Annotated in this window: 39 protein-coding genes and 1 pseudogene (2 of these 40 only partly in view); 37 read left to right on the top strand and 3 right to left on the bottom strand. The window is 73.8% G+C overall.

The genetic code is table 11. From position 1 onward, the window contains the following. From AB0J53_RS07730 to AB0J53_RS07570, 33 genes are all read left to right on the top strand, one after another. A protein-coding gene (locus AB0J53_RS07730; RefSeq protein WP_219511668.1) for a hypothetical protein crosses the window boundary here: on the top strand, positions 1-564 show its 3' portion. 324 nt of this gene lie to the left of the window's left edge; 564 of the gene's 888 nt are visible here — the last part of the coding sequence; its start codon lies beyond the left edge, outside the window; it ends in the stop codon at positions 562-564. Further along, positions 561-1,649, top strand: coding sequence for a beta-ketoacyl synthase N-terminal-like domain-containing protein (locus AB0J53_RS07725; RefSeq protein WP_364169718.1), 1,089 nt, complete (start codon positions 561-563; stop codon positions 1,647-1,649). Before AB0J53_RS07730 ends, AB0J53_RS07725 begins: the two co-directional genes overlap by 4 nt. After that, positions 1,646-2,482 (top strand): beta-ketoacyl synthase N-terminal-like domain-containing protein, encoded by an 837-nt coding sequence (locus tag AB0J53_RS07720; protein ID WP_364169714.1) that lies wholly within the window; start codon positions 1,646-1,648, stop codon positions 2,480-2,482. Before AB0J53_RS07725 ends, AB0J53_RS07720 begins: the two co-directional genes overlap by 4 nt. Next, positions 2,476-3,315, top strand: a complete 840-nt coding sequence (locus AB0J53_RS07715) for an SDR family oxidoreductase (protein ID WP_364169711.1) — start codon at positions 2,476-2,478, stop codon at positions 3,313-3,315. The genes AB0J53_RS07720 and AB0J53_RS07715 overlap by 7 nt, the downstream gene beginning before the upstream one ends. Continuing rightward, the gene (locus AB0J53_RS07710) at positions 3,308-4,339 is read left to right on the top strand and encodes a beta-ketoacyl synthase N-terminal-like domain-containing protein (RefSeq protein WP_364169708.1); all 1,032 of its coding nucleotides are present in this window, start codon (positions 3,308-3,310) and stop codon (positions 4,337-4,339) included. The genes AB0J53_RS07715 and AB0J53_RS07710 overlap by 8 nt, the downstream gene beginning before the upstream one ends. Continuing rightward, positions 4,336-5,973: an acetyl-CoA carboxylase, carboxyltransferase subunit beta gene (accD, locus tag AB0J53_RS07705; RefSeq protein WP_364169705.1), complete on the top strand. Its 1,638-nt coding sequence runs from the start codon at positions 4,336-4,338 to the stop codon at positions 5,971-5,973. Before AB0J53_RS07710 ends, accD begins: the two co-directional genes overlap by 4 nt. Continuing rightward, positions 5,966-6,400, top strand: a complete 435-nt coding sequence (locus AB0J53_RS07700; RefSeq protein WP_364169702.1) for an acetyl-CoA carboxylase biotin carboxyl carrier protein subunit — start codon at positions 5,966-5,968, stop codon at positions 6,398-6,400. Before accD ends, AB0J53_RS07700 begins: the two co-directional genes overlap by 8 nt. 1 nt (position 6,401) lies before the next feature. After that, the gene (locus tag AB0J53_RS07695) at positions 6,402-7,769 is read left to right on the top strand and encodes an acetyl-CoA carboxylase biotin carboxylase subunit (RefSeq protein ID WP_364169699.1); all 1,368 of its coding nucleotides are present in this window, start codon (positions 6,402-6,404) and stop codon (positions 7,767-7,769) included. Then, positions 7,766-8,026 (top strand): acyl carrier protein, encoded by a 261-nt coding sequence (locus AB0J53_RS07690; protein WP_219511653.1) that lies wholly within the window; start codon positions 7,766-7,768, stop codon positions 8,024-8,026. The genes AB0J53_RS07695 and AB0J53_RS07690 overlap by 4 nt, the downstream gene beginning before the upstream one ends. Beyond that, a complete protein-coding gene (locus tag AB0J53_RS07685) occupies positions 8,023-8,349 on the top strand; it encodes a hypothetical protein (protein WP_364169696.1) in 327 nt (108 codons plus the stop codon). Before AB0J53_RS07690 ends, AB0J53_RS07685 begins: the two co-directional genes overlap by 4 nt. After that, the gene (locus AB0J53_RS07680; protein ID WP_364169693.1) at positions 8,346-8,828 is read left to right on the top strand and encodes a hypothetical protein; all 483 of its coding nucleotides are present in this window, start codon (positions 8,346-8,348) and stop codon (positions 8,826-8,828) included. Before AB0J53_RS07685 ends, AB0J53_RS07680 begins: the two co-directional genes overlap by 4 nt. After that, the gene (gene fabG / locus AB0J53_RS07675; protein WP_364169690.1) at positions 8,825-9,556 is read left to right on the top strand and encodes a 3-oxoacyl-[acyl-carrier-protein] reductase; all 732 of its coding nucleotides are present in this window, start codon (positions 8,825-8,827) and stop codon (positions 9,554-9,556) included. The genes AB0J53_RS07680 and fabG overlap by 4 nt, the downstream gene beginning before the upstream one ends. Continuing rightward, on the top strand, positions 9,553-10,197 hold the full coding sequence (locus tag AB0J53_RS07670; protein ID WP_364169687.1) for a DsbA family protein: 645 nt from the start codon (positions 9,553-9,555) through the stop codon (positions 10,195-10,197). The genes fabG and AB0J53_RS07670 overlap by 4 nt, the downstream gene beginning before the upstream one ends. A 12-nt stretch (positions 10,198-10,209) precedes the next feature. Continuing rightward, the gene (locus tag AB0J53_RS07665; protein WP_364169684.1) at positions 10,210-11,919 is read left to right on the top strand and encodes a fatty acyl-AMP ligase; all 1,710 of its coding nucleotides are present in this window, start codon (positions 10,210-10,212) and stop codon (positions 11,917-11,919) included. Continuing rightward, entirely contained in the window at positions 11,912-13,450 is a 1,539-nt protein-coding gene (locus tag AB0J53_RS07660) for an acyl-CoA dehydrogenase (protein ID WP_364169681.1), read from the top strand. The genes AB0J53_RS07665 and AB0J53_RS07660 overlap by 8 nt, the downstream gene beginning before the upstream one ends. Then, entirely contained in the window at positions 13,440-13,679 is a 240-nt protein-coding gene (locus tag AB0J53_RS07655) for an acyl carrier protein (RefSeq protein ID WP_357587347.1), read from the top strand. The genes AB0J53_RS07660 and AB0J53_RS07655 overlap by 11 nt, the downstream gene beginning before the upstream one ends. After that, positions 13,679-15,013, top strand: a complete 1,335-nt coding sequence (locus tag AB0J53_RS07650) for a condensation domain-containing protein (RefSeq protein WP_364169678.1) — start codon at positions 13,679-13,681, stop codon at positions 15,011-15,013. Before AB0J53_RS07655 ends, AB0J53_RS07650 begins: the two co-directional genes overlap by 1 nt. A 190-nt stretch (positions 15,014-15,203) precedes the next feature. Then, positions 15,204-16,865 carry an AMP-binding protein gene (locus tag AB0J53_RS07645; RefSeq protein WP_364169676.1) on the top strand — a complete coding sequence of 554 codons (1,662 nt, stop codon included), beginning with the start codon at positions 15,204-15,206 and terminating at the stop codon, positions 16,863-16,865. Positions 16,866-16,980: 115 nt separating this feature from the next. Then, positions 16,981-17,985, top strand: a complete 1,005-nt coding sequence (gene sbnA / locus AB0J53_RS07640; protein ID WP_364169673.1) for a 2,3-diaminopropionate biosynthesis protein SbnA — start codon at positions 16,981-16,983, stop codon at positions 17,983-17,985. 3 nt (positions 17,986-17,988) lie between these two features. After that, entirely contained in the window at positions 17,989-18,969 is a 981-nt protein-coding gene (sbnB, locus tag AB0J53_RS07635) for a 2,3-diaminopropionate biosynthesis protein SbnB (protein WP_219511629.1), read from the top strand. Positions 18,970-18,983: 14 nt separating this feature from the next. Beyond that, positions 18,984-19,157 (top strand): MbtH family protein, encoded by a 174-nt coding sequence (locus AB0J53_RS07630; RefSeq protein ID WP_219511627.1) that lies wholly within the window; start codon positions 18,984-18,986, stop codon positions 19,155-19,157. Beyond that, complete coding sequence (locus AB0J53_RS07625; RefSeq protein WP_364169670.1) at positions 19,154-23,866, top strand: amino acid adenylation domain-containing protein; 4,713 nt, start codon at positions 19,154-19,156, stop codon at positions 23,864-23,866. The genes AB0J53_RS07630 and AB0J53_RS07625 overlap by 4 nt, the downstream gene beginning before the upstream one ends. Continuing rightward, positions 23,863-24,759, top strand: coding sequence for an ornithine carbamoyltransferase (locus AB0J53_RS07620; RefSeq protein WP_364169667.1), 897 nt, complete (start codon positions 23,863-23,865; stop codon positions 24,757-24,759). The genes AB0J53_RS07625 and AB0J53_RS07620 overlap by 4 nt, the downstream gene beginning before the upstream one ends. Beyond that, positions 24,756-26,411 carry an acyl-CoA dehydrogenase gene (locus tag AB0J53_RS07615; RefSeq protein WP_364169664.1) on the top strand — a complete coding sequence of 552 codons (1,656 nt, stop codon included), beginning with the start codon at positions 24,756-24,758 and terminating at the stop codon, positions 26,409-26,411. The genes AB0J53_RS07620 and AB0J53_RS07615 overlap by 4 nt, the downstream gene beginning before the upstream one ends. Positions 26,412-26,480: 69 nt before the next feature. Continuing rightward, positions 26,481-28,316: a BTAD domain-containing putative transcriptional regulator gene (locus AB0J53_RS07610; RefSeq protein ID WP_364169662.1), complete on the top strand. Its 1,836-nt coding sequence runs from the start codon at positions 26,481-26,483 to the stop codon at positions 28,314-28,316. 111 nt (positions 28,317-28,427) lie between these two features. Further along, positions 28,428-28,637, top strand: coding sequence for an MbtH family NRPS accessory protein (locus AB0J53_RS07605; protein ID WP_364169659.1), 210 nt, complete (start codon positions 28,428-28,430; stop codon positions 28,635-28,637). Between the two features lie 68 nt (positions 28,638-28,705). After that, entirely contained in the window at positions 28,706-39,745 is an 11,040-nt protein-coding gene (locus AB0J53_RS07600; protein WP_364169656.1) for an amino acid adenylation domain-containing protein, read from the top strand. Positions 39,746-39,755: 10 nt separating this feature from the next. Further along, a complete protein-coding gene (locus AB0J53_RS07595; protein ID WP_364169653.1) occupies positions 39,756-44,867 on the top strand; it encodes an amino acid adenylation domain-containing protein in 5,112 nt (1,703 codons plus the stop codon). Continuing rightward, positions 44,864-46,171: an MFS transporter gene (locus AB0J53_RS07590; RefSeq protein ID WP_364169650.1), complete on the top strand. Its 1,308-nt coding sequence runs from the start codon at positions 44,864-44,866 to the stop codon at positions 46,169-46,171. The genes AB0J53_RS07595 and AB0J53_RS07590 overlap by 4 nt, the downstream gene beginning before the upstream one ends. Before the next feature lie 140 nt (positions 46,172-46,311). Next, complete coding sequence (locus tag AB0J53_RS07585) at positions 46,312-48,390, top strand: MMPL family transporter (RefSeq protein ID WP_364169647.1); 2,079 nt, start codon at positions 46,312-46,314, stop codon at positions 48,388-48,390. Between the two features lie 83 nt (positions 48,391-48,473). Beyond that, positions 48,474-49,730, top strand: a complete 1,257-nt coding sequence (locus tag AB0J53_RS07580) for a sensor histidine kinase (RefSeq protein ID WP_364169644.1) — start codon at positions 48,474-48,476, stop codon at positions 49,728-49,730. Further along, positions 49,718-50,359 (top strand): response regulator transcription factor, encoded by a 642-nt coding sequence (locus AB0J53_RS07575; RefSeq protein WP_364169641.1) that lies wholly within the window; start codon positions 49,718-49,720, stop codon positions 50,357-50,359. The genes AB0J53_RS07580 and AB0J53_RS07575 overlap by 13 nt, the downstream gene beginning before the upstream one ends. Continuing rightward, positions 50,356-51,081, top strand: a complete 726-nt coding sequence (locus AB0J53_RS07570; RefSeq protein WP_364169638.1) for a DUF4097 family beta strand repeat-containing protein — start codon at positions 50,356-50,358, stop codon at positions 51,079-51,081. The genes AB0J53_RS07575 and AB0J53_RS07570 overlap by 4 nt, the downstream gene beginning before the upstream one ends. A gap of 22 nt (positions 51,082-51,103) precedes the next feature. Here the strand turns inward: AB0J53_RS07570 and AB0J53_RS07565 are convergent, their stop codons facing one another. Then, positions 51,104-51,250 carry a hypothetical protein gene (locus tag AB0J53_RS07565; protein WP_364169635.1) on the bottom strand — a complete coding sequence of 49 codons (147 nt, stop codon included), beginning with the start codon at positions 51,248-51,250 and terminating at the stop codon, positions 51,104-51,106. A gap of 368 nt (positions 51,251-51,618) precedes the next feature. Here AB0J53_RS07565 and AB0J53_RS07560 point away from each other — a divergent pair, with 368 nt between their 5' ends. The 3 genes from AB0J53_RS07560 to AB0J53_RS07550 are packed head-to-tail and all read left to right on the top strand — an operon-like array spanning position 51,619 to position 55,049. After that, entirely contained in the window at positions 51,619-53,505 is a 1,887-nt protein-coding gene (locus AB0J53_RS07560; protein WP_219508242.1) for an ABC transporter permease, read from the top strand. Between the two features lie 57 nt (positions 53,506-53,562). After that, on the top strand, positions 53,563-54,291 hold the full coding sequence (locus AB0J53_RS07555) for an ABC transporter ATP-binding protein (protein ID WP_364169631.1): 729 nt from the start codon (positions 53,563-53,565) through the stop codon (positions 54,289-54,291). After that, positions 54,288-55,049 carry an alpha/beta fold hydrolase gene (locus AB0J53_RS07550; protein WP_364169628.1) on the top strand — a complete coding sequence of 254 codons (762 nt, stop codon included), beginning with the start codon at positions 54,288-54,290 and terminating at the stop codon, positions 55,047-55,049. The genes AB0J53_RS07555 and AB0J53_RS07550 overlap by 4 nt, the downstream gene beginning before the upstream one ends. Here AB0J53_RS07550 and AB0J53_RS07545 read toward each other — a convergent pair. Together AB0J53_RS07545 and AB0J53_RS07540 are read right to left on the bottom strand one after the other, a co-directional pair. Further along, a complete protein-coding gene (locus AB0J53_RS07545; protein ID WP_219508245.1) occupies positions 55,038-55,628 on the bottom strand; it encodes a DUF6461 domain-containing protein in 591 nt (196 codons plus the stop codon). The two genes, AB0J53_RS07550 and AB0J53_RS07545, sit on opposite strands and share 12 nt — an antisense overlap. Before the next feature lie 160 nt (positions 55,629-55,788). Then, the gene (locus AB0J53_RS07540) at positions 55,789-57,093 is read right to left on the bottom strand and encodes a prenyltransferase/squalene oxidase repeat-containing protein (protein ID WP_364169625.1); all 1,305 of its coding nucleotides are present in this window, start codon (positions 57,091-57,093) and stop codon (positions 55,789-55,791) included. A 52-nt stretch (positions 57,094-57,145) separates the two neighbouring features. On the opposite strand from AB0J53_RS07540, the pseudogene AB0J53_RS07535 reads away from it, so the two are divergent. Continuing rightward, positions 57,146-57,671: pseudogene (locus AB0J53_RS07535) on the top strand (hypothetical protein) (its annotated part continues 284 nt past the right edge of the window); the annotation flags it as partial.

Here is a 57,671-nt window from a genome sequence, read left to right as displayed (position 1 = left end):
GACCCGTGGGGCGAGGACGTCAAGGACGCCCCCGCCGAGCTGGCGCCGTACGTGGTGAAGCGGCTGGGGGAGGGCGGGGCGGGCGAGCGGCTGCCCGAGGGCGTGACGGTGGAGGACCACCTGACCGCGGGCCGCAACGCGTTCGCCTGGAAGTGGCGCATCCCGTACTTCTACTGCCATTTCACCGAGCGGCTGCAGATGTCCGGCTACCTGCGGCTGATGGAGGAGGTCGTGGACCGCTTCCTCGCCGACCGGGGGGTGTCGGTCAAGCGGCTGCTGGACGAGCAGCGGCTCATCCCCGCCGTGCCGCACTCGCGCATCACCATCCTCGACGAGGCCCTCATGGAGGAGGAGCTGTACGTCGTCTACACCGTCGAAGAGGTGTTCAAGCGCCTGACGTACACCAGCCGGATGGACTGCTACGTGCTGCGGGACGGCGTGCTCGTCCGGACGGCGACGGGCCGGATCACCCACGGCTACGCACGGCTGACCGGCAGGTCCGAATGGAGCCTGGTCGACCTCGACGACCGGCTCCACGACGCGCTGACCAACCGCCCGTCATGACGGACGTCCTGGTCACCGGGGTGGGCGCGGTGACGTGCCAGGGGTACGGCGCCGCCGCCCTGAGCGCCGCGATGACCGCCGCGGCGCCGCCGGTGCCGCAGCGGCTGACCGATACCCCGGCCGTCATGCGCCACCCGCTGATCCACCGGGTCCCGGGCGTGGCGTCCGGCGCGGTGGCGCTGGCGGCCTCGGCCGTGGGGGAGGCGCTCGACGACGCCGGCCTGGAGCTGCGGCCCGACCTGCGCGCCGGCGTGGTCCTCGGCTCCTGCCTGGGCGAGGCGGGCCCCGACGGGAGCCCGGACTTCCAGGTGGCCTCGGCGGTGGGGAGGCTGCTGGGCGCGTTCGGCGCCAACATCAGCGTCAGCAACGCCTGCGCGGCGGGCGGGTTCGCGCTGTGCCTGGCCGCCGACCTCATCCGCACCGGCGAGGCCGACGTGGTGATCACCGGCGGCGCCGACGCCTACTCGCGGGTCGGCTGGGCGTCGTTCGACCGGCTGGGCGCGGTGGATCCCGTACGGTGCCGCCCGTTCGACCGGGACCGCCAGGGCACGATCCTCGCCGAGGGCACCGGCATCCTGGTCCTGGAGAACGCCGAGCACGCGCACCGGCGCGGGGCGCAGGCGTACGCGAAGCTGACCGGGAGCGGGTGGAGCTGCGACGCGCACCACCTCACCGCGCCCGAGCCGAGCGGCGAGCAGATCATCCGCGGCATGCGCGAGGCACTGGCCGGGAACGAGCCCGGCTGCGTCATTCCGCACGGCACCGGCACGGTGCTCAACGACCTGGTCGAGAGCCAGGCCCTGCGCGCCGTCCTCGGGACGGCCGCCGACCGGGTGCCGCTCTACAGCGCCAAGGCCCTGCTCGGGCACACCGGCGGCGCGTCGGCGGCGATCGGCGCGGTGATGGCCTGCCTGATCCTGCGGGCCGGCGCCGTGCCGGCCAACGTCCCGCTCGACGAGCAGGACCCGCGCTGCGAGGTCTACCTCCCGGTGGACGCGCCGGTGCCGCTGCCGGTCCCGCGCGTCCTGGTCAACGCCTACGCCTTCGGCGGCGCCAACGCCTCGTTCGTGCTGGAGGCCGCATGATCGCGGTCACCGGGGCGGGCGAGGTCCACGCCCCGTCCGACGTCTCGCAGGAGCTGGGCCGGCGCGGCTACAAGTACCTGCTGCCCGCCTCCCGCTACCTGCTGGCCGCCACGCGGCGCGCGGTGGCCGGGGGCGGCCGGCTCGACCACGCGCCGGCCGAGCGCCGGGGCGTGGCGGTCGGCTCCAACACCGCCGTCCGCGAGTACTTCGCCCAGGCCATGACGGCCACCGGCCAGGAGGACCTGAGCCCGGCCATGGCGCCCTACTTCGCGATCAACGCGCTGGCCGCCCGCGTGACCGGCGAGCACGAGCTCAAGGCGTTCAGCCTGACCTGCACGTCGCCGCACGTCGCCGGGTTCGAGGCGATCGAGCTGGGCGGGCGCGCGCTGGCGGCCGGGCGGGCCGACGTGATGGTCGTGGCCGCGATGGAGGGCACGGGCGCGGTGGCGCTGGTCGTCGAGCCGGGCGCCGCCCACCTGCCCCGCGTGCTGGCGCGCACCGCGTTCGCGCCGCCGGACCTCGTCGCCTCCGACCAGGGACGCCGCAGGCTGCTCGCCGACGCCGAAGCGGTCGTCGAGCGGGTCAGGCCGACGCGTGTCCACGCGGTCGTCGACGGCTCGCCCGTGGCCGAGGCGGTCATCCGGGCCGTCGCCATCGCCGGAGACGGCGTGGTGCCGGTCGTCTCCGAGCCCGCGGCCGGCGGCTGCCTGGGGCCCATGACGCTGCTGTCCGACCTCCTGCGCACCGCGCGGGAGAACTCCTTAGTGATCACCGCGACGGCCGAGGGCCACTACGCCTTCGGCGCCTTCCTCCCGGGGGTACCGGCATGCTGACCTCACTCGACAAGACCTGGGGCCTGGTGCTGGGCGCATCCAGCGGGATCGGCCGCGCGTGCGCCCTCGCCATGGCCCAGCAGGGCATGAACGTGGTGGGCGTCCACTTCGACACCGCGGCCGCGGCCCGATCCGTGGCGGAGCTGGCCGACGAGATCACCGCCTGCGGCGTCCAGGCCCGCTTCCACAACCTCAACGCCGCGCGCAAGTCCACCAGGGACGAGCTCGTCGGCACGCTCGGCGAGCTGACGGACGGGGCGGGGCTGAAGATCCTCCTGCACTCGCTCGCCTTCGGCACGCTGGTCAGATACCTGCCCGAGCAGACCGGCGGGCCCATGCTCACGCAGCGCCAGCTGGAGATGACCATGGACGTCATGGCGCACAGCCTCCTGTACTGGGTGCAGGACCTGTGCGCGGCCGGCCTGCTCCGGCCCGGGGCCAAGGTCTACGCGATGACCAGCGCCGGAGCCGTGCAGCACCTGCCCAGCTACGGTGCCGTCTCGGCGGCGAAGGTGGCGCTGGAGTCGCACGTGCGGCAGCTCGCCTGCGAGCTGGCCCCGCGCGGGGTCGCGGTGAACGCGCTGCGCGCCGGCGTCACCCTCACCCCGGCGCTGCGCCGCATCCCGGAGCACGAGGAGTTCAGCCGCGACAGCGCGCGCAACAACCCGCACCACCGGCTCACCACCCCGCAGGACGTGGCCGAGGCCGTGGTCCTGCTGTCCGCGACCACCTCCTCGTGGATCACCGGCAACACGATCGGAGTCGACGGCGGCGAACTGCTGGCCGCGGGCGGCTCCTGGGCATCTCAGGAAGGGATTCGGCAGGATGGATGAGCTGGTCATCTCGGGATGCTCCGTGATATCCCCGTTCGGGCTCGGCGTCGACGCCTTCGCCGCGGGCCTCGCCTCCGGCGACCGGCCGACGACCGCCACCTCCGGCGGGCCGTACGCCGACGCCTGCCTCATCCCGGACTTCGACGTCCGCGCCGTCCTCGGCGCCAAGGGGACGCGGGCGATGGACCGGGCCACCGCGATCGCCGTGGCGGGCGTCGGCATGCTGCTCGACACCCCCGTGGCCGAGCACCCGCACCAGGTCGGCCTGGTCCTCGGAACGAGCTCGGGCAGCATCAAGAGCATCATGGACTTCACCGAGGAGTCGCTGACCGGGGACAAGCCCTACCACGTCGACCCGGCCCGCTTCCCCAACACGGTGATGAACCGGGCGGCCGGGCAGAGCGCGATCTGGCACGGGCTGAAGGGCCCCAACGCCACCGTGGCCGGGGGCGCCGCCACCGGCCTGCTGGCGCTCAACTACGCCACCCGGCTGCTGCGCCGCGACCGGTGCCAGGCCGTGCTGTGCGGCGCGGTCGAGGAGTACTCCGAGCAGCGCGGCTGGCTCGCCTGGCACGTCGGCCAGCGGGACGTCCCGCCGGGCGAAGGCTGCGCGATCTTCCTGCTGGAGTCGCGGGAGGCCGCGCTCGCCGCCTCCCGCGAGCCGCTGGCGGCCGTGCTCGGCTCCCGCTTCATGGCCTACGAGCGCGCGGTGGAGGTCCGCGCGATCCTGGCCGCGTGCGTGCGCGGGCTGCTGGACGACCTCGGCCTGCGCGCCGAGGACGTCGGCCTGGTCGTCTCCTCGGGCGCCGAGTCGGAGGACGCCGCCCTCGACGGCGTCGTGGGCCCGCAGGCCGAGCGGCGGAGCTGCCGGGACGCGCTCGGCGACACGGCCTCCGCCGCGTCCGCGTTCCAGCTCGCCGCCGCCCTCACCGGCGGGCCGTCCGGAGCCGTGACGCTGGTGACCTCGGTCGACCGCGACGGCGTCGTCGGATGCACGGCCGTGCGGCTGGAGCGCGCCGCATGACCGTGCTGGAGCAGATCAACGCGCTGCCCGAGGGCACCTGGCTGCGCTGCCAGGGCTGCGCCGTCCTCCTGCACCACGAGGCGCTGGCCAGGCACGAGCACACCTGCCCGAACTGCGGCCGGCACTTCCCGGTGCGCGCGCTCGACCGCGTCGCCATGCTGGCCGACCCGGGCAGCTTCACCGAACGCCACGCGAACCTGGCCCCGCTCGACCCGCTCGGCTTCACCGACCGGCTCGCCTACCCCGACCGGCTGGCCCGCGCCCAGGCCAGGACCGGGCTCAACGACGCCGTCGTCACCGGCCTGGCCACGCTCGGCGGGCGGCCGGTCGCGCTGGCCGTCATGGAGTTCGCCTTCTTCGGTGGCAGCATGGGCTCGGTCGTCGGCGAGAAGGTGGCCAGGATCGCCGGTGACGCCCTGCGCGGCCGGGTCCCGCTGGTCGTGGTCTCCGCCTCGGGCGGCGCCCGCATGCAGGAAGGCGTGCTGTCGCTGCTGCAGATGGCCAAGACGGCCGAGGCGGTGCGGTCGCTCAGGCAGGCCGGGGTGCCGTTCGTCAGCGTGCTGGCCGACCCGGTCTACGGCGGGGTGGCCGCCTCCTTCGCCAGCCTCGGCGACGTCATCGTCGCCGAGGAGGGGGCCAGGGCGGGGTTCGCCGGGCCCCGGGTGATCGAGCAGACGATCAGGCAGGAGCTGCCGCCGGGCTTCCAGACCGCCGAGTTCCTGCTCGAACACGGCCACGTGGACCGCGTCGAACGGCGTCAGGAGCTGCGCGGCCTGCTGGACCGCGTCCTCGGCATCCTGTCGGGGGAGCGCGACGCGGCCGCGCCCGCCGAGCCGCCCGCCGAGCCGCCGGCCGGGGACCTCGACGCCTGGGAGACGGTCCGGCTGGCCCGCGACCCGGGGCGGCCGAACGCCCGCCGCCGGGTGGAGGAGCTGTTCACCGGCTTCGTCGAGCTGCACGGCGACCGCCAGGGCGGCGACGACCCGGCGATCCTCGGCGGTCTGGCGCGGCTCGACGGCCTGCCCGTCGTGGTCGTCGCCCACCACAAGGGCGCCGACACCGCCGAGAACGTCGCGCGCAACTTCGGCATGCCGCATCCGGCCGGCTACCGCAAGGCCATGCGCCTGTTCCGGCTCGCCGAGCGCCACCGGCTGCCCGTGGTGACGCTGGTCGACACCCCGGGCGCGTACCCGGGGGTGGCGGCGGAGGAGGGCAACCAGAGCGGCGCCATCGCCGAGTGCCTGCTGCTCGCCGCCGGGCTGCGCACCCCCGTCCTGTCAGTGATCACCGGCGAGGGCGGCAGCGGCGGGGCGCTCGCGCTGGCCGTGGGCGACCGCCTGCTCATCCAGGAGCACGCCGTCTTCTCGGTGATCAGCCCCGAGGGCGCGGCGTCGATCCTGTACGGGACGGCCGCCCGGGCCCCCGAGACCGCCAGGGCGCTGAAGCTGCGCGGCGCGGACCTGCGGGCGCTGGGGGTCGTCGACGCCGTGGTGCCCGAGCGGAACCTCGGGCCCACGCTGGCCCGGCACCTGCGCGACCTGCTCGGCGTGCCGATCGACGACCTGGTGGCCGCGCGCCGCGGCCGATTGCGCTCCTACGGGGTGTGGAGCACGGAGGGAGAAGACCATGACTGATCTCCGCGCGACCGTCGAGGCCACGGGCCGGATCCTGGATCTGGTCCGCGGCAGCGACGTGCGCCGCCTGGTGGTCAGGGGCGAGGACGTCACGATCGAGATCGAACGCTCCGCCCCGGCCGCCGCCGCCGCGGAAGCCCCGGCGGCGGTGGCGCGGCAGGAGGAGGAGCCCCGCGAGGAGGCCGCCACGGCGGTGACCGCCCCGCTGATGGGCGTCTTCTACCAGCGGCCGGCCCCCGACCAGCCGCCGTTCGTCACCGTCGGCCAGCACGTCGAGGCCGGGGAGCAGGTGGCGATCGTCGAGGCGATGAAGATGATGAACCCGGTCGTGGCCGGGCGCGCCGGCGTGGTGCTGCGAGTCAACGTCGCCGACGGCGACGTCGTGGAGTTCGAGCAGCCGCTCATGGAGCTGGGGGCGGTGGGCTGAGGTGGAGCGTCTGCTGGTCGCCAACCGCGGCGAGATCGCGGTCCGCATCGTCCGCGCCTGCCGCGACCTCGGCATCGGCAGCGTCGTCGCGTACTCGTCCGCCGACCGTGACAGCCTGGCCGTGCGGATCGCCGACCGGAGCGTGCACATCGGCCCCGCGCCCGCGCGGCGCAGCTACAACGACATCCCGTCGCTGCTGTACGCGTGCGCGCTGAGCGAGGCCGACGCCGTGCATCCCGGCTACGGCTTCCTGTCCGAGGAGCCGCTGTTCGCGACGGCCTGCGCCGAGGTGGGCGTCACGTTCGTCGGGCCGTCGGCCAAGCACATCGCGCTCATGGGCAACAAGCTCGACGCCAGGGCGGCGATGCGGGCGTGCGGCGTGCCGGTGCTGCCCGGCTCCGACGGGCCGGTGGAGAGCGCGCACGAGGCCGCCGAGGAGGCCGCCCGGATCGGCTACCCGCTGATCCTCAAGGCGGTCGCGGGCGGCGGCGGCCGGGGCATGCGCGTCGTCCGCGATCCCGGCGAGCTCGCCAGGACGTGGGAGGAGACGCGGGCGGTCGCCCGGACGCTGTTCCGCGACGACCGCATCTACCTCGAACGGTACGTGCCGCGCGGCCGGCACATCGAGGTCCAGATCCTCGCCGACTCCTTCGGCAACGTCGTCGACCTCGGCGAGCGCGACTGCACCGTGCAGCGCAGGCACCAGAAGCTCGCCGAGGAGTCCCCGGCCCCGTCGCTGCCCGGCGACCTGCGCGAGCGGCTGCGCGCCGCCGCCGTGCTGGGCGCCACGTCGGTGGAGTACGTCAGCGCGGGCACTATGGAGTTCCTGGTGTCCGACGAGGGCGAGCCGTACTTCCTGGAGATGAACACCCGCCTCCAGGTGGAGCACCCGGTCACCGAGGAGCGCACCGGGATCGACCTGGTCGAGTGGATGATCAGGATCGCCCGCGGCGAGGCGCTCCCCTTCGGGCAGCGCGGTCCCGACCTCGGTCGGCACGCCGTCGAGGTGCGGATCAACGCCGAGGACGTGGCGCGCGACTGGGCGGGCAGCACCGGGCGCGTCGAACGGCTGCGGCTGCCCGGCGGCCCCGGCATCCGTGTCGACACCCACCTGTACGAGGGGTACGTGGTGCCGCCGTTCTACGACTCGCTGCTCGCCAAGATCATCGCGACCGGTCCCACCCGCGAGGTCGCGCTGCGGCGGATGGACCGGGCGCTGCGCGAGTTCAGCTGCGAGGGCGTGGTGACCAACGCCGACTTCCATCGAACCCTGCTGTCCGACGCGGGCTTCCGGGCCGGAGATTACCGGCTGGACCTGGTCGAGGACATCGTCGACAGGCTGTGCACGACCGAGAGGAGCACGACATGACCGCCTCCCTGGTGGACAAGGACGAACTGCGGAAGGTGATCGCGACGACGCTCGACATCGACGTCGACGAGGTCACCGACGACGCGCACTTCGTCCAGGACCTGGAAGTGGACTCGCTGATGGCGCTGGAGATCGCGGTGACGCTGGAGAAGCGGTTCCAGGTCAAGATCGACGAGACCGAGATGGCCGGGATCACCTCGTTGTCCAGCACGTACGAGCTGCTGTGCGGGTTGCTGGCGGAAGGCGCCGGACGGTGAGCGCGATCCTGCCGGCGGGCACGCCGCGTGACGGCGGCGTGCGCGTCGATCCGGGGCTGCCGGTGCTGGCCGGGCACTACCCGGGTTTCCCCGTCTTCCCCGGCGTGGGCGTGCTGGAGGTGGCCGACCAGGCGATCCGCGCGAAGTTCGGCGCGGACCTGGTGCTGAGCGAGATCGTCAGCGGGCGGTTCCTGCGGCCGGTCCTGCCGGGCGACACGATGACCGTGGAGGTCGCCGAGCAGGGCGAGGGGTTCGCCGCGGTGGTGAGCACCGAGCGCGGCGAGACCGCCCGGCTCCAGGTGCGCTACCGGGAGACGCCATGAGCGGCCCCGGGGAGATCGGCGTAGACCAAATCCGGAAGGTCATCCCGCACCGCTTCCCGATCCTCCTGCTGGACCGGGTCGTCGCCGTCACGCCGGGCGAGAGCCTGGTCGCGGTCAAGGCCGTCACCTGCACCGAGCCCTGCTACGAGGGCATCGGCGACGAGGCGGGGCCCGTCGCCTACGACTACCCGTGGCCGCTGCTGCTGGAGTCCTGGGCGCAGGCCGCGGCGCTGCTGGCGCTGTGGGAGTCGCCCAACCCCGACGTGCTGGCCGGGGACGTGGTGCTGGCCGGCGGCATGCGCAACGTGCGCTTCCACCGGCCCGCGCGGCCCGGCCAGGTGATCGAGCACCGGGTGCGCATGGTCCGCAAGGTCGGCGAGAACGCCGTCATGGAAGGCGAGTCGCTGGTCGGCTCGGAGGTCGTGCAGGAGATGGGAACCATGATCGAGACGACTCGGCCGATCGGGGTGCTGGCATGACCGTCGCCCTGGTCACCGGAGGTTCGCGCGGCATCGGCCGGGCCGCCGCCGTCGCCCTGGCGGCGGACGGTCAGGACGTCGCGCTCTGCTACCAGTCCAACACCGACGCGGCCGAGGAGGCCGCCAAGGAGATCGAGCGGCACGGCGTACGCGCCCTGATCAGGAAGGTCGACGTCACCGACCGGGCCGCGGTGCGCGCCTTCGCCGCCGACGTGGAGACCGAGCTCGGCCCGGTGCACACGGTCGTCACCTCCGCCGGGATCACCCGCGACCGGCCGCTCGCGCTGCTGCCCGACGACGACTGGGACCACGTCCTCGACGTCAACCTGGGCGGCACCCACAACATCGTGCGCGCGGTCGTCCTCGGCATGATGAAGCGCGGCGGCGGGCGGATCATCACGATGTCGTCGGTCGCCGGGGTGGCGGGCAACGTCGGGCAGACGAACTACGCCGCGTCCAAGGCCGGGATCATCGGCTTCACCAAGGCGCTGGCCAAGGAGGTCGGCCGCTACCGCATTACCGCGAACGTGGTCGCGCCCGGCTTCATCGAGACCGACATGACCGCCGACCTGCCGGAGAAGGCCACCGCCCAGCTCCGCGACCGCATCTCGCTCGGGCGCTTCGGCGCCGCGGACGAGGTCGCCCAGCTCGTGTCGTTCCTCGCCTCCGAGCGGGCCGCCTACATCACCGGGCAGGTCATCCGCGTCGACGGGGGGATGGCGCTGTGAGGTTCTACTTCAACTTCCGCAGCCCGTACTCCTGGCTGACCCTGCACGACCTGCTCGCCGAGCGGCCCGGCCTGGCGCGGCGGCTGGACTGGATCCCGTACTGGGACCCGGAGGAGGCCACGCTGCGCGAGCTCGACGCGGCCGGCGGCCGGTTCGGCTACTCGGCCATGTCCCGCGAGAAGCACCTGTACATCCTCCAGGACGTGCGGCGGCTGGCCAGGGCGCGCGGCCTGGAGCCGAGCTGGCCGCTGGACCGCGGCCCCCGCTGGGAGGTGCCGCACCTGGCCTACCTGGTCGCGGCCGACCACGGCGTGGGGCAGGAGTTCGCGGCGGGCGTCACCGAGCTGCGCTGGCAGCGGGGGGCCGACGTGTGCGACCCGCGCGTGGTCGCCGAGCTCGGGCGCTCGCTCGGGCTCGACGAGGCCGCGCTGACCGGCGCGGCGGACGACCCCAAGCTGCGCGAACGGGGCATCGAGGCGCTGCGGACGGCCGACCGCGACGGCGTCTTCGGCGTGCCGTTCTTCGTCCACGGGCGGGAGAGGTTCTGGGGGCTGGACCGGCAGGCGGCCTTCGCCGAGTCGGCCGGCGAGCAGGAGGCGGACGCGTACCCGCCGGAGGACCACCCCGGTGGCTGTGGCTGAGAGGAGGAGGGGATGAGCTCCATGGACTTCATGAGCACGCTGAGCAGGCACGCCGCCGAGTTCGCCGGCAGGCGCGCCGTGCTCTTCCACGACCGGCGGGGTGAGAAGGCGCTCACCTACGGCGAGCTCGACCTCGCGGCCCGCCGGATCGGCGGCTGGCTGGCCGGGCGCGTCGAGCCGGGCGAGCGGGTGCTGCTGTGCTACCCCGCCGGCCTGGAGTTCGTCGAGGTCTTCCTCGGCTGCCTGGCCGCGGGCGTGGTGGCCGTCCCGGCGCCGTTCCCCGACGCCTCCTCCCTGCACCGCGAGCGGGTCCTCGCGGTGGCCGCCGACGCCGAGCCCGCCCTGGTGCTCACCTCCGCGTCGCTCGCCGGGTCGCTGACGGCCGCGCTCGCGGACGGCGAGCCCGCCCTGGTGGCCGAGGCCGCCCAGTACGGCGAGCCGCTGCCCCGCCCGCACGCGACCGGGCCGGAGACGCTGGCGTTCCTGCAGTACACCTCCGGCTCGACCAGCGACGCCAAGGGCGTCATGGTCACCCACGGCAGCCTGGTCGACACCCTGCGGGTCGGCGCCGAGCTGCTGGACCTGCGGGAGGGCGCGCGGTTCTGCAGCTGGCTGCCCATGCACCACGACATGGGGCTGGTGGCCATGCTCCTGCTGCCGCTCCACCTGGGCGGCAGCACCGTGCTGATGTCGCCGACCGACTTCCTGCGCCACCCGTGGCAGTGGCTCGACCTCATCGGCCGGCACGGCGCGGAGGTCAGCGCGGCGCCGAACTTCGCCTACGACCTGTGTGTACGCCGCGTCACCGACCAGCAGTTGCGCGACCTGGACCTGTCCTCGTGGAAGCACGTGTGCAACGGCGCCGAGCCCATCGACGCGGGCACGCTCACGCGCTTCGCCGACCGGTTCGCCGCCGCCGGGCTCAAGCCGGAGTCGCTGACCGCGGGCTACGGCATGGCCGAGACCACGCTGTTCATCTCCGGCACCGCTCCCGGGCACGCCCCGGTCGTGACCACGGTCGACCCGTGGGCGCTGGAACGCGACACGCTGGACCCGGCCGCGACCGGCAGGGCGCTGGTGGGCTGCGGCCGGCCGAAGGCGCTGGAAGTCCTCATCGCCGACCCCGACACGGGCGCGGAGCTGCCGGAGGGCCGCGTCGGCGAGATCTGGGTGCGCGGCCCCGGCGTGGCCGCCGGATACTGGCGCAAGCCCGAGGAGACCCGGCGCACCTTCGGCGGCACCACCGCCACGGGCGAGGGCGGCTTCCTGCGCACCGGCGACCTGGGCGCGCTGCTGGAGGGCGAGCTCTACATCACCGGCCGGATCAAGGACCTGGTGATCGTCAACGGCCGCAACCTCTACCCGCACGACCTCGAACGCGCGCTGACCCGGGTGCACGCGGCGGTGGAGAACATGCCGTCGTGCGTCTTCTCCGTCGCCGTGCCGCGCGAGGAGATCGTCGTCGTCCAGGAGGTCAGGTCGCGGGCGCTCGCCTCGCCCGGCGAGCTGGTCGAGGAGATCAGGTCGGCGCTCAGCCGCAGGTTCGGCGTCGGGGCGGCCAACGTGTGCCTGGTGCGGCCGGGCGAGATCCGCAGGACGACCAGCGGCAAGATCCGTCGGCAGGTCACCAGGCAGCTCTTCGCCTCCGGCGGGCTGACCGCGCACCACGAGGCCCTGTCCCGCGCGGTGACCGCCCGCTACCGGAAGAGCGCCGATGGGTGAGCCGGTGCTGCCGCCGGTGCTGACCGTCGAGCGCTGCCTGGAGCTGGACGCGCGCGAGGAGTTCCCCGGCGAGATCTGCCGCGCCCTGACGGACCTCGGCGCGGAACGCCACTACCTGCCCGGCGTGCCCGCCGAACGCCTGCTCGCCCTCATCAGGAGCCTGGCCGGCCGCGACTTCACCGTGGCGCTCGCGCACTGCAAGACCTACCTGGGCTCGGTGGCCACCTGGGTCGGCGGCACCCCCGAGCAGGTGGCCGCGCTGTCGGCCCGCGTCTCGGGCGGCGCCGTGGTCTCCCTGGCGCTCACCGAACGCGACCACGGCAGCGACGTGCTGGCCGGGGAGGTCACCGCCACGCCCGTCCCCGGCGGCTACCGCCTCGACGGCGAGAAGTGGCTGATCAACAACGCCACCCGCGCCGACGTGGTGTGCGTGCTCGCCAGGACCGGCGACAGCGGCGACGCCCGGGGGTTCAGCCTCTTCCTGGTGGACAAGGACACGCTGCCCGCGCACGCCTACCGGTGCCTGCCGAAGGTGGCCACCCACGGCGTGCGCGGCGCCGACATCAGCGGCATCGCCTTCACCGGCGCCGTGGTGCCGCAGGAGGCGATGGTCGGGGAGCCGGGAACGGGCCTGGAGGTCCTGCTCAAGGGCCTGCAGCTCACCCGCACGCTGTGCGGCGGCATGTCGCTGGGCATGGGGGAGCACGCCCTGCGGATCGTGCTGGACTTCGCCGAGCACCACCACATGTACGGGCGGCCGCTGGCCGACCTGCCCCTCACCACCCGCGCCCTGGCCGACTCGTACGTGGACCTGCTGGTCGCCGAGGCCGTCACCGTGGTCTCCACCCGGTCGATCCACTCGCTCACGGGCGAGCAGAGCCTCGTCTCGGCCGTCGTCAAGTACTACGTGCCCACGCTGATCGACCGGACCCTGCAGCGGCTGGCCAAGGTGCTGGGCGCCCGCGCGCTGCTGACGGACGGGCCCTTCCAGAAGATCTGGCGCGACCACGCCATCGTCGGCGTCTTCGACGGCAACACCTGGGTCAACCTCGGCACGCTGGTCAACCAGTTCCCGGCGCTGGTGCGCGGCTACCGGCGCGGGCGCGTGGACGCGGCGGGGCTGGCGGCGGCGACCGGGCTGAAGCAGCCGCTGCCGCCCCTCGACCCGGCCCGGCTGAGCCTGGCCGCGCGTGACGGCTGCAGCCTGGTGCAGAGCCTGGCCGGCGACCCGGACGCGCCGCGGGAGCTGCGCGAGCGGGCCGACCGGCTGCACGAGGCGATGGCCGGGTGGCGGCCACGCGGGCGGGAGGTCCCGCCCGAGCTGTTCGGCCTGGCGCGCGAGTACGCCCGGCTGTACGCGGCGGCGGCCTGCGTACGGCTGTGGGCGGACAACGCCCTGGACGACGTGTGGCTGCGCGCCTGCCTGGCCAGGGTCTTCGACCGCCCGGACGCGGCCACCGATCATCTGCTGGACCTGACGCGGCGCGGCCGCACGTTTTCCTTCCTGCGAGGAGTCGACCATGACGCTTGACCACATCCGCAACTGGCTGCGCGCACGGGTCGCGTTCTACGTGGAGCGGACGCCCGAGGAGATCGACCCGGACGTCAAGTTCGTCGAGGTGGGCCTGGACTCGGTGTTCGCGATGAGCCTGAGCGGCGACATCGAGGACGAGTTCGGGCTGGTCGTCGAGCCGACCGTGGCGTGGGACCACCCGACCGTCAACGCGCTGGCCGACTACCTTCACGCGGAAGCGGCCTGATGGAGCTGACGATCGGCCAGCAGGCCCTGTGGTTCCTGTACCGGCTGGCGCCGGAGAGCACGGCCTACCTGATCACCGTCGCGCTGCGCGTCCACGACGTGCTGGACCTCGACCGGCTGCGCCGGGCCACCTCGGCCGTCATGGCCAGGCACGAGGTGCTGCGCTCGGTGTTCGACGAGGTCGACGGGGCGCCCCGGCGGTCGGTGGCCGATCGGCCGCCGCCGTTCACGGTCACCGAGCTGGGGGCGGTGGACGAGAGCGAGCTGCGGGCCGCGGCGGCGCGGGCGGCGGGGGAGCCGTTCGACCTGGGCGTGGGGGCGTTCCGGGTCACGCTGGTGCGCGGCGCGGGCGGGTCGGTGCTCCTGGTGACGGCGCACCACATCGTCAGTGACGCGATGTCGCAGTGGATGATCCTGCGCGACCTGCTGTGGGCGTACGAGCAGGACGAGCCCGGCTGGCCGGTGATCACGCGGACCTTCGGCGACTACGTCCGGCACGAGCGCGAGCTGCTGGGCTCGCCCCGGCGGGCGCGGCTGGAGCGCTACTGGCGCGGCGTCTGCGAGGGCGCCGAGCCCGGGGGGCTGCCGGCCGACCGGGCGCGGCCGGCGGGGGCGTTCCGGGGGGCCTCGGTGACCGTCGTGTGGCCGGAGGAGACCGGGGCGCGCCTGATCGAGCAGGCCAGGACGCTGGGGGTGACGCCCTTCGCGCTCGTGGTCGCCGGGGTGCAGGCGGCGCTGCACCGGCGGGGCGCGGGCGGCGACTTCCTCATCGGCTGCCCGATCAGCACCCGCTTCGCCGGGCGGGCGCGCGACGTCGTGGGCTGCTTCGCCAACACGGTGCCGCTGCGGGCGCGGCTGCGCCCGGGGACCACGCTGGGGGAGGCCGCCGTGGCCGCGCACCGCGAGCTGGTGGCGGCGACGGCGCACGGGGAGTTCCCGTCGGCGCTCATCCGGGAGCTGACGCCGGGCCGGGGCCTGCCCTACCAGCTCGCGGTGAACCTGCTGTCGATGGACGCGATGGACCCGCCGCTGCCGCTGGCGGCCGACGGCTCGATCGAGGGGCCGGTGACGACCTACCGGGGGCTGCGGTTCGCCGTTCTCGACCTCGCGCAGATGGAGGGCCAGTTCGAGCTGATGGTGGATGTGCGCAGGGCGGGCGCGCTGTTCACCGCCGTGGTCAAGTATGACGCCGCCCTGTTCGACCGGCTCACGATCGAGCGTTTCACCGGGCGGCTCCGTCAGGCGGTGGAGTCGGGTCCGGATTCGCCGATCGGCAGGCTGCCGGCGGTGGACGAGAGTGAGGTGGCGCGTTTACTGGCCTTCGGTGAAGCATGAGTCATGCTCATTGTTATTGGCTGACAAAGGCGCCCCGCAACCCCTAATAGAATATTGTTCCCCCCTTTTGGTTTCTGGGGTCTGTCCCGAATGATGGGTATAGTTGCGTTTGGCCCGATCGGGCGCAAGGTCCCATCCTTGTGAGCCTGCAAGGGGAGTTCGTATGGGGGATATTTCTGTTTTCGGGGCGATGCTTCGTCACGTCGAGGAAAGGCCGCAGGCTGACGCGGTCATATTCAAGGGGGACGGCGAAACTCGTATCGGCTACCTGGATCTCCACCTGGCCGCGAGGGAGGTGGCGTCGTGGCTGCAGACCGTGTGCAAACCGGGGGATCGGGTGCTGCTCTGCTACCCGACGGGCATCGAGTTCGTGCGGGCGCTGCTGGCCTGCCTCTACGCCGACGTCGTCCCGGTGCCGCTGCCGCTCCCCACGCACGCGGATCACCATCTCAGCACGCAGACCGGCGTCGCGCTTGACGCGGACGCCCACCTCGTCCTCACCGACACGGCCCACGCCGACGCCATCCACGCCTGGCTGACCCACGACGACCTGGGCACCTACGCCTGCGTCGCCACCGACGGCGTCACGTACGAGGACCCGGCCGACTGGGTCGAGCCCATGCGGTCCGGCGACGACGCGGCCCTGCTCCACTACACCAGCGGCCTGGCCGGCGAGCCCGTCGGCATCCCGCTGTCGCACACCAACCTGCTGCACAACGTGGAGACCCTGGCCGAGGCCTGCGGCCTGCGCCCGGGGACGCGCACGGGCGGCTGGCTGCCGCTGCACCACGGGCTCGGGCTGTTCTCCATGCTGCTGGCGCCGCTCCTGTCGGGGGGCACGGCGGTGCTGCTGCCGCCCGAGACGTTCTGCGTCGACCCGCTCGCCTGGCTGCGCCTGCTCGACCGCCACCAGGTCGAGGTGAGCGCGGCCCCGAGCTTCGGCTACGACCAGTGCCTGCACGAGATGACCGACGAGGAGTGCTCGACGCTGGACCTGTCGCGATTACGTCACCTGCTCGTGCTGGAGATGACGGGGCTGCCCCCGATCGAGCCGGACATGCTGCACGACTTCGCCGGCCGCCTGCGCCCCGCCGGGCTGCGCGCCGACGCCCTGCGCACCGCCTACTGCCTGCCCGAGGCCACGATGATCGCCTCGATCGGCGCGGCGGGCCAGGCCCTGGCCGCGCCCGGCTTCGACACGCGGGCGCTGGACAAGGGCCTGCTGCTGCCCGGCGCCGACGGGCCCCGGCTCGCCGGTCTCGGCCGGCCCGCCGGGCACGAGCTCCTCATCGTCGACCCGTTCACCGGCGTCCCGGCGGCCGAGGGCGCCGTCGGCGAGATCTGGGTGCGCGGGCCGCACGTCGCCGCGGGCTACTGGCGCAGGGACCGGCTCAGCGCCGAGCGCTTCGAGCAGAGCACCGCGACCGGGGAGAAGGGGTTCGTGCGCAGCGGCACCCTCGGCGCCACCGTCGACGGCCGCCTCCACGTGACCGGCACCTCCCGCGACCTGGTCCTCTTCCAGGGCCGCCCGCTGCACCTGGGCCGGGTCGAACGCAGCCTCCTCGACCTCGGCACCCTCGTGGCCTGCACCGCCTTCCCCGCGCCCGACTCCGCCGAGAAGATCGTCGTGGTCGCCCAGCCGGGCGGCGGCCGGGCCGGCGACGGCCTGGTCCGCGCCGTCCGCGACCGGCTCGCCCTGCGGTTCGGGCTGCAACGGGTCGGCGTGGTCCTGGTCAGGCCCGGCCAGTTCCCGGTCACGCCTGACGGCGGCGTCAACCGCCAGCTCGTCCGGGAGCTGCTCCGGGCCAACGCCCTGGACGTGCTCGACTCCACCGTCGCGGAGAACCGCTGACGGCGTCGCCCGGCTTGACCGGCTCCATTTCTCCGCACGCGGAATATAGGCGAGATATAGCGGCGTGCCCGGATAGTGAGCTGGCTGGTTCTGGTTGCGGAACCGGCGCAATTTCATGGACGGAGCCAGCGCTGTGCCAATATCCACCACGACTGGAATTATTTCGGCTATTGGTGGGACGCCGCTTGTCGAACTCGAACGGCTGGTCCCCGGACTGTTGGTGTATGCGAAGCTGGAGCGGTTCAATCCCGGCGGAAGCCTCAAGGACCGCAGTGCGCTCAGCATGCTGAGCGCGGCCATCGACGCAGGTGATCTCGTTCCAGGGATCTCCGTCGTGGTGGAGTCCAGTTCGGGAAACCTGGCGATCGGCATGGCGCAGATCTGCCGCTACCTCGGCCTCAGATTCATCTGTGTCGTCGATGCCAGGACCACGGAGCAGAACCTCGCGATTTTGCGGGCATTCGGCGCCGAGGTCGAGGTCGTGGAGTTCCCCGACCCCGACACCGGCGAGTACCTGCCGCGCCGGATCCAGCGGGTGCGCGAGCTCCTTGACAGCGTTCCGAACTCCTTCCACCCCAACCAGTACGGGAACCGGCTGAACGCGCGGGCGCACGTCCAGACGATGCGCGAGATCGCCGAGGCGCTCAACGGGGAGATCGACCACCTGTTCGTCCCCGTGAGCTCGTGCGGCACGCTGGTCGGCTGCGCCGACTACGTCGCCGAGCACGGCCTGTCCGTCGAGATCACCGCCGTGGACGCGATCGGCAGCATGATCTTCGAGGGGCAGACGCCGGGCCCCCGCCTGCTGCCGGGCCACGGCGCGGCGATCCGCCCGGCCCTCTTCCGCGAGGGCGCCGCCGACCGCGTGGTCCACGTGTCGGACCTGGACTGCGTGGTGGGGTGCCGGAGGCTGACCGAACGCGAGGCCATCCTGGCCGGCGCGTCGTCCGGCGCGATCGTCTCCGCGCTCACCGCGACCCAGCGGGACATCGCGCCCGGGTCGACGTGCGTGCTGCTGCTGCCGGACGGCGGAGATCGTTACCTCGACACTATCTACTCCGACGAGTGGGTGCGCCGCACCTTCGGCGAGGTCTCGCACCTGTGGAAGGAAGGGATCTGACCCATGCTGGTCATCCGACACGACGAGGTGCGCGACATCCTGCACGGCGCCGAGGACGCCGTGCTGGACCTGGTACGCGACACCTACCGCGAGCACGACGCCGGTGAGACGGTCGTGCCCCACTCCACGTTCCTGCGCTTCCCCGGGGACAGCGCCAACCGCATCATCGGCCTGCCCGCGTTCGTGGGCGGCGACCAGCCCGTCGCGGGCATCAAGTGGGTGGCGTCCTTCCCCGGCAACCTCGGCAAGGGGCTGCCCCGGGCCAGCGCCACCATCGTGCTCAACTCCATGGACACCGGCCGGCCGGTGGCCTTCATGGAGGGCGCGCAGATCTCCGCCGCGCGCACCGCCGCCTCCGCGGCGGTCGCCGCCCGCACCCTCACCGGCCCGGACCCCGTACGGTCGATCGCCGTGATCGGCTGCGGTCTGATCAACCTCGAGGTCCTGCGGTTCCTGCCCGATGTCACGGAGCTGACCCTCTTCGACCTGTCGCGGGAGCGCGCCGAGGAGTTCGGCGAGCGCGCCCGCGCCCTGCTGCCCGGCCTCGGCGTACGCGTCGCCGCCACCGCCGCCGAGGCCGTCGCGGCGGCCGGGGTGGTGTCGCTGGCGACCACCGCCGTCGAGCCGCACCTGACCCTGGACGGGGCCCGGCCCGGAACGGTCGTGCTGCACCTGTCGCTGCGCGACCTCACGCCGGAGACCGTCCTGGCCGCGCGCAACGTCGTCGACGACGTCGACCACGTGCTGCGCGAGCGCACCTCGCCGCACCTGGCCGAGCAGGCCACGGGCGACCGCGCGTTCGTCCACGCCACGCTCGGCGGGCTGCTGCGCGGAACCGCCACGCTGCCCGGCGGCGACTCACCGATCATCTTCTCCCCGTTCGGCCTCGGCGCGCTGGACCTGGCGCTGGCCCGGTACGTGTTCCAGCAGGCCGTCGCCCGGGGCTCCGGGCTGGCCGTCGAGGCCTTTCAGCAACCCGCGTGAAGGAGCAGTCCGCCATGAGCGACAAGTACCTGGTAGTGCTCAACGACGAAGAGCAGTACTCCATCTGGTGGGCGGACCGGGACCTGCCCTCCGGCTGGCAGGCCGAGGGGACCCAGGGCACCAAGGACGAGTGCCTGCGCCACATCGAGCAGGTCTGGACCGACATGCGCCCGCGGAGCCTGCGGTGAGCGACGGTCTCCTCGGCGACCTGGTGTGGCGGCAGGCGGCGGCCACACCGGACGCGGTCGCCGTCGTGGACGGGGACCGCACCCTGACCTACGCCCAGCTGGCCCGCCGGGCCGCCCGCCTGGCCCACCTGCTGGGCGGGTGGGGCATCGGCCGGGGCGACGTCGTCTGCCTCAACCTGCCGCGCGGCGCCGACTTCATCGTCGCCGTCCTCGGCGTGTGGCGCAGCGGCGCCGCCTACCTGCCGACCGACCCCGAGCACCCGCGCGAGCGCCGCGACCGCATCCTGCGGGACGCCCGGCCCGCCATCGTGCTCACCCCGGAGCTGCTGCGCTCGCTGCCCACCCCGGAGGCCGCGCCCGTCCCGGTCTCCGGCGCGGACGCCGCGTACGTGATCTACACCTCCGGCTCGACCGGGCGGCCCAAGGGCGTCGTCGTGACGCACGGGGGCATCGCCAACCGGGTGCTGTGGACGACGCGGACGCACGAGCTGGGCCCGCGCGACAGGCTGCTGCACAAGACGTCCGTCACCTTCGACGCGGCCGGCTGGGAGCTGGTCGGGCCGCTGGTGAGCGGCGGCACGGTGGTCGTCGCGCCGCCGGGCGCCGAGCGCGATCCGGCCACGCTCGTCGGGATGGCGCGCGAGCACGGCATCACCGTGCTCCAGGTCGTCCCGTCGCTGCTGCGCGAGCTGGTCCGCGAGCCCGGCTGGGCGGACCTGGGCTCGCTGCGGCTGCTGTTCAGCGCCGGCGAGCCGCTGCACGCCGGGCTGGCGCGGGCCGCCGCCCTGCCGGGGCTGGCGATGTGGAACACCTACGGGCCCACCGAGTGCGCCATCGACGTGACCGCGCACCTCGTCGACCCGGACCAGGACGGCGAGGCGGTGCCGATCGGCCGGCCGATCTCCGGCATGCGGGTGCGCGTCCTGGACGAGGAGGGCGGCCTGGCGCCCATCGGCGTGCCCGGCGAGCTGTGCGCGGGCGGGCCCGGCGTCGGCCGCGGCTACCTGGGCATGCCCGCCCTGACGGCCGAGCGTTTCGTGCCCGACCCCTTCGGCGACGGTGAACGGCTCTACCGCACCGGCGATCTCGTGCGCTGGTCCGAGGACGGCGTGCTGCACTTCATGGGCCGCCTCGACGACCAGCTCAAGGTCAACGGCGTCCGGGTCGAGCCCGGCGAGATCGAGGCCGTCCTCCAGGGCCATCCGGCCGTGGCGGCCGTGGCCGTCGTCGCGTCGGAGGGACGCCTGGTCGCGCACGTCGCCGGCGGCGTCGCCCCGGCCGAGCTGCGGCTGTTCGCCCGCGACGTGCTCCCCGACACCCACGTGCCGACCCGCTACGTCCTGCACGACAGGCTGCCTGTGCTGCCCAGCGGGAAGATCGACCGCGCGGCGCTGAAGGCTCCCGCCGAGGAGGCCGCCCACACGCCGCCGCGCACCCCCGCCGAGCGGCGGGTCGCCGCCGTCTGGTCCGAGCTGCTGGGCGTCGGGCGGATCGGCGCCGAGGACGACTTCTTCCAGCGGGGCGGCACCTCGCTGCTCCTGACCAAGCTCGCCAACCGGCTCGGCGTGCCCGTCCCCGACCTGTACGCGATCTCCACGGTGTCCGGCCAGGCCGAGCTCCTGGACCGGCAGGCCCCCGGGGACGAGCGCGTCGGCCCGGCCCGGCGCGGGGCCGCCGCCGAGGTCTCCTACGGCCAGCGCCGCCTGTGGTTCCTCGACCGGATCCAGCCCGGCAGCCCCGAGTGGGTCGCGCCGCTGTTCGTCAGGCTGGACCACGCCGACCCGGACACCGTCCGGGCCGCCCTGTACCGGCTGGCCGAGCGGCACGAGATCCTGCGCACCCGCTACGTCCCGGCCGACGGCGAGCCCCGGCCGGTCGTCGACGCCCCCGCGCCGGTCGAGCTGCGGGTCGCCGCCCCCGGCGAGGACCCCGCGACGCTGGTCGCCGAACAGCTCGCCCGGGGCTTCGACCTGGAACGCGGGCCCGTGTGGCGGGCGCTGCTGGCGGGCGACCTGCTGCTGATCACCGTCCACCACATCGCCAGCGACGGCTGGTCGACCGTGGTGCTCGACCGGGAGCTGCGCGCGCTCTGCGCCGGCCAGGACCTGCCGCCCGCCCCCCTGCAGTACGCCGACTACGCGGCCTGGCAGCGCCGCACCCTGACCGAGGACAGCCTCGCCGGCGACCTCGCCTACTGGCGCGACCACCTGGCCGGCGTGCCCGCGCTCGACCTGCCCACGGACCGGCCCCGGCCCGCCCAGCGCGACCCACGCGGCGCCCTGGTCACCTTCGACATCCCGGCGGACCTGGCCAACACCCTGGCCGCGTGGGGGCGCGAGCGCGGCGCCACGCTGGTCGCCGTGCTGCTGACCGCCTGGGCGATGCTGATCTCCCGGCACAGCGGGCAGCGGGACTTCGCCGTCGGCACCCCGGTCGCCGGGCGCGATCGCGCCGAGTTCGCCGACGTCGTGGGGTTCTTCCTCAACGCCCTCGCCCTGCGCATGGACCTGACCGGCAACCCCTCCTTCGAGGAGGCCGTGGCCCGCGTCAACGAGGTCTGCCGCGCCGGCTTCGCCCGCCAGCGCCTGCCCTTCGACCGGCTCGTGGAGGAGCTCCAGCCGGAGCGCGACCTGACCCGGACGCCGATCTACCAGGTCACCTTCGACCTGCACGAGGTCGGCCACACGGACACGGCGCTGGAGGCGGCGGACGCCGAGGTGATGGCCGGGTCGTGGCTGATCGCCAAGACCGACCTCAGCCTGCTCGCGCAGCGGCGGCCGGACGGCTCGGTGCTCGCCTCGATCGAGTACGCCACCGCGCTGTTCGACCGGGACACCGCCACGCGGATGGCCGGCCGCCTGCTCAAGCTCCTGCGCGAGGTCGCGGCCCGGCCGCGCACCCGGCTGTCGGCCGTCGACCTGGCGGACTTCGAGCAGCCCGCGCGCCGCGCCGCCCCGCCCTCCCGCTGCGTGCACGAGGCGTTCCAGGAGCAGGCGGCGCGCACCCCCGGCGCCCCGGCCGTGGACGGCATGACGTACGCGGAGCTGAACGGCCGGGCCAACCACCTGGCCCGCCACCTGCGCGCCCTCGGGGCCGGGCCGGGCGGCCTGGTCGGCGTCTGCCTGGAACGCGGCCCCGAGCTGATCGTCACGCTGCTGGCCGTGCTGAAGTCGGGCGCCGGATACCTGCCCCTGGACCCCGGCCAGCCCGCCGAGCGGCTCACGTACATGATCGAGGACGCCGCCGCCGCGCTCGTGGTCACCACGCGGGATCTCGCGGACCGGGTCACCGGGCCGGTGGTGCTGCTCGACGCGTTCCCGGCCGGCTCCTCGCCCGACGACCCGCGGACGCCGGTCGCGCCCGACGACGTCATGTACGTGATCTACACCTCGGGCTCCACCGGGCGGCCCAAGGGCGTCGAGGTGACGCACGCCAACGTGCTGCGCCTGTTCGGCGCGACCGAGGCGGCCTTCGCCTTCGGCCCCGAGGACGTGTGGACGCTCTTCCACTCCTACGCCTTCGACTTCTCGGTGTGGGAGATGTGGGGCGCGCTGCTCTACGGCGGCCGGCTCGTCGTCGTCCCCCGCGACGTGGTGCGCGACCCGGACCGGTTCCTGGACCTGCTGCGCGAGGAGCGGGTCACGGTGCTGAACCAGACGCCGTCCGCCTTCCGGCAGCTCGTCGCGTTCGCCGCCGAGGACGACCCCCGGGTGGGGGAGCTCGCGCTGCGCGCCGTGGTGTTCGGCGGCGAGAAGCTGGAGGTGGGCGAGCTGACGCCGTGGATCCGCCGGTTCGGCGCCGAACGCCCACGGCTGATCAACATGTACGGGATCACCGAGACCACCGTCCACACCACGCTCCACGAGATCCGCCCGGACGACCACGGCAGCCCGATCGGCGTCCCGCTCGCCGACCTCACCGTGCACCTGCTGGACGAGCACGGGGGCGTCGCGCCCGTCGGCGTGCCCGGCGAGATCCACGTCGAGGGCCCGGGCGTGGCGCGCGGCTACCTGAACCGGCCGGCGCTGACCGCCGAGCGGTTCCTGCCCGCCCCCGGCGGCGGGCGGCTCTACCGCAGCGGCGACCTGGCCAGGCGCAACCCGGACGGCAGCCTGGAGTTCCTGGGCCGCGCCGACGACCAGGTGAAGATCCGCGGCTACCGCATCGAGCTGGGCGAGATCCAGGCGGCGCTGCTCGGCCAGCGGAGCGTCCGCGACGCGGTCGTCGTCGTGCGCGACCAGGCGCTGGTCGGCTACGTCGAACCGGCCGGCGACAGCATCGACGTGGGCGAGCTGAAGGAGGCGCTGGGCCGGAGCCTGCCCGACTACATGGTGCCCGCCGCCGTCATCGCGCTGGACCGCATCCCCCTGACCGTCAACGGCAAGCTCGACCGGGCCGCCCTGCCGCTGCCCGGACGCGAGGAGACCGGCGCGGCGCGGTTCGTCGCGCCGCGCACCACGGTGGAGACGCTGCTGGCCGAGATCTGGCAGGACGTGCTCGGCGTCGACAAGGTGGGCGCGCGCGACGACTTCTTCGCCCTGGGCGGCAACTCGCTCCAGGTGCTCAAGATGATCTCCCGGGTCCGGGAGGAGCTCGACGTGGAGCTCGGCGCCCGCGAGGTCTTCGAGCAATCCGAACTCGCCCTGCTGGCCGGCCGCGTCGAGGCCGTCCTGCTGGACGAGGACTTCCGAGTGGAGGAAACGGCATGACGCCCCAGCACCTGATCTCGATCGACGACCTCTCGGACGAGGCCCTGCGCCACCTGGCCCGCCGCGGCCTGGACTTCCGCAACGGCGGCGTCACCACGCACCCGCTCGCCGACCAGATCGTCGGAATCTACTTCAGCAAGACCTCCACCAGGACGCGCACCGCCTTCACCTCGGGCGCGCTGCGCCTGGGCGCGCGCACGATCGCCTTCGGCCCGAACGACCTGCAGACCAACACCGGCGAGTCCGTCGAGGACACCGCCAAGGTGCTGAACCGGATGCTGGACGTCTTCGTCATGCGCACCGCGGGCGACCCGGCCGAGATGCGCATGTACGCCGCGGACAACCGCATGTCGGTGATCAACGCGATGAGCGCCACCGAGCACCCCACCCAGGCGCTGACCGACCTCACCACGCTGCTGTGGCGCTTCGGCGCGATCGAGGGCCTGCGCATCCTGTACGTGGGCGAGGGCAACAACACCGCCGCCGCCCTCGCCCTCGCGCTGAGCAGGTACGACGCGGTCGAGCTCGAACTGCGCACCCCGCCGGGCTACGGCCTGGCCGACGACGTGCTCGCCCGGGTGAACCCCAAGGTGGTCACCGAACGGCACGACATGCGGGACCTGCCGGAGGCCGTGGACGTCGTCTACACCACCCGCTGGCAGACCACGGGCACCGCCAAGCCCGACCCGGACTGGCGTGACACGTTCGCGCCCTTCCAGGTGACCGGCGAGCTGTGGCGGGCGAGCCCCGGCGCGGCGTTCATGCACGACCTGCCCGCCCACCGGGGCGAGGAGGTCACCGCCGAGGTCATCGACGGCCCGCACAGCATCGTCTTCGACCAGGCGGAGAACAAGCTGCACAGCGCCATGGCCGTGCTCGAGTGGTGCCGATGACAGTGGTGCCGATGACGACGCTGGACGAGCTTTTCGGGGACCCCTGGAACGCGGCGAACCCCACCGGGTTCGCCGCGGTCCTGGCCGCCGACGAGCGGGGCGAGCTGCTGGCCGCCGGGGAGGCCGTCCTCGACGGGGCGCGGCTGGCCGACCGGTTCGTCCCGGCCTCGCTCGGCGGCGCCTTCGCCGACGTGAACGGCCTCGTCCAGGAGATGCGGGCGGTCTTCAGGCGCGATCCCACGCTGGGCATCGGCTACGGGGTGACGAGCTTCATCGCCGCGGTCCCGGTATGGACGGCGGGCGACGCCGCCCAGCGCGAGTGGCTGGCCGGGCGGCTGCTCGGCGGCGACCGGGCGGCGGCGGCGTTCACCGAGCTGGCCCACGGCGCCGACTTCTCGCGCATGTCGATGCGCGCCGAGGCGCACGGCGACAGCCTGGTGATGACCGGGACCAAGCAGCTCATCAACAACATCGGCCGGGCCCGCGCCGTCACCGTGTTCGCCCGCACCCGCGACGATCCCGGCAGCCGCAGCCACTCCATGCTGCTGGTCGACCTGGCCGGCACCCGCGACTACCGCATCCTGCCCCGCCACCACACGTCCGGGCTGCGCGCCACCCCCCTGGCCGGGGTGGCGTTCGAGGGCAGCCGGGTGCCCGCGGACGCGCTGCTCGGCGAGCCCGGCACCGGCCTGGAGACCGCGCTGCGCGCCTTCCAGGTGACGCGGATCGCGCTGCCCGCCATCGCGCTCGGCGCCCTGGACACCCAGCTCCGGCTGGCGTTGAGCTTCGCCGGGGAGCGGGTGCTCTACGGCCGGCCGGTGGCCGACATCCCGGTCACCCGCGACTGCCTGGTGGGCGTCTTCGCCGACCTCCTGGTGTGCGACGCGTTCGGCGCGGTGGCCGGGCGCGCCCTGCACCTGCTGCCCGAGCAGACCAGCGTGCTCGCGGCGGCCTGCAAGTACGTGGTGTGCGCCCTGCTCGACTCGGCCTCCTACGACCTCTTCACGATCCTCGGCGCGCGCTCGTACCTGCGGGAGGGCCCCTACGGGATCTTCCAGAAGTATCACCGGGATCTCGCCGTGGCCGCGCTGGCCCATTCGAGCAGCGCCGCCTGCCTGGCGACGATCATCCCGCAGCTGCCCCGGCTGGCGCGGCGGAGCTGGCTGCGCGCCGACGCCGGGCCGGACGAGCTGTTCGACCTCGGCTCCGCGCTGCCCGAGCTCGACTTCGACAGGCTGGCGCCGGACGCGCGGGGCCGCGACAGCCTGACCGCCGCGCTGTCGCGGATCGAGGACGCCGAGCTGCGGGCGTTCTTCCTCGACCGGCTGGCCGAGCTGCGCACGCGCTGCGAGGAGCTGCCGCCGGGCGAGCGGACCGTGACGGCCTCGGCGGCCACGTTCGCGCTGGCCGAGCAGTACGCGTTCACGCTGGCCGCCGCCGCGTGCGCGGGGGTGACGGCGGCGCGGGCCGGCGACTTCGGCGCCGCCTGGCAGCGGGTCGCCCTGCGCCGGATCGCCGCCCGCCTCGGGGCGCCCGCCCGGTCGGCGGGCGAGGCGGGCGAGGTGATGTTCGCCGAGCTGCTGGCCCGGCACGAGGACTCGCGCACCTTCGACGTGATCCCCCGGCGGCTGGCCAGGCACGGGCGCCGGTGACGACCCGAGACGAGCTTCGTGATGAAAGGTGATGGGGTGCTGCACTTTCGCATACTCGGCCCGATAACGGTGAGCGGGGCGTCGGGCCCGGTCGAACTCAGCGCCACCAAAATCCGTACGCTGCTGGCGATCCTCCTGCTGTCGCGCTCGCGCATCGTGTCGGACTCCTGGATCGCGGAGATGCTGTGGGGGGAGGAGCTGCCCACCACCTCCGAGGCGCAGATCCAGATCTACGTCTCGCGGCTGCGGCAGAAGCTCGGCGTCTCCATCACCCGGCAGCGGCCCGGCTACCTCATGGAGGCCGACCCGGACGCGGTGGACCTGCTCGTCTTCGAGAAGCTCACCCGGCAGGGCAGGCACCTGCTGGAGAAGGGGGCGGCGGGCGAGGCGGCGCGCGTGCTGGGCGAGGCGCTGGCGCTCTGGCGCGGCCCGGCGCTGTCCGGCGCCACCGACCTGCTCACCGCCGTGGAGCGGCCCCGCCTGGAGGAGGCCAAGCTCGCCACCCTGGAGGACCGCGTCGACGCCGACCTGCTCCTGGGCCGGCACAGTGGCCTGGTGTCGGAGCTGACCGGGCTGGTGTCCAGGCACCCGTGGCGCGAGCGCCTGCGCGGCCAGCTCATGCTGGCCCTGCACCGCTCGGGCAGGCAGGCCGACGCGATCAACGTCTACGAGGACCTGCGCGGCCTGCTCGCCGACGATCTGTCCACCGAGCCCGGCCAGGAGCTGCGCGAGCTGTACGGCAAGGTGCTCGTCGGCGACCCGGCGCTCGACGCGGCGGGGGAGCGCGCGACGGTCACCACGCGCCTGCGCCCCGGCCAGCTCCCGCCCGACGTGGGCGACTTCACCGGCAGGTCCGCGGAGTCCGCCGAGCTCAGCGCCTCGCTCGGCAGCAAGGGCGGCCAGGGCGTCACGGTGGGCTCGGTCGTCGGCGGCATGGCCGGGGTGGGCAAGACCGCGCTGGCCGTCCACGTCGCCTACCAGGTCCTCGACCGCTACCCGGACGGGCAGCTCTTCGTCGACCTCGGCGGGCTGCGGGCCCGCCCGGTGTCGCCGTTCGACGCGCTCGGCGAGATGCTGCTGTCGCTCGGCGTGGACGCCTCGGCGGTGCCCGCCTCGTTCGAGGAGCGCGTCCGCCTCTACCGGAGCCGGATGATCCACCAGCGGATCATGGTGGTGCTCGACGACGCGGCCGGCGAGCAGCAGGTCCGGCCGCTGCTGCCGCCGGGCCCGAGGAGCGCCGTCCTGGTGACCGGCCGGACGCGGCTGGTGCTCGCCGGGATGCCGGCACTGGACCTGGACGTGCCGGCCGAGCGGCACGCCGTCGACCTGCTCGGCCGGATCATCGGCGCCCACCGCGTCCAGGCGGAGCCGGAGGAGGCCGCGCGCATCGCCGCGTTCTGCGGCCGGCTGCCGCTGGGCGTCCGCCTGGCCGGCATGCGCCTGGTGGCCAAGCCGCACTGGTCGCTGGGCCAGCTCGCCCAGCGGCTGGCCGACCCCCGGCAGCGGCTGGCGGAGCTGGGCGCCGCCGACGCCACGCTCAGGGACCGGCTGGGCCGCAGCTACCTGGCGCTGGCGCCGGACACCCAGCGGGCCCTGCGGCTGCTCGTGCTGCTCGACGTGCCCGCCTTCACGCTGTGGATGGCGGCCGTCGTCCTCGACACCAAGGTCACCCGGGCCCGCGACCTGGTCGAGCAGTTGCTGGACGCCCGGCTGCTGGAGAGCGTGCCCGGCACGCACGGGATGTCCGCGCAGTACCGCTTCCACCCGCTGGTCCGCGCGCTCGCGCTGGACTTCGCCGTGCGGGAGGACTCCTCACTGGACCGCCAGGCGGCCCTGGCCCGGATGACGGCCGCCTCCATCCAGATGGACGGCATCGGCTTCCGCGAGATCGCCCCGGCCCAGTGATCAAGAAAGACCAGTAATCGGGAGACGTCCGTATAGGGCGGATATGGCGGAGGTGTCGAGACTCCTCGCGACAACGCCGGCGCACCGGCGCCGCGCAGCGAGGAGTTCCCCATGACCGAGCAGCGAACCGCCGCCCCGTTCCTCGTCGTGCTCAACGACGAGGAACAGCATTCGATCTGGTGGGCCGACCGGGCTCTCCCGGCCGGCTGGAGACCCGAGGGGTTCACCGGGACCCGCGAGGAATGCCTCGCCCACATCGGGCGCGTGTGGACCGACATGCGCCCCGCGAGCCTGCGCCGTGAGACGGGCGCCCCCGTATAGGGCCCGTATAGGCGCTGATCCAAGGCTCGTTCTCTGATGGCCGACCACCTGTCTAGGGAGCAACGGGGATGAGCAACGAGCCAGTCTCGAATTCCGCTCGTGAGGAGCTGATCCGCCGGAGCCTTGAAGCCCGGCGAGCGCGCCGGGGATCACCCGCCGCGGGCATACCCCTGGCCGATCGCAACGCGCGTCTTCCGCTGTCGTTCGGCCAGCAGCAGCTCTGGTTCCTCAACCGGCTGGAGACCAGCAACCCGGAGTACCTCGTCCCCGTCGCGTGGCGGCTGCGCGGGCCGCTCGACGTGGCCGCCCTGGTGGAGGCGTGGCGGGAGGTGCTCGCCCGGCACGAGATCCTGCGCACCCGCTACCGCATGGCCGGGACCGAGCCCGTCCAGGTCGTCGACGCCCCCGGTGACCTGCGGCTGACGTCGCTGGACCTGTCCGCCCGCGAGGACCGGGACGCCGCCGTCGCCGAGCTCAGCGAGCGGGAGGCGCTGGCCCCGTTCGACCTGGAGCACGAGTGGCCGGTCCGGGCCACGCTGGCCCGGCTGGCCGACGACGACCACGCGCTGATCGTCGTCCTGCACCACATCGCCTGCGACGCCTGGTCGCTGGCCGTCCTGACCGCCGAGCTCGGCGAGCTGTACGCGGCCCGCCACGAGGGACGCCCGCCGACGCTGCCCCCGCTGGCCGTCCAGTACGCCGACTACGCGGCCTGGGAACGCGCCCAGGACTCCGAGCACCAGCGGCACCTGCGCTACTGGCGGCAGCGCCTGGACGGCATGGAGCCGCTCGACCTGCCCGCCGACCGGCCCCGGCCGGGCCACCGCGACCCCGCCGGGGACGTCCTCGGCTTCGAGATCCCCGGCGACCTGGCCGCCCGGCTCCGCGAACTGGCCCGCGACCGCGGCACCACGCTGTTCACCGTCCTGCTGACCGCCTTCCACGTGCTGCTCTCGCGCTACACCGGCAAGACCGACATCCCGGTGGGCACGATGGTCTCCGGCCGCTCCCGCCCCGAGCTGCGCGAGCTGATCGGCTACGGCATCAACAGCCTCGTCCTGCGCGCCCGCTGGGACGACGACGCCGCCTTCCAGGACCTGCTCGCCGACGCCCACGGCATGGTCGCCGACGCCTTCGACCACCAGGGCATCCCGTTCGCCCTCCTGGTGGACGAGCTGCAGCCGCAGCGCGACATGTCCAGGACCCCGCTGTTCCAGGTCGCCTTCACCCTGCAGCAGGGAGAGAAGGCCGGGCTGCGGCTGCCCGGCCTCACGGTCGCGCCGATCCCCGGCTCCTCCCGCTTCTCCCGCTTCGACCTGACCCTCCTGGTGGACGAGAGCGAGCACGACAGGCTGCCGGCCAAGCTGGAGTACGCGACCGCCCTGTTTGACCGGGACACCATGACGCGGATGGCCGGCAACTACGTGCGGCTCCTCCGGGCGGTCGCCGCCGACCCCGCCGCGCGGGCGGCCACGCTCGGCTTCATCGGCGCCGAGGAGCGCGCGCTGCAGATCGGCGCCGCCGAGCAGCCGGTCATCGACGGCCGCGTCCACGAGCTGTTCGAACGGCAGGCCGCCCGCACCCCCGGCGCGACCGCCGTCGTGTTCGGGCAGACCCGGCTCACCTACGCCCAGCTCAACGCCGAGGCCAACCGGCTGGCCCGCCACCTGCGCACCCTGGGCGCCGGGCCCGGCTCGCTGGTCGGCGTGTGCCTGGACAACGACCTCGCCCTCGTCCCCGCCCTGCTCGCGGTCCTCAAGTGCGGCGCCGCCTACCTGCCGCTGGACCCCGCCCAGCCGGCCGACCGGCTCGGCTTCATGGTCACCGACGCGGCCGCCCCCGTGCTCGTCACCTCGGCCGCCCGCGCCCGTACCGTCGCCGGGTTCTACGAGGGCACGATCGTGGACGTCGACCGGGACCGCGAGCTCATCGCCGGCCACTCCGGCGACGACCTCGCCGTCCCCGGCACGGCCGACGACCTGATCTACGTCATCTACACCTCCGGCTCGACCGGGCGGCCCAAGGGCGTGTGCCTGTCCCACGCCAACGTGGTCCGGCTGTTGCGGAGCGCCGAGCGGCACTACCGCTTCTCCGCGGCCGACGTGTGGCCCCTGTGCCACTCCTACGCCTTCGACGTGTCCGTGTGGGAGCTGTGGGGCTCGCTGCTGTACGGCGGCACCCTCGTCGTGCCGCCCCGCGAGGTGACCCGTTCCCCCGAGGACCTGCTCGCCCTGCTGGCCGAGCACGGGGTGACCGTGCTCAACCAGACGCCGTCGGCCTTCCGCGGCCTGGTCGGCCTCGCCCGGCAGGGCCACCCGGGCCTCGACCGGCTGAGACTGCGCGCGGTCGTGTTCGCCGGGGAGAAGCTGGAGATCTCCGAGCTGGAGCCGTGGGTCGCCAGGTTCGGCCTGCGTGGCCCCGTCCTGGTCAACATGTACGGCATCACCGAGACGACCGTGCACACCACCTACCACGAGGTGAACGAGGCCGACCTGCGGCCGGGCGCCGGCAACGCCGTGGGCCGCCCGCTCGCCGACCTGCGTGTCCACCTGCTGGACCAGTGGGGGAACCTGGTGCCGATCGGCGTCCCCGGCGAGATCCACGTCGGCGGGCCCGGCGTCGCCCGCGCCTACCTCAACCGGCCGGCGCTCACCGCCGAGAAGTTCGTCCCCGACCCCTTCGGCGCGCACCCGGGCGCCCGCATGTACCGCAGCGGCGACCTGGCCCGCAGGCTCCCCGACGGCAGCCTCGAATTCCTCGGCCGCATCGACCACCAGGTCAAGCTGCGCGGCTACCGCATCGAGCTGGGCGAGATCGAGACCGTGCTCACCCGGCACCCCGGCATCAGCGAGGCTGTCGTCCTGCTCAGGGAGAGCGGCTCCGCCGGGGACAAGCAGCTCGTCGGCTACCTGATCAGTGACGGCGGCGACGTCCCGCCCCCGGCGGAGCTGCGCGAGTTCCTCGCCCGCGACCTGCCCGAGTACATGGTCCCCTCGGCCTTCGTCGTGCTGGACCGCTTCCCGCTGACCAACAACGGCAAGCTCGACCGCGCCGCCCTGCCCGCGCCCGGCCGCGCCGAACTGGGCACCCGGGGCGACTACCTGGCCCCCCGCGACAGCGTGGAGGAGCGGATCGCCGCCATCTGGAGCGACGTGCTCGGCGTGGACAAGGTCGGCGTGCACGACGGGTTCTTCGACATCGGCGGCGACTCGATCCGCGCGGTGGCGCTCGCGGGCGCGCTGCGCGAGGCCGGGTTCGACGTCGGCGTCAGCGACCTGTTCGAGCACCGCAGCGTCGCCGCGCTGGCCGCCGCCGTCGGCGCGCCCCAGGACGACGCGCCCGAACAGGGGTACGTGCGGCCGTTCGAGCTGATCTCGCCGGCGGACCGGGCCAAGGTCCCCGCCGGGGTCGCCGACGCGTACCCGCTCTCCCGGGTGCAGGCCGGGATGGTCGCCGAGATGATGGCCGACCAGGAGCTGCGCGTCTACCACAACGCCACGTCGTTCCGGATCCGCGACGGGGCGCCGTTCTCCCCCGAGGCGTTCCGTGAGGCGGCCGCGATCCTCGTCGCCCGCCACGAGGCGCTGCGCACGGCCATCGACATGACCACGTACAGCGTGCCGATGCAGCTCGTCCACCGGGAGGCGGAGATGTCCGTCACCACGGCGGACCTCGGCGACCTCGACGACGCCGGCATCGATCGGGCGATGCGCGCCTACGTCGAGGCCGAGCGGGCCCGCCCGTTCGAGGACCTGGGCCGGCCGTGCCTGATCCGGCTGGCCGCCCACACCTGCGCGGACGGCTCGTGGTGGCTGTCGGTCACCGAGCACCACGCGGTGATGGAGGGCTGGAGCCACCACTCGATGCTGATGGACCTGCTGGGCTGCTACCGGCGGCTGCGCGACGGCGCCGAGCCGGAGCCGTGGGAGGCCCCCCGGCTGCGTTACGCCGACTTCATCGCCGCCGAGCTGCGCTCGCTGGAGTCGGAGGAGAGCCGGGCTTACTGGCGCGACATCGTCCGTGGCCACCCGAAGTTCGCCGTGACGCCCGGAACGGGCGAGGCCGAGCGGAGCAGCCACACGGCCGTCGTCTCCTTCCTCGACCTGGAGCCCGGGCTGCGCGCGCTGGCGGACGCCGCCGGCGCCCCGATGAAGAGCGTGCTGCTGGCCGCGCACCTCAAGGTGCTCAGCCAGCTCACCGAGGAGGAGTCGTTCCTGGCGGGCGTGGTGTTCCACGGCAGGCCCGAGGTGACCGGCGCGGAGCACGTGTACGGCATGTACCTCAACACGCTGCCGTTCGCCCACGAGACCGGCGCCCGGACCTGGCGGGACCTCGTCGAGCGGACCTTCGCCGGCGAGCGCACGATGTGGCGGCACCGCCAGTTCCCGATGCCCGCGATCCAGGAGCTGGCCGGTGGCGGGCGGCTGCTGGACACCATGTTCGTCTACCTGGACTTCCACCAGGTCGACACCGGGCTGGTGGACTACCTGGCCAGCATCGACGACAGCCCGACGGAGTTCCCGCTCGGCGTGGCGGTGCGCGTCGGGCACATCGGGATCAGCGTCGACACCAGCGTCATCAGCAGGGCCGACGCCGACAGGCTGACCCAGATGTACCGCAAGGTGCTCGCCGCGATGGCGGCGGACCCCGGCGGCGACGCCGTCGCCACGTTCCTGCCCGACGGCGACGAGGCGCTGATGGCCGCCTTCAGCGGCGACGAGCAGATCACCGCGCCGGCCGCGCGGGTGCACGAGCTGTTCGAACGGCAGGCCGCGCGCACCCCGGACGCCGTCGCCGTCGTGTCCGGCGGCACCGAGCTGACCTACGCCGAGCTCGACCGGCGCGCCAACCGCTGCGCCCACCGCCTCATCGAGCTGGGCGCCGGGCCGGAGACGCTGGTCGGCGTGTGCCTCGACCGGGGCCCCGACCTCGTGCCCACCCTGCTCGGCGTGCTCAAGTCCGGCGCCGCGTACCTGCCGCTGGACCCGCAGCAGCCGCACGAGCGGGTGAACTACATCCTGGCCGACTCCGGCGCGCCGATCGTGATCACCGACGAGGGCCGCGCCGCGGACCTGCGCGGCGCGCTCGTCCTCGGCGACGTGTCAGGCTACCCCGGCACCGCCCCGGCCGCGCCGGGATCGGCCGGCGACCTGTGCTACGTCATCTACACCTCGGGCTCGACCGGACGGCCGAAGGGCACCGGCGTCACCCACGCCAACGTCACGAGCCTGTTCGAGGCCACCGCGCGGCACTTCGACTTCGGCCTCGGCGACGTGTGGACCCTGTTCCACTCCTACGCCTTCGACTTCTCCGTCTGGGAGCTGTGGGGCGCGCTCTTCCACGGAGGCACGGTCGTCGTGCCGTCCCTCGAACAGGTGCGCTCCCCGGACGACTTCGTCGACCTGCTGGTCCGCCACCGGGTGAGCGTGCTGAACCAGACGCCGTCGGCGTTCCGCTCGCTCGTCGCCCTGGCCAGGGACGGCGACCCCCGGCTGGACCGGCTGGCCCTGCGCTACGTGGTGTTCGGCGGCGAGAAGCTGGAGATCGCCGAGCTGCGGCCGTGGACGTCCCGGTTCGGGCTGTCCCGGCCGGCCCTGGTGAACATGTACGGCATCACCGAGACGACCGTGCACACCACGTTCCACCGGATCACCGAGGCCGACCTGGAGCCGGGCGCGGGCAACCCGATCGGCAGGCCGCTGGCCGACGGCCGGGTCCACCTGCTCGACCGGCACGGCGCCCCGGTCCCGGTCGGCACGCCCGGCGAGATCCACATCAGCGGCCTGGGCGTGGCGCGCGGCTACCTCGGCAACCCCGCGCTGACCGCGCAGCGGTTCGTGCCGGACCCGTTCGGCGACGGCGGCGTGCTCTACCGCAGCGGCGACCTGGGCCGGTGGCGCCCCGACGGCACCCTGGAGTTCCTCGGCCGCGCCGACGACCAGGTCAAGCTGCGCGGCTACCGGATCGAGCTGGGCGAGATCTCCTCGGCGCTGGCCGCGCACCCGGCGGTCGCGGAGGCCGCGACCGTCCTGGAGGGCGGCGCCGACCCGAGGCTCGTGTCGTACGTGGTGGCCGGGCCGGAGACGGACGTCGCCGAGCTGCGCGGGTTCGTGTCCGGGCGGCTGCCCGGCTACATGGTCCCGTCGGTGATCATGGTGATCGACCGGCTGCCCGTGACGGCCAACGGGAAGCTGGACCGCCGGGCGCTGCCCGCGCCGGAGGCGGCCGCCCCGGTCGTCAGCCGCGCGCCGCGCACACCCCGCGAACAGGTGCTGTGCGACCTGTTCGCCGAGGTCCTGGGCGTCGAGCGGGTGGGCATCGACGACGGCTTCTTCGACGCGGGCGGCAACTCGCTGTCGGCCGTCCGCCTGGTGTCCAGGGCGCGCGCCGTGCTCGGCGTGGAGCTGCCGATCCGGCTGGTCTTCGAGGCACCGACGGTCGCCGCGCTGGCCGGGCACCTGGCCGAGGCGTCCGGGCGCGTCCAGCCGCCGCTGCGGCCCGTGGCCAGGCCCGACGTGCTGCCGCTGTCGTTCGCGCAGCGCAGGCTGTGGTTCCTCAACCGCATGGAGGGCCCGAACGCGACCTACAACATCCCCGCCGCGCTGCGGCTGACCGGGTCGCTGGACGCCGGCGCGCTGCGGCAGGCGTTCGCGGACGTGCTGGCCAGGCAGGAGAGCCTGCGCACCGTGTTCCCGGAGGTGGACGGGGTGCCGCGCCAGGAGATCGTGCCGGACGCCGCGATCGACCTGCCGTGCGCCGACGTCGAACCCGGGCGGCTCCGCGCGGTGCTGACCGAGGCGGCCGCCGAGGGCTTCGACCTGGCCACCGAGCTGCCCGTCCGCGCCCGGCTGTTCCGGCTGTCGGCCGAGGAGAACGTGCTGCTCATCGTCGTGCACCACATCGCGGGCGACGCCCTGTCGATGGGCCCGCTCGCCCGCGACCTGGCGGCGGCCTACTCCGCCCGCGTGCGCGGCACGGCCCCCGGATGGGAGCCGCTGCCCGTCCAGTACGCCGACTACGCCCTGTGGCAGCGGGAGGTGCTCGACTCGGCCGACGAGCTGGTCGCGTACTGGTCGAAGACGCTGGCCGGGCTGCCCGACGAGATCGCGCTGCCCGCCGACCGGCCGCGCCCCGCCGTGTCGTCGCACCGGGGCGCGTCCGCCGAGCTGCGCGTCGACGCCGAAACCCACCGGGCGCTGGCCGCCGTCGCGGCCGAGCACCGGGTCACCCTGTTCATGGCGCTGCAGGCCGGGCTGGCCGCGCTGCTCACCCGGCTGGGCGCCGGCACCGACATCCCGATCGGCTCCCCGGTCGCCGGCCGCACCGACCAGGCGCTCTCCGACCTGGTGGGGTTCTTCGTGAACACGCTGGTGCTGCGCAACGACACCTCGGGCAACCCGTCGTTCCGCGAGCTGCTGGCGCGGGTCAGGGAGACCGACCTCGGCGCCTTCGCCCACCAGGACCTGCCCTTCGAGCGGCTGGTCGACCTGGTCGCGCCGGAGCGGTCGGCGGGCCGCCACCCGCTGTTCCAGGTGATGCTCAGCCTCGCGCCGGACGAGCACGCCACGCTAGACCTGCCCGGCCTCGACGTCGCCCCGGTGCCGTTCGAGGAGGGCGTGGCCAAGTTCGACCTGCTCGTCCAGCTCACCGAGCACCGCACCGCCACCGGCGACCCGGCCGGGCTGAGCGGCGAGCTGAACTACGCCACCGACCTGTTCGACGCGGCCACCGCGCGGCGGCTGGCCACGCTGCTGGGCCGGCTCCTCACCGCCGTCGCCGCCGACCCCGACCGGCCGCTCGGCCACACCGCGCTGCTCACGGACGGCGAGCTGGAGCAGGTCCTGGTCCGCTGGAACGACACCGCCCGGCCCGGGATCGCGCGGACGCTGCCCGAGCTGTTCGAGGCCGCCGCCGCCCGCACCCCCGGCGCGCCGGCGCTGGTCCTCGGCGACACCGAGCTGACCTACGCGCAGCTCGACGCCCGCGCCAACGGCCTGGCCAAGGCGCTGATCGAGCGCGGCGCGGGCGCCGAACGGCTGATCGCCGTGCTCGCCCCCGCCTCCGTCGAACTGGTGGTGGCGCTCCTCGCCGTCGCCAAGTCCGGATCCGCGTACGTCCCGATCGACCCGGACCACCCGGACGCGCGGATCGCCCAGGTGCTGGCCGCCGCCGAGCCCGCGTTCGTGCTGGCCGCGCCCGGCCTGGCCGCCCGCGTCCCGGATGGCCACGCCGTCGTGCCGATCGAGGACGTCCCCGCCACGGCGGACAACCCGCGCCCGCCGATCGCGCTGGACCAGCCCGCCTACGTCATCTACACCTCGGGCTCCACCGGGACGCCCAAGGGCGTCGTGGTCACCCACCGCGGGCTGGCGTCCCTGGCCGCCGACAACATCGAGCGGTACGGGATCACCGGCACGTCGCGGGTGCTGCAGTTCGCCTCCTTCGGGTTCGATGCCTCCGTCGCCAACATGCTGATGGCGTGGGCGGCGGGCGCCGCGCTCGTCCTGCGCCCGCTGGACTGCCTGGGCGGCGACCGGCTCGCCGAGCTGATCGACGGCGCCGGCGTGACCCACGCGGTGCTGCCGCCCCAGGTCCTGGCGACCCTGCCCGAGCGCCCGTACCCGAGCTGGGAGACCGTGGTCACGGCGGGGGAGGCGTGCTCCGCCGAGGTGGTCGCCCGCTGGGCGCCCGGGCGCCGCATGTTCAACGCCTACGGCCCCACCGAGTTCACCGTGGCCGCGCTGGTCGCCGCCGCGCCGCCCGGCGCCGCCCCGCCGATCGGCACGCCGCTGCTCAACGCGCACGTGTACGTGCTGGACGAGCACTTCCAGCCGATGCCCGTGGGCGTGCCCGGCGAGCTGTACCTGGCGGGCGACGGGCTGGCGCGCGGCTACCTGCACCGGCCGGACCTGACCGCCGACCGGTTCGTGCCCTGCCCGTTCGGCGCGCCCGGCGAGCGGATGTACCGCACCGGCGACGTCGTCCGGTGGCGCGAGGACGGGCAGGTGGAGTTCCTCGGCCGCGCCGACGAGCAGGTCAAGATCCGCGGCTTCCGGATCGAGCCCGGCGAGGTCGAGGCGGTGCTGAACGAGCGCGCCGACGTCACCACCAGCGTCGTCGTGGCGCGCGAGGACCAGCCGGGCGTCAAGCGCCTGGTCGCCTACGTCGTCCCGGCGGGGGAGGCGGCGAGCCCGGACGAGCTGCGCGCCCACCTGGCCGCCCTGCTGCCGGACTACCTCGTCCCGTCGGCGGTCATGCACCTCGACGCGATCCCGCTGACCCCCAACGGCAAGCTCGACCGCCGGGCGCTGCCCGAGCCGTGGTCGCGGAACCTGGCCGCGCACCGCGCCCCCCGCACCCCGCAGGAGGAGCTGCTGTGCGGCCTGGTCGCCGACGTGCTCGGCCTGGAGCGGGTCGGCCTCGACGACGGGTTCTTCGAGCTCGGCGGCGACAGCATCATGACGATCCAGCTCGCGGCGCGGGCGCACCGGGCGGGCTGGCAGCTGACGCCCCGGGACGTCTTCACCCACCGGACGATGGAGGCGCTGGCCGCCGCCATGCGGCCGGCTCCGGCCGGGGTCACCGAGGACCCCGCGGAGGCCGTCGGCGACGTGCCGCTCACGCCCATCATCGCCTGGCTGGCCGAGCGGCACGGCTCGATCGACGCCCACCACCAGTCGGCGTTCCTGCCCACGCCTCCGGGCGTCCGCCTGGACCTGGTCACCCAGGGGCTCCAGGCGCTGCTCGACCACCACGACGCCCTGCGGATGCGGCTGTCGCGGACGGACGGGCAGTGGCGGCTCACGGTGCCGGAGAAGGGCGCCCTCGACGCCGCGACCTGCGTACGCCGGGTGGACGCGACCGGCCTTGACGGGGGCGGGCTGGACGCGGGCGGGCTGGACGGCGGCGGGCTGGACGGGGGCGGGCTCGACGAGGCCGCGCTCGCCCGGCACGGGCACGCGGCCGTGGCCGGCCTGGACGTGGACGCGGGCGTCATGGTGCGCGCCGTCTGGTTCGACCACGGCCCGGACCGCGAGGGCCGGCTGCTGCTGGTGCTGCACCACCTGGTCGTCGACGGCGTCTCCTGGCGGATCCTGCTGCCCGACCTGCACGCCGCCTGGACGGCGCTGGCCGCCGGCGAGCCGGTCGAGCTGGACCCGGTGCCGTCCTCGTTCCGCCGGTGGGCGCGGCGCCTGCGCGAGCTGGCCGGCGACCCGGCCAGGGAGGCGCAGCTCCCGTTCTGGACCGACGTGCTCGCCACGCCGGACCCCCTCCTCGGCAGCCGCCCGCTCGACCCGGTGCGCGACACCTCCGACCGGACGGCCGACGTGCGCGTGACCCTGCCAGCCGAGGTGACGGAACCGCTGCTGACCAGCGTGCCCGCGGCCTTCCACGGGCGCGTCAACGACGTCCTGCTCACCGGGCTCGGGCTCGCCGTCTCGCAGTGGCGGTCCCGGCGCGCGGCGGCCCCGGCCGCGCCGACCGCCGTCCTGCTGGACCTGGAAGGACACGGCCGCGAGGACATCGCCGGCGACGTCGACCTGTCGCGCACGGTCGGCTGGTTCACCAGCCTCTTCCCCGTGGCCGTCGACCCCGGCCCGGCCGACTGGGCGGCCGTCCGCGCCGGCGAGCCGGCCGTCGGCCTGGCCATGAAGCGGGTCAAGGAACAGCTCCGCGCCGTCCCCGAGAACGGCATCGGCTTCGGGATGCTGCGCCACCTCAACCCCGGCACCGCGCCCCGGCTGGCCGGGCTGCCCGCCCCGCAGATCGCCTTCAACTACCTCGGCCGGATCCAGCGCGCCGGCGAGGAGGCGCCGCCCGCGGCCCCCCGCCCGCGGCTGGCCGTGGGGCACCCGCTGGAGATCAACGCCGTCACGTACGACCTGCCCGCCGGCCCGCGGCTGGAGGCCACGTGGACCTTCCCGGCGGACTGGATCGACAGGAAGGACGTGGAAGAACTCGCCGAGCTGTGGACCGAGGCCCTGCGGGGCCTGGTCACGCACGTGCGGCGGGGTGACGCGGGCGGCCACACCCCGTCCGACCTGCCGCTGCTCGAACTGAGCCAGGAAGAAATTGACGATCTTGCCACCGAATGGGACAACGAATGAGAGTCCGCTCATGAAGCGCCGAGGTCTGGCCGATTACCTGCCCCTGTCGCCGCTCCAGGAGGGAATGCTGTTCCATTCCCTCTACGACCACGACGCCGTCGACGTCTACATGCCGCAGACGGTCCTGGAGTTCCACGGCGAGCTCGACATCGAGGCGCTGCGCGTCGCCGTCCGCGCCCTGCTGGAACGCCACGTCAACCTGAAGGCCTGCTTCCGCACCCGCAAGAACCGGGGCGCGCCGGTGCAGTTGATCCCCGTCGACGTGGAGGTGCCGCTGCGCCGGATCGAGCTGGCCGACCTGCCCGAGGCCGACCGGGACGCCGAGCTGGAACGGCTGCTCCTGGCCGACCAGGCCGAGCGGTTCGACCTGGCGAAGCCGCCGCTGCTGCGGATCATGGTGATCCGCTGCGCCGAGGGCAGGACGCTGCTGGTGCTCACGCACCACCACATCCTGATGGACGGCTGGTCGGCGCCGCCGCTGTTCAGGGACCTGCTCACCCTCTACCGGCAGCACGGCGACCCGGCCGGGCTGCCGCCGGTGACCCCGTACAAGACCTACCTGGAGTGGCTGGCGCGGCAGGACGCCGACGCGGGGCGGCAGGCGTGGACGCGGGAGCTCCAGGGCCTGGACGAGCCGACGCTCGTCGTGCCGGAGCTCGGCGACCACATCCCGGGGCTGCCCGGCACGGTCACGGCCACGCTGAGCGCCGAGCTCACCGACGGCCTCACCCGGCAGGCGCGCCGGGCCGGGCTCACGGTCAACACCGTGGTCCAGGGCATCTGGGGGCTGGCCCTGGCCCGGCTGCTGGGCCGCGACGACGTGGTGTTCGGCGCGACCGTCTCCGGCCGGCCGCCGGAGATCGCGGGCGTCGAGGACATGGTGGGCCTGTTCATCAACACGGTGCCCGTCCGGCTGCGGATCACGCCGGGCGACTCGCTCGCCGACGTGTGCGGCCGGCTCCAGCGCACCCAGGCCGAGCTGCTGCCCCACCACCATCTCGGCCTGGTCGAGATCCAGAGGCTGGCCGGCGGCGGGACGCTGTTCGACACGCTGATGGTGTTCGAGAACTACCCGCCGGCGACCGACGCCGACCGCGACATGGGCGCGATGGTGAGCGTCGTGGGCACGGCGGGCACCGACGCCACCCACTACCCGCTGTCGCTCGCCGTGGCCCCCGGCACCGGCCTGGAGCTGCGGCTGGACTACCAGACCGACCTGTTCGAGCGGGAGTTCGCCGAGCGGGTCCTCGGCTGGCTGGTGCGGCTGGCGGAGTCGTTCGCCGACGACCCGGCCCGCCCGGTGTCCGGCGTGGACGTCCTGCACCCCGCCGAGCGCGAGCGGGTGCTGGTCACCAACAACGCCACCGCGCACGAGGTGCCGCGCGCCACCCTGCCCGAGCTGTTCGAGGCCCAGGCCGCCCGCACGCCCGACGCGGTCGCGGTCGTGTCCGGCGGCGCCGCGCTCACGTACGCGGAGCTCGACGCCCGCGCCGGCCGTCTCGCGGCCGAGCTCGCCGCGCGGGGGGCCGGGCCGGAGCGCCTGGTCGGCGTGGCGCTGCCGCGCTCGCCGGACCTGATCGTGGCGATCCTGGCGGTCCTCAAGTCGGGCGCCGCCTACGTGCCCGTCGACCCCGACTACCCGGCCGCCCGCATCGCCTACCTCGTGCGGGACGCCGCGCCCGCCGTCGTCGTCTCGCGCTCGGACGTGCTCGGCGGCGGCGACCTGCCCGACGGGGTCGACACCCTGCTGATCGACGGCGACCGCGCCGCCGACCCGCCCGCCGTCCGGCTGCCCGCGCCGGACCCGGCGAACCCCGCGTACGTGATCTACACTTCCGGGTCCACCGGGACGCCCAAGGGCGTCGTGGTCACCCACGCGAACGTGGCGAACCTGTTCCACGACCACCTGGCCGGCCTGTACCGCCCGCTCGCGGGCGACGGGCGGTTCCGGGTGGCGCTGGCCGCGTCGATCTCCTTCGACGCCTCGGTCGCCGGGCTGCTGTGGATGCTGGCCGGGCACGAGCTGCACGTCCTGGACGACGACTGCCGCTACGACCCCGCCGCGTTCGTCGCCTACGCGCGGGCCAACCGGCTCGACCTGGTCGACGTGACGCCGTCGTTCGCCGAGCAGCTCGTCGCCGCCGGCCTGCTGGCCGAGGCGCCCCCGAAGGTGCTGGTCGTGGGCGGCGAGCCGATGAGCGAGCCGCTGCTCGACGCCCTCGCGGGCGCCACCGGGACCGCCGTCTACAACTGTTACGGGCCGACGGAGGCCACGGTCGACGCGCTCTACCACCGGATGGCCGGAGAGCGCGAGCAGGTCATCGGCAGGCCGCTGTGGAACGTGCGCGCCTACGTGCTCGACGCCCACGGCCTGCCCGTGCCGATCGGGGTCACCGGCGAGCTGCACCTCGCGGGCGCCGGGGTGGCCAGGGGCTACCTCAACCGTCCCGGGCTCACGGCCGAGCGCTTCGTGCCCTGCCCGTTCGGCGCGCCGGGCGAGCGGATGTACCGCACCGGCGACCTGGTCCGCTGGCGCGACGACGGCACCGTGGAGTACCTGGGCCGCGCCGACGAGCAGGTCAAGATCCGCGGCTTCCGCGTCGAGCTCGGCGAGGTCGAGAACGCCCTGGTCCAGCACCCCGGCGTGGCGCAGGCCGTCGCCGTGGCGCGGGCGGACCAGCTCGTCGCCTACGTCGTCCCCTCGGGCGGCGACGACGACGCGGCCGGCCGCCAGGTCGAGGAGTGGCTGAAGCTCCACGAGTCCATCGAGCACACCGACCTGGAGGAGACCCCGTTCGGCACCGACTTCGGCGGCTGGGACTCCAGCTACACGGGGGAGCCGATCCCGCTCGACCAGATGGAGAGCTGGCGCGCCGCCGTGATCGCGCGCATCGCCGAGTACCGGCCCCGGCGCGTCCTGGAGATCGGCGTCGGCACCGGCCTGCTCCTGGCCAAGCTCGTGGACGACGTGGAGACCTACTGGGGCACCGACCTGTCGCCCTCCGCGATCGCGCTGCTCGGCGAGCACGTCAAGGCCCAGGGCCTGACCGACAAGGTACGGCTGCGCTCACAGCCCGCCGACGTGACCGACGGGCTGCCTGCCGGGTTCTTCGACACCGTGATCCTCAACTCGGTCGTCCAGTACTTCCCCAACGGCGCCTACCTGCGGCAGGTGCTCAACCAGGCGATCGACCTGCTCGCCCCGGGCGGCAGGCTGTTCGTCGGCGACGTCCGCCGCGGCGAGACCCTCCGCGCGCTGCACACCGCGATCCAGTTCGGCAGGGAGAACAAGGCCGCCGACCAGGCCATGCTCGCCGGCGTCGAGCGGGCGATGCGGCTGGAGCGGGAGCTGGTGATCGACCCCGAGTTCTTCACCACCCTGGCCGAGGAGAACGGCAGCGTCGGCGCCGTCGACATCCGGCTCAAGCGCGGCGCCGACCACAACGAGCTGACCCGGCACCGCTACGAGGTCGTGCTGCACAAGACGCCCGTCCCCGGCCGGTCCGTGGAGGCGGTGCCCGAGCTCGTCTGGGGCAGGGACGTGCACGGCCTCGGCGACCTGGACGGGCGCCTCGGCCGGCCGGTCCGCGTGACCGGCATCCCGAACGCGCGCCTGGTCAACGAGGTCGCCGCGGCGCAGGCGCTCACACAGGGCGTGTCGCCGGAGCTGGTGCGGGCGCAGCTGACCGCCCCCATCCCGGCCGCCGACCCCGAGGCGCTGCACGCCTGGGCGGCGAGGACCGGCCACTCCGTCTACCTGACCTGGTCGCGCGGACGGGCCGACGCCTTCGACGCGGTCTTCCTGCCGCACGCGGCGGCGCCGGCCGCGCTCGACGGCCTCTACCTGGCCCGGGAGGACAGGCGGTGGCCGGACACGGTCAACGACCCCGCAGGCGCGCGCCGCACCGGCGAGCTCGCCGTGTCGCTGCGGCGCTTCGCCGGCGAATGGCTGCCCGGCCACATGGTGCCCGCCGCGATCGTCGTGCTGGACGCTTTCCCGCTCACCGCCAACGGCAAGCTCGACCGGGCCGCGCTGCCCGCGCCCGACCTGTCCGGCCTGGTGTCGAGCGGCGAGCCGCGCAACGCCAGGGAGGAGACCCTCTGCCGGCTGTTCGCCGAGGTGCTGGGGCTGGACCGGGTCGGCGTCGACGACGGGTTCTTCGAGCTGGGCGGCAACTCGCTGCTCGCGATCCGGCTCGCCGCGCGGATCCGCTCGGTGCTGGGCCACGAGCTGCCGGTGCGCGTCGTGTTCGAGGCCCCGACCGCCGCGGCGCTCGCCCGGCGGCTGGGCTCCGACGCCAAGGACGCCGGGCTGGGGGTGCTGCTCCCGCTGCAAACCGGCGGGAGCCGGCCGCCGCTGTTCTGCGTGCACCCGGCGGGCGGCCTGGCCTGGCCCTACGCGCGGCTCATCGGGATGCTCGACGCGGACCAGCCCATCTACGGCATCCAGGCGCGCGGCATCGCCCAGCCGGACCTGAGCCCGCGCTCGATCGGCGAGATGGCCGCCGACTACGCCGAGCAGATGCGCACCGTCGCCCCCGAAGGCCCCTACCGCCTGCTGGGCTGGTCGTGGGGCGGCCGGATCGCCCACGAGGTCGCCGTGCACCTGCGCAGGTTCGGCCACGAGGTCGACCTGCTGGCGATGCTCGACGCCTACCCCGACGAGGAGCCGGGCGAGGTGCCGACCGAGGCCGAGTTCATCGGCAACATCCTGCGCGAGACCGGCGTCGACACCAGCGCCCTGGACGGCCGCCCGCTGTCGTTCGCGCTGCTGCGCGAGGTCCTCAGCGACATCGAGTCCCCCCTTCAGGCGATCAAGGACAACGGCGCGCCGCTGACGGACCTCGACGAGCCGACGTTGCGCTCGCTCTACCGCGTCTACCGCAACGAGGAGGGCATCGGGTCTCAGCCGCCGGACGCCGCCTTCGACGGCGACCTGCTGTTCTTCACGGCGGCTGAGGGCAAGCCGGTGGCATCGCCGGGCGAGCTGTGGCGGCCGTACGTCGCCGGGAGCATCAAGGAGTACGAGATTTCCTGCGCACACCACCAGATGGCCGATCCGGGCCCGCTGTCCGAGATCGCCGCCCTGCTGAAGGCCCACCTCGGGCAGGTGAACCGATGAGCGCCACCCAGTCGTCCGAGCCGGTCAAGAACCCGGTCGAGAGCCCCGTCGAAAGCTCCGTCGAGAACATCGTCCCGCTGGGCCGTAACCGGGACTTCATGCTCCTGTGGACCGGCGCCGGGTTCACCTCGCTCGGCGCCATGCTCACCATGACGGTCTACCCGCTGCTGGTGCTCTGGCAGACCTCGTCCACCGTGGCCACCGGCCTCATCGCGGCGGCGACCTCGCTGCCGCACCTGCTGGTCCAGGTGCCCGCGGGCGCGTTCGTCGACCGGTTCGACCGGCGGCGCCTGATGATCTTCTCGGACATCGGGTGCGTGGTCACGGCCGCCAGCGTGCTCGTCGCCGTCCTCGCCGACGCGATCTGGCTGCCCCACCTGATCATCGCCGCGTTCGTCCAGGGCAGCCTCAGCATCTTCTACGAGCTGGCCGAGCGCTCCGCCGTGCGCAACCTGGTGCACGAGAGCCAGGTGCCGGTGGCGCTGAGCCGCAACGAGGCCCGGATGCAGGGCGTGAACATGCTGGCAAACCCGCTGGGCAGCCTCCTGTTCAGCCTGGTGCGCTGGACGCCGTTCCTGCTCACCGTGGTCATGCACCTGGTCTCGCTGGTGCAGCTGCTGTTCATCCGCAAGAGCTTCCAGTCCGGCGACGCGCCGCCGCCGCGCGGCAGGCTGTACGCGGAGATCCGCGAGGGCGTCCAGTGGGTGTGGGGGCAGCCGTTCCTGCGGGCGGCGATGACGCTCATCTCCGCCAGCAACATGATTTTCATGGGGATGACGCTGACGCTGTTCGCCGTCATCCACGACGGCGGCTACTCGCCCGCCATCGTCGGCCTCGTCGTCACCGCGGGCGGCATCGGCGGCGTGGCCGGCGCGATGACCGCCACCATGTGGCGCCAGCGGGTGACCATGCGCACGCTCGTCTGCGGCGGGCTGTTCGTCTGGGCGATCTGCATCGCGCCGCTCGCGGTGGTCACCGACCCGTGGCCGCTGGCCGCGGTGTTCGCGCTCAACGGGTACGTGTCCGGCGTGTTCAACGTCGCCGGCTCCGTCTACACCATGCAGGTGACGCCCGACCACCTGTTCGGCCGCGTGCTGAGCGTGATGATGACGCTCGGCTCCGGCGCGAACTTCCTCGGCAGCCTGATCGCGGGCGCCGCGCTGAGCTGGTGGGGCGTGACGAACTCGGTGCTCGGCATGACCGCGCTGATGGGCCTGCTCGTCGTCGCCGCCGTGCTCAACCCGTCGGTCCGCGACGTCGTCAACACACCGCACGGAGGGCGGCTGCCGAGCGGCGGCGCGTGACCGCGCCCGTGCGTGAAGTCCCTGGCCGGGCCCCCGGTCAGGGACTTCGTCACGTCCGGGCGGGGGCTGTACCTAGTACCACCCGGAAACGGCAACAGGCACTCCCGACAGCCGCTCTCCCCGCTGCCACAGTGAAGAGCATGCTTAGTCGGATCGGCAGTTTCTGTTACCGCCGCCGAGGATGGGTTCTCGCGGCCTGGATCCTGATCGTCGTCGTGGGAGGGACGTCCGTCGGCCCCCTGCTCCACACCGTCAGCTCGGCCAACTACATCAGGGGCCTGGAGGCCGACGAGGGCCAGCGCGCCCTCGTGGAGGGCCGTACGCACGGCCGCGAGTTCACCACCGTGGTCGCCGGGATGGACCGGGCGGCCCCCGAGCTCGCCCGCGCGGTCGCCGACGTGCGGGCCATCCCCGGCGTCCACGCGGTCGGCGAGCCGTACGCCGGCGACCGCGGGACCGGCGCGGCCGTACAGGTCCGGCTCGTGAAGGCCGGCGACCAGAGCGTGCCGCTGCGGCAGGCGCAGGAGCGCCTCGGCGACCTGGCCGAGGAGCGGCCCGGGGTGAGCGTCCGCTTCGGCGGGATCGACCTGATCTCCGACGACACGAACGCGATGGCGCAGCAGGACATGGCCAACGCGACCATGTACTCGCTGCCGATCACGCTGGTGGTGCTGGTCTTCGTGTTCGGCGGCCTGCTCGCCGCGAGCATCCCGGTGATCACGGCGGTGGCGACCATCGCCTCGTCGTTCGGGCTGATGCTGCTGGCGACCCGCGTCCTGCAGATCGACAACACCGTGCTCAGCGTCGTCGACCTGCTGGGGCTCGGTCTCTCGATCGACTACGGCCTGCTGCTGGTGGCCCGCTACCGGGAGGAGCTGGCGGCCGGGCACGACCGGCCGGAGGCCGTCCGCCGGGCGTGGGCGACCGCCGGGCGCACGGTGCTGTTCAGCGCCCTCACCGTCGCCGCCGCGCTGTCCAGCCTGCTGGTGATCCAGCAGCCCCGCCTGCAGACGATGGGCGCCGCCGGCATCGCCTCGGCCCTGCTCGGCATGCTGGCCGCGGTCACCCTCGTCCCGGCGCTGCTCGGGCTGTTCGGCAAGCGGGTCAAGCCCGCACGGGTGCGGACCCGGCCGGACAACGGGGTGTTCGCCGGGATCGCCCGGGACACCCAGCGCGTGCCGGTGCTCGTCCTGGCCGGCGTGCTGCTCGTGCTGGCCGTCGCCGGGAGCACGCTGACCGGGCTCCAGATCAGGATGGCCGGCGCGGAGAGCGTCCCGCCCGGCACGCAGTCCCTCCAGGTCGAACGCGAGGTCTCCGCCCACTACGGCTTCACCAGCAACCCGCCGCTGCGCGTCGTCGCCGAGACCGGCCCCGCCGAGCTGGCCGCCTGGAGCGCCGCCTTCCGCGACGACCCCGGCATCGCCAGGATCGAGCCGCCCCGCGCCGAGGGCCCCGGCCTGTCGTCCGTCGGCATCCTCGTCCACGGAGACCCGCAGGGACCCGCCGCCGAACAGGTGCTGGACCGGCTGCGCGCCGACCGGCCGGACGGCGTCCGCTCGTGGGTGACCGGCGAGACCGCCGGCATGTTCGACCTGCTCGACCGGACCTCCCGCGACCTGCCGCTCGCCGTCGCCGTCGCCCTGCTCGCGATGCTCGTGCTGCTGTTCCTCATGACCGGCTCGGTGATCGCGCCGCTGGTCGCGGTCGTGCTCAACATCGTGTCGCTCGCGGCCACGTACGGCGTGCTCGTCCTGCTCTTCCAGCACGGCTGGTTGTCCGGCCCGCTCGACACCCTGCCCGTCTCCGGGCTGAGCGTCTACCTGCTGGTCACCGTGTTCGCGTTCGGGTTCGCCTTCGCCATGGACTACCACGTGTTCCTGCTGGCCCGGATCAAGGAGTACGCCGACCGCGGGCACGACACCAACACATCCGTACGCCACGGCCTCCAGCACAGCGGACGGCTGATCACCCTGGCCGCCGCCGTCATGGGCATCGTCTTCGCCTGCTTCGGCGCCTCGAAGATCGGCGACATGGAACAGCTGGGCGTGGCCCTGCTCGTCGCGGTGATCGTCGACGCCACGCTCGTGCGCTGCCTCCTGCTGCCCGCCACCATGACCCTGCTCGGCCGCTGGAACTGGTGGGCGCCGGGCCGGATGCGCCGCGCGCACGAGCGCGTCGGGCTGCGCGAGCACGAGCGCGACCTCCTGGCCAGGGTGTGATCACCGCAGGCTTGTCCCGGGGGCGGGCGCATGATTGCCTACCAACGGATTCGGCCGCAACGGGTGGAGAACGGGGAGGGCTCGTGACCGTCGGGGGACGGGTGTTACGCGCGCCGTGGCAGGCCCGCACCTGGCTGGCCACGTTCCAGATCGCCGCGGGCAGCGCCGTCGGGATGCTGGCGTTCACCGTGCTCAGCGTCGTCGGCTCCGCCGTGGTCATGCTCACCCTCGTCGGCGTCCGCTGGCTCCCCCTGTCGGCCCTGCTGTGGTGCGGGCGCACGTGCACGCGCATGCACCGCTCCCGCTTCGCCGCCCTGCGCGGCGCGCCCATCCCGGCCGCCGTCCACCCGCCCCCCGAAGGCCAGGGCCTGCGCTCGCGCGTACGGGCCGAGCTCCAGCAGCCGGTGGTCCGCTCGCGCCTGGCCTACAGCCTGGTCAGCGGCCTGGTGCTCACGCTGGGCGCGGCCGTCTCGGTGACGCTCTGGACGGCCGGCCTGCTCGGCGCCACGATCATCGGCTACGCGTGGGCGCTGCCGGCCCGCAACGGCTTCGGCTGGGGCCTGCACGAGCCCGCCACCCTGCTCGCGCTCACGGCGGCCGGACTGCTGTGCCTGTTCGGCACCCCGTGGGTGGTGCGCGGCCTGGCCGCCTGGGACGCCGCCGTCGCCACCCGACTGCTGACCTCCACCCACGTCGACCAGCTCGCCCGCCGCGTCGAGGTGCTGTCGGAGAACCAGATCCGCCTCCTCGACGCCGCCGACGCCGAACGCCGGCGCATCGAACGCGACCTGCACGACGGCACCCAGCAACGCCTGACCTCCCTGGCCATGAACCTGGGCATCGCCAGGGAGCTGCTCTCCGACCTCCCGCCGGACGCCCGCAAGCTGATCGCCGACGCGCACGAGGAGGCCAAGCAGGCCCTCACCGAGCTGCGCGGATTCGTCCGCGGGCTGCACCCCGCCGTCCTCGACGACCGCGGCCTCGACGCCGCGCTGTCCGGGATCGCGGCCAGGCTGCCGCTTCCCGTCCACCTCACCGTGGACGTGCGGCCACGACCCTCACGGACGATCGAGGCGGCGGCCTACTTCGTCGTCTCGGAGGCACTCACCAACGTCGCCAAGCACACGGAGGCCGACAACGTGCACATCGAGGTCAACCGGCGCGACGACCGGTTGCGCATCCGGATCGCCGACGACGGCGGCGGCGGCGCCAGCCTGGACAAGGGCTCCGGCCTGCGCGGGCTGCGCGACCGCGTCAGATCCGTCGGCGGCGAGCTGCGCATCGACAGCCCGGCCGGCGGGCCGACCGTGATCGACGTGGAGATGCCGTGCGTGTCGTGATCGCCGAGGACTCCGCGCTGCTGCGCGAGGGGCTGGTCCGGATGCTGGAGCTGGCCGGGATCCAGGTGGTCGCCACCGCCTCCGACTCCGACGGGCTGCTGGCCGCCGTCGAGGAACACCAGCCGGACCTGGCGCTGGTCGACGTGCGCATGCCGCCCACCCAGACCGACGAGGGCATGCGCGCCGCGCTGGTCGTCCGCGAGCGGTGGCCGCACGTCGCCGTGCTGGTGCTCTCGCAGTACGTGGAGGAGCAGTACGCCACCGAACTGCTCGTCGGGGAGTCCAGCGGCCTCGGCTACCTGCTCAAGGACCGCGTGGCGAACTTCCGCGAGTTCCTGGACGCCGTGCGCCGGGTCGCCGCCGGCGGCACCGCGCTCGACCCCGAGGTGGTGTCGCAACTGCTCGTCCGCCGCAGGCCCGACAGCCTCTCCCGGCTGTCGGCCCGCGAGCGCGAGGTGCTGACGCTCATGGCCGAGGGCAAGTCGAACGCGGGCATCGCGATGGGCCTGGCGATCAGCGAGAGCGCCGTCGCCAAGCACATCAACGGCATCTTCACCAAGCTCGACCTGCCCACGACGGACACCGACCACCGAAGGGTGCTCGCCGTGCTGAAATACCTGAAGGCATGACCGCCTCACGCCGGGCCCGGGCGGGCTGGATCACGCTCGGCGCGGGGGCGGCGCTGCTCATCGCCGTGCTGATCGGCCTGACGCTGTGGTCCTGGCTGGCCAGGCAGAGCGAGACGCAGCGCCAGACCCACCAGCGCCCGGCCGCCCGCGTCACGGTGGACCTCAGGATCGGCGAGGTGCGCCTGCTCCCCGGCGAGGCCGGGCGGGTCGACGTCGAACGGCGGCTGACCTGGTCGGGCCCCCGGCCGGCGCTGACGGAGCGGTGGTCCGGCGACACGCTCGGCATCCAGGCGCGCTGCGACGAGGACCTGCTGATCGGGGCCTGCTGGGTCAGCTACACGATCCGGGTCCCGGCGGGGACCGCCGTGGAGGCGCGGACCGCCGAGGGCGACATCACGCTGCGCGACCTGACCGGGGAGCTGCGGCTGGCCACGGAGACCGGCGCGATCACGGGCACGGGGCTGCGGGCGGCCGACGTCGAGGTCAGCGCCCAGCTGGGCGACATCGCGCTGAGATTCGTCCGGCCGCCGGGCTCGGTGCGGGCGGATTCGCAGGCCGGGAACATCGACGTGGAGGTGCCCGAAGGTGACGGATACGCGCTCGACATTCGCAGCGGCATCGGCGAGCCGGACGTCGGAGTACGCGCCACCGAAGGCGCGAAGAACAATATTTCGGTGCACAACAGTACGGGCGGGATACGGGTCGCGTATTTGGGGTCCTGACCAGCCGGGAGGCGCACGCCGGTCAGTCGCGGTCGCCGTCGGCCGGTCGCCCGGGCGGGTCGTCAGCCGCCGGCTCCGCCCGCGCCCGGTTGGGGCACCCGGCGCATTCGCCGGGCTGCGTGCGGCGCAGCAGGACCGGGCACCATTCCCGCGAGTCCGTATCCGTCATGCACACATCGTGTCAGGTTTCCTGGCAGGTGTCGGTAAAGGGGGCGCTACTTCCCACCGGTAGCTAACTCCACCTCGGTCGTGGAGCAGGCACCCGGAGGGCCTCATTGAAATGCTGAAACGGCACCCTTTCATGAAATGCTATAGTCTCACTATATTTGGCGGGAGTATTGGAATTCCGTCCATTGACGGGCAGGATTAGCCTGCGTATCGAGCCATCCGGGGGATATCGGCACGCGGCCCGTCCGGCCGCCGCACGGCTCGTCGACCCCGACCGTCGACCCCGACTGTCAACACAGTCGTCAGCGCGGCCGTCAAGACGGTCGCCGACGTCGTCCCCTCTGTCGCTGAAGGTGTGGAGGTTCGCCTGTGCTGAGCATCGCGATGAGCACGCTCCGGGAGCGGTGGGTGGCCTTCGTCGTGTCCCTCGTCGCCCTCGCCCTGGGCGTCGGCATCATCGCCACCATCGCGCTGGTGATGAACTCGGCCCTCACGGGCTTCCCCGGCCAGCGCGCCGCGCTGACCGGGACCGTGGTGCTGCTCAGCGTGTCGGCGGGGGTGACCGGGTTCGCCACCGTCTTCATCGTGGCCTCCACCTTCGCCCTGACGGTGATCCAGCGCACCCGTGAGCTGGCGCTGTTCCGGCTGATCGGCGCCACCCCGCAGCAGGTGCGGCGGATGATCGTGATCGAGGCGCTGCTCCTGGCCGCGATCGGCTGCGTGGCCGGGGTCGTGATCAGCCTCGTGGGCGCGCCGGTGCTGGCCTCGGTGCTGGCGTCGAGCGGCCTGGCGCCGTCCTGGTTCGAGGTGTCGATCTCGCCCGTGCCGCTCGTGCTGGTCTGCCTCGGCGGCATGGGGCTGACGGCGCTGAGCGTGTCGGTGGCCTCGCGGCGGGCGGCGACGATCCGGCCGACGCAGTCGCTGCGCGAGTCGGCCGGCGACCCGCCCGGGGCGCGGCCCGGCAGGTCCGCGCGGACCGGCTGGGGCGTCGCGCTCCTGCTGATCTCGCTCATGGGGATGGGCGTGGTCGCCGCCGTGCTGCCGGAGCTCGCCACGGTCCCCGTGGTCTACCTGTGGGTGCTGCTCACGCTGGTCGCGGCCGTGGCGCTGCTGGCCCCGGCCCTCGTCCCGCCCGTCCTGAGGCTGCTGACGCTGCCGTGGGCGCGCGGCGGCAGCGCGATCGGCACCCTGGTCCGGGAGAACACCCTCACCATGGCCCGGCGCACCGCTGCGACGACGCTGCCCATCCTCATCACCGCCGGCATGTCGATCAGCCTGCTCGGCGCGCTGGAGACGATCGGCCACGCCCAGTCGGTCGAGGCGGGCGAGCGGTTACGCGCCGACTACGTGCTGGTGCCCGAGGGCGGTCCCGCCATCAGCGCCGAGGCGCTCGATCGGGCACGGAAGATCCCCGGCGTCCGGATCGCCCCGCTCGCGCCGACGACCGTCCAGGTCACCGGCGAGGCCGGGCTCGCCGACGGGTTCTGGGGCTACGCCACCGACGCCCAGCGGTTCGCCGCGATGACCTCGCTGCCGCTGATCGACGGCACGCTGGAGGACTTCGGGCCCGGCGGCATCGTGGTGTCCGACATCTGGGAGCTCGGCGCCGGGCAGCGCGTCACGGTCACGCCGGACGGCGGCAAGCCGGTCCAGCTCACCGTGGCCGCGGTCGTCGGCGACAGCGCCGGAGGCGGCGACTTCTACCTGGACGTCTCCGACACCGGCCCGCGCCCGGCCGAGGCCGCGTACGTGCAGGCCGGGGGCGAGGCCGCGGCGGCGCTGCGGGAGCGGAGCGGCGAGCTGGGGGCCTCGCTGCTGACCAAGGCCGAATGGGCGGCCACGGTGGGCAACAGCGACCAGGGCACCGGCGTGATCGGCATGCTGGTGACGCTCGGCATCGCGATCGTCTACAGCTGCATCGCCATCGTCAACACGATGGTCATGGCCGCCACCGCCAGGCGGCGCGACCTGACCCTGCTGCGGCTGCTCGGAGCCACGTCACGGCAGGCGGTGGCGGCGCTGCTCGCCGAGTCGGTCGTGATCGCGGCGGCCGCGATGGTGCTGGCCACCGCCGCGTCCGCGATCAACTTCGCCGGGCTGCTGGCCGCGCTGACCCAGGTCGTGCCCGGGGCCACGCTGGCCGTCCCGTGGGCGCCCGTCCTCGCGTTCGCCGCCACGAGCGCCCTGCTCGCCATCCTCGCCACGACGCTGACCGCCACGGCGGCCGTGCGCACGCCCGCCCCGTTGTCAGAGTGACCTGCCAGAGTGACGCGCCAGAGTGACGACAGAGTGACGACAGAGAAGGTGACTGCCATGGACTTCGCCGTCGAGCTGCGCTCGGTGCGCAAGACGTACGGGGCCGGGAGCGCCGCGGTGACCGCGCTGGCCGATCTGAGCATCGGCTTCGCCACGGGCAGCTTCACCGCCGTGATGGGGCCCTCCGGGTCCGGCAAGTCCACGCTGCTCCAGTGCGCGGCCGGGCTCGACCGGCCCGACTCCGGCCAGGTGATCCTCACCGGCGTCGAGCTGGGCGGGCTGGACGAGCAGCGGCTGACCACGCTGCGCCGGGAGAGGATCAGCTTCGTCTTCCAGGCGTTCAACCTGATCACCGCGCTGACGGCCGCGCAGAACGTGGGGCTGCCGCTGCTGCTGGCGGGCCGCAAACCGGCCGCCGACCAGGTGCAGCGCGCCCTGGCCGAGGTCGGGCTCGCCGAGCGGAGCTCCCACCGCCCGGCCGAGCTGTCCGGCGGGCAGCAGCAGCGGGTCGCGATCGCCCGCGCCCTCATCACGCAGCCGGCGGTGCTGTTCGCCGACGAGCCGACCGGCGCGCTCGACACCCGCAGCGCCAAGGAGGTGCTGGAGCTCATCCGCGCGATGGTCGACCGGCACCGCCGCACCGTGATCATGGTGACGCACGACCCCGTCGCCGCCTCCTACGCCGACTCGGTGGTCTTCCTGACCGACGGGCGCGTGGTGGACACCCTGCACCGCCCCACCGCCGACCGCGTCGCCGGCCACATGACGAACCTGGAACGCCGATGAGCCCCTACCACGGCGACCTGTGGGTCCGCCGCTTCCACGAGCCCCGGCCCGGCGCGCCGCGCCTGGTGTGCTTCCCGCACGCGGGCGGCTCCGCGAGCTTCTTCGTGCCCCTGTCGCAGGCGCTCAGCCCCGGCCTGGAGGTCCTGGTCATCCAGTATCCGGGCCGCCAGGACCGGGTCGCCGAGCCGTGCGTCGAGGACCTGAACGCGCTCGCCGACGAGATCTTCCTGCGGGTGCGCAAGCTCGCCGGCCCGCCCCCGGCGCTGTTCGGGCACAGCATGGGCGCCACGCTCGCCTTCGAGGTGGCGCAGCGGCTCGAAGGCGACGGGGTCGCGGTGCCGCACCTGTTCGTGTCGGCCGCGCGCAGCCCCTCCTCCGAGCGGTCGGAGGAGGTCCACCTGCGTGACGACGACGGCATCATCGCCGAGATGCGCCGCCTCGACGGCACGGACGACGTGCTGCTCCTGGACCCCGAGCTGATGCGGCTCGTGCTGGGCCCGATCCGCAGCGACTACAAGGCGCTGGAGCGCTACCGCTACGCCGGCGGGGTGCTCGCCTGCCCGGTGACCGCGCTGGCCGGTGACGCCGACCCGGGCACCAGCCTGAGCGCGGCCCGCTCCTGGCGCGACCACACGGGCGGCGCGTTCACCTTCAGGCGGTTCCCCGGCGGGCACTTCTACCTGACCGGCGAGCTGGCCGGGGTCGCCGAGGAGATCAGGCGGACCCTGCAGCCGCCCGATCCCGGGTCAGTCGTCTAGCGTCTCCGCGCCCAGGAACGGCTGGGCCAGCAGGCCGGCGGAGAAGGGCAGGCCGGTGATGCGCTCGGCCAGGGCGAAGGCCCGCTCGATCGGACGGTCGATCTCGCCGCCGGGGACCAGGCCGGTCGCGCGCATCTCCGCGGCGAACCGGTCCGCGTCGGCGCCCGAGGGGAGTTCCGGGTGGCGCGGGTCGAAGGCGACGACCGGCGTGCCGTCGACGATGTAGGCGAAGCTGTCGGAGGCGTAGTCGTGGCGGCAGATCGAGACCACCTCCGTCCCCTGGGACACGGGCCCGTACACGTCGGGGTCGACGGCGAGCTGCCAGCCGCCCGGCTCGACGACCACGGTCCAGTCGCCGGCCTTCGTGGCGCCGATGAAGCCGGCCGCGTCCTCGCGCATGGTGTCGATCGAGCGTTCGCCGAGGTCGTCGAACGCCACCTCCTCCAGGGTGTCCTCGTCCACGCCGAAGCGGCGCAGGACCTCGTCGGGGGTGAGGTTGCGTACGAAGGACACGCAGTAGACGTCGTCCAGCGTGTCGGCGCCGGGGAGGGGGACGAGGTGTCCGGGGATCTCGGTCATGGTCGCTCCTGTGTCGATGTGAGCGGAATGATCGCAGACGTGGCCGACAGATCGGTGCGAAATGGTGGGCGCGCTAGCTGGCCAAAAAACCTATACAAACCGGACAGAAGGCCATAATCTCTACTTGTCCCAGTCGGGGGACGACTGGGACGCCAAAACTTTACGGCTCGGCCTGCTTGCGCTGCATGACCGCCGAGATCACCAGCAGCGCGACGGGGACGAGCAGGCCCAGCGCCAGGTCCTTGGGCTCGATGAGCCCGGCCAGCAGGCCGGCGGTGCCGCCCAGGCCGAAGGTGGCGAACACCACCCAGGCCCAGTGGCGGCGCGCCCAGCGCAGCGGACGCGGCCTCGGCCGGGCGGGCAGCAGCGGCTTCAGGGCCGCCGCCAGCGGCCGGTCACGGTCTCCGCGCCGGAGCACGACGACGCCCTCGGCCCAGACGACCCGGTCCGCGGCACGCGCCAGCGGCAGCGCGCGGATCCCGGCCAGCGTCTCCACGCACGGCCACACGCCCCACAGCGTGACGTTCATGTCGTGGTTGTTGGGCCACGAGCCGTCGTCGCACTGGTCGGTGACGATGCGGTGCACGGCCTCGGCCAGCCGGGCCGTCACGTCCGGCTCGGGCACACGCGGGTGGCGCATGAGCGCCGTGGCGGCGACCGGCAGCGCGTAGTGCATGAGCGGCGGGGGCCGCCAGATCTCGCCGCCGCCGGCGCTCGGCAGCCGCACCGCCGTGCTCTCCACCCGGTTGTGCTTCTCGTCCAGCGAGCCGGTGTCGACGTGTTCGAGCAGCCAGTCGAACCGGCCCCGCAGCCGCTCGTCGGCCGGGTCGGCCCCGGCCGCCAGCAGCGTCGTCAGCGCCATCGCCGTGTGCGCCACCCTCGGCGTCGCGCCCGGCTCCGCGCCCCACGCCCGGGGGAACCGGCGCTGGTCGAGGAGCCAGGCCACGCCGGACTCGACGGCCGGATCGTACGGGGCCGCCGCCACGAGCGCGCGCAGCGCCAGGCAGGTGAGCCAGGTGCGCGGCGGGCAGTCGGCGAACGATCCCCAGCCGCCCGAGGGGTGGCGGTTGCGGCGCAGCCACTCCACCGCGCGGTCCAGGTCGGGGGAGTCGGGCCGGGAGTCGCACCGGAGCGTCGCCAGGCACCGGATCACCCAGGCCGTCGCCTCGACGACCGGGCGCTCGCCGCTCGTGTTGGTCCACCAGCCGCCGTCGACGTGGGGATCGGCGTCGCGGAGCTGCCTGGCCCGCAGGAAGGCGAGGGCGTCGGTGAGCTGGTGCGGCTTCTCTCCTGCGGCGTGGAAGGCCAGAAGCGCCACCGCGGTGGCGGTGGCGCCCGGGGGAGGGGTTTCGAGCATGTGGTACCAGCCGCCACCGCCCGCGGGGCTTTCGGTGTAGGTCCGGCGCAACAGGCTCGTCGACCGGCGCAGCGCGCCCTCCACCTGGGTCAGGTCTATCTCGTACATCGAGCCCTTTCGTGCCGGGCCGCCTGAGATCTCGCACGCATCGTACCTATTGATGGTGTTGCCGGGGATGGTGCCGTTGAATATGTTTGGGGAGCCTTTCGTGATTGATCTGGATAAATCCTGTATTTCGGCGTCCCTTATGGAGCAGGAGCGCATGAACGAAGGCGACACGGCGGTCATCGGCGGAACACCGGAATGGGCAGGCTCCCTCCGCGACGGGGCCGGGCTCGTCCATCTCGGACCGTCCCCGGACGGCTACGCGGTGGAGGGGGCCGTGGTCAGCAGGCCCGCGGGCGAGGCCCTGCCGTACCCTCCGGGGTTCTTCCGGCGCGTCCACTGCGACCTGACGGCCGGCGCCCGCCTCGCGGCGGAGGCGCTGACGCTCCCCGCGCCCGGCGGGACCGTGACCTTGAGCCGGGTGCCGGAGGCCGAGCGGGAATCATGGCGCGAACGGCTCACCGCAGCCGGGCTCACCGCCGCGGAAAAGAACGGCGCGTTAATAGGGCGGAACAATGCAACCGCACGGGCGGAAGAAACGGACTGTGTTTTCTGCGCCCGTTATCGATTCCGGATGAACG

Source organism: Nonomuraea sp. NPDC049725 (assembly GCF_040674795.1).
Classification (GTDB): Bacteria; Actinomycetota; Actinomycetes; order Streptosporangiales; family Streptosporangiaceae; genus Nonomuraea; species Nonomuraea ceibae.
This window is presented reverse-complemented; position numbering and strand designations above follow the sequence as displayed.

Coding starts and splice junctions, on each gene's coding strand:
- AB0J53_RS07725 (WP_364169718.1), top strand. CDS start 561: ATGACGGACGTCCTGGTCACCGGGGTGGGCGCGGTGACGTGCCAGGGG.
- AB0J53_RS07720 (WP_364169714.1), top strand. CDS start 1,646: ATGATCGCGGTCACCGGGGCGGGCGAGGTCCACGCCCCGTCCGACGTC.
- AB0J53_RS07715 (WP_364169711.1), top strand. CDS start 2,476: ATGCTGACCTCACTCGACAAGACCTGGGGCCTGGTGCTGGGCGCATCC.
- AB0J53_RS07710 (WP_364169708.1), top strand. CDS start 3,308: ATGGATGAGCTGGTCATCTCGGGATGCTCCGTGATATCCCCGTTCGGG.
- accD (WP_364169705.1), top strand. CDS start 4,336: ATGACCGTGCTGGAGCAGATCAACGCGCTGCCCGAGGGCACCTGGCTG.
- AB0J53_RS07700 (WP_364169702.1), top strand. CDS start 5,966: ATGACTGATCTCCGCGCGACCGTCGAGGCCACGGGCCGGATCCTGGAT.
- AB0J53_RS07690 (WP_219511653.1), top strand. CDS start 7,766: ATGACCGCCTCCCTGGTGGACAAGGACGAACTGCGGAAGGTGATCGCG.
- AB0J53_RS07680 (WP_364169693.1), top strand. CDS start 8,346: ATGAGCGGCCCCGGGGAGATCGGCGTAGACCAAATCCGGAAGGTCATC.
- fabG (WP_364169690.1), top strand. CDS start 8,825: ATGACCGTCGCCCTGGTCACCGGAGGTTCGCGCGGCATCGGCCGGGCC.
- AB0J53_RS07665 (WP_364169684.1), top strand. CDS start 10,210: ATGAGCTCCATGGACTTCATGAGCACGCTGAGCAGGCACGCCGCCGAG.
- AB0J53_RS07660 (WP_364169681.1), top strand. CDS start 11,912: ATGGGTGAGCCGGTGCTGCCGCCGGTGCTGACCGTCGAGCGCTGCCTG.
- AB0J53_RS07655 (WP_357587347.1), top strand. CDS start 13,440: ATGACGCTTGACCACATCCGCAACTGGCTGCGCGCACGGGTCGCGTTC.
- AB0J53_RS07650 (WP_364169678.1), top strand. CDS start 13,679: ATGGAGCTGACGATCGGCCAGCAGGCCCTGTGGTTCCTGTACCGGCTG.
- AB0J53_RS07645 (WP_364169676.1), top strand. CDS start 15,204: ATGCTTCGTCACGTCGAGGAAAGGCCGCAGGCTGACGCGGTCATATTC.
- sbnA (WP_364169673.1), top strand. CDS start 16,981: ATGGACGGAGCCAGCGCTGTGCCAATATCCACCACGACTGGAATTATT.
- sbnB (WP_219511629.1), top strand. CDS start 17,989: ATGCTGGTCATCCGACACGACGAGGTGCGCGACATCCTGCACGGCGCC.
- AB0J53_RS07630 (WP_219511627.1), top strand. CDS start 18,984: ATGAGCGACAAGTACCTGGTAGTGCTCAACGACGAAGAGCAGTACTCC.
- AB0J53_RS07620 (WP_364169667.1), top strand. CDS start 23,863: ATGACGCCCCAGCACCTGATCTCGATCGACGACCTCTCGGACGAGGCC.
- AB0J53_RS07615 (WP_364169664.1), top strand. CDS start 24,756: ATGACAGTGGTGCCGATGACGACGCTGGACGAGCTTTTCGGGGACCCC.
- AB0J53_RS07605 (WP_364169659.1), top strand. CDS start 28,428: ATGACCGAGCAGCGAACCGCCGCCCCGTTCCTCGTCGTGCTCAACGAC.
- AB0J53_RS07600 (WP_364169656.1), top strand. CDS start 28,706: ATGAGCAACGAGCCAGTCTCGAATTCCGCTCGTGAGGAGCTGATCCGC.
- AB0J53_RS07595 (WP_364169653.1), top strand. CDS start 39,756: ATGAAGCGCCGAGGTCTGGCCGATTACCTGCCCCTGTCGCCGCTCCAG.
- AB0J53_RS07590 (WP_364169650.1), top strand. CDS start 44,864: ATGAGCGCCACCCAGTCGTCCGAGCCGGTCAAGAACCCGGTCGAGAGC.
- AB0J53_RS07585 (WP_364169647.1), top strand. CDS start 46,312: ATGCTTAGTCGGATCGGCAGTTTCTGTTACCGCCGCCGAGGATGGGTT.
- AB0J53_RS07570 (WP_364169638.1), top strand. CDS start 50,356: ATGACCGCCTCACGCCGGGCCCGGGCGGGCTGGATCACGCTCGGCGCG.
- AB0J53_RS07565 (WP_364169635.1), bottom strand. CDS start 51,250: ATGACGGATACGGACTCGCGGGAATGGTGCCCGGTCCTGCTGCGCCGC.
- AB0J53_RS07555 (WP_364169631.1), top strand. CDS start 53,563: ATGGACTTCGCCGTCGAGCTGCGCTCGGTGCGCAAGACGTACGGGGCC.
- AB0J53_RS07550 (WP_364169628.1), top strand. CDS start 54,288: ATGAGCCCCTACCACGGCGACCTGTGGGTCCGCCGCTTCCACGAGCCC.
- AB0J53_RS07545 (WP_219508245.1), bottom strand. CDS start 55,628: ATGACCGAGATCCCCGGACACCTCGTCCCCCTCCCCGGCGCCGACACG.
- AB0J53_RS07540 (WP_364169625.1), bottom strand. CDS start 57,093: ATGTACGAGATAGACCTGACCCAGGTGGAGGGCGCGCTGCGCCGGTCG.